Below are 40,488 nucleotides of genomic sequence, written 5' to 3' on the forward strand. Positions count from 1 at the left end.
CTTTCAGCGCCGATGGTACTGCAGGGGGGACCCTGTGGGAGAGTAGGACGCCGCCGAACTATTGTTGAGAGAAAGCCCCCGTGCCATTGGCACGGGGGCTTTCTCGCGTTGTACCGCTGCTTTCCTGCGGGGCGATATCCGTGTTCTAGGGTCGGGCCATGCGATACGACCTGGTCATCTTCGACAACGACGGCGTCCTGGTGGACAGCGAGCCCCTCTCCAACACCATCCTCGCCGGGTACCTGACCGAGCTCGGCCACCCCACCACGTACGAGGACTCCCTGCGGGACTACATGGGGGCCGCGGTCCACCGCGTACACGACCTCGTGCTCGAACGGTCCGGGAAGCGGCTGCCCGAGGACTTCGACGACGTCTTCCACGCCCGGGTCTTCGCCGCGTTCGAGCGGGAGCTCCAGCCCATGCCCGGAGCCTTCGAGGTGCTCGAGAAGCTCACCGCCGACGGAATCGCCTACTGGCTGGCCTCCTCCGGAAGCCACGAACGGATCCGGGTGGGACACCGGAAGACCGGGCTCGACACGTGGTTCGGGGAGGACCGCGTCTTCAGCTCCCAGGACGTCGGCCGCGGCAAGCCGGCACCTGATCTGTTCCTGTACGCCGCCCAGCGCATGGGCGTCGCACCCGAGCGGTGCCTCGTCGTCGAGGACAGCCCGCTCGGCGTGCAGGCCGCGATCGCGGCCGGGATGGATGTGTACGGGTTCACGGCCATGACCCCGGGCGAGCGGCTGAGCGCGGCCACCCGGCTCTTCAGCGACCTGCGGGACCTGCCGGCGCTCCTGACCGCCGCGGACATCGGCGCCGGTGGCGGGCGCGAAGGTCGCTGAGTGATCTCTCTACCCAGCGGTAGCGCCGGGGCTTACGCTTCGCCGTCATGACCAAGACGCTGCGGCGCGGCCGGGCCTCGCTCGCGTTCGGCTTTGCCGTGCAAGGGGTCGCGTTCGCGCTCCTCGTGACGCGGATACCCGCGCTGCAGGACCGGTACGGGATATCCGACGGACTGCTGCCCCTCTTCCTGGCGGGCGTGCCGGTGCTGGCCGGGGCCGGAAGCGTCGTCGCCGAGCGCGTGGTGCGGCGGGCACCGCCGAGCCGGGTGATGCGGTGGTCACAGCCCGCGGCCCTGCTCGCGCTGCTCGGCGCGGGCGCCGGCGACGCGATGTGGCAGATCGCCGTCGCCCTGGGGGCGTTCGGGGTCGCGGTGGGGGCGCTCGACGCCTCGATGAACATGCTCGGGGTGAGCCTGCAGCGCGCGTACGGGCGCAGCATCATGCTCGGCTTCCACGCGGCGTACAGCCTGGGCGGGATCGTGGGGGCCTCGCTGGCGTGGGCGGGGGCGCACGGGGACCTGTCGCTGGTCGCGTCGTATCTGCCGGTCGTCGCGGTGCTGCTGCCGGCGGTGCTCGTGGGGAGCCGGTGGTACGTCGACCACGGGCCGGGCAGCGGGGACCCGGACGCGAAGCAGCGGGAGCCCGGTGATGGACCCGGCGGTGAGGTGGTGGTTTTCCGGACGTTGTTGCCGCTGTGCCTCGTGATGACGTTCGCGTACATCGGGGACTCGACGGTCTCCAACTGGGGCGCCAAGTACCTCCAGGACGTGCTGGGAAGCTCCGAGCAGCTCTCCACGGTGCCGTACAGCGTGTACATGGTGACGACCCTGGTGGGGCGGGGCGTCGGGGACCTGGGGGTGCGGCGGTTCGGGGCGGTGGCCGTGGTGCGGGCGGGCGCGGTCCTCGGCGCGGTGGGGTTCGGGGTGGTGGCCGTGGCTCCCGGGCCGTGGGCGGGGATCGGCGGGTTCGCGGTGCTGGGGCTCGGGCTGTGCGTGCTCGTGCCGCAGACGTTCGCGGCGGCGGGGCGGCTGTTCCCCGGGGCGTCGGACGCGGCGGTCGCCCGGCTGAACGTCTTCAACTACGTGGGGTTCCTGGTCGGTTCGCCGTTGGTGGGGGCGCTGGGGGAGGCGTGGAACCATCGCGGGGCGATGGCCGTTCCCCTGGTGTTGGTGCTCGTGACCTTGCGGTACGCCCGGTCGTTCGCCCCCGGACCGGACCGATACGGTGACGGTCATGAGCGGGCGCGCACGACTGATGTGGGACGAAGCGGTAACGGGCTATGACTTCGGTTCCGAGCACCCCATGGACCCGGTCCGGCTCGTCCTGACGAAGAGTCTGGTCGACGCCTTCGGACTCGGCGGCGACCTGGACGTCGTCGCGGCGCAGCGTGCCGACGACGCCACGCTGGGCCTCGTCCACCGCGAGGACTACGTGGCGGCGGTGAAGGCCGCCTCCGCGGACCCGCGCTCGGCCCGTGGGGAGTACGGGCTCGGCACGGAGGACGTGCCGGCGTTCGCCGCGATGCACGACGTGTCGGCGCTGATCGCCGGGCAGTCGATCGGTGCCGCCGAGGCCGTGTGGCACCAGGACGCGCTGCACGCGGTGAACTTCGCGGGCGGCCTGCACCACGCGATGCCGGGCGCGGCCTCCGGCTTCTGCGTGTACAACGACGCCGCCCTCGCCATCGCGCGCCTGCTGGAGCTCGGCGCCGAGCGCGTCGCCTACGTGGACGTCGACGTGCACCACGGGGACGGGGTGCAGGCGGCGTTCTGGGACGACCCGCGGGTCCTGACGATCTCCCTGCACGAGCACCCGCGGACGCTGTTCCCGGGCTCCGGATGGCCGGAGGAGACCGGCGGCGAGGCCGCGCCGGGCGGCGCGGTGAACGTCGCGCTGCCCGCGGGCACGGGCGACGAGGGCTGGGTGCGGGCCTTCCACGCGGTGGTGCCCGAGCTGCTCGCGGAGTTCCGGCCGCAGGTCCTGGTGACGCAGCACGGGGCGGACACCCACTTCGAGGACCCCTTGGCGCACCTGGCGGTCTCGCTGGACGCGCAGCGGGCGGTGCAGGTCGCCTGCCACGAGCTGGCCCACGCGTACGCCGACGGCCGGTGGGTGGCGCTCGGCGGCGGCGGATACGCGGTCGTGGACGTGGTGCCGCGGTCCTGGGCGCACCTGGTGGCGGTGGCCGCCGGGCGGGAGATCGACCCCGCCGCGGTGGTGCCCGAGGAGTGGGCGCGCGTGGTGTTCGCGCGGGCCCGCATGCTCGGCCCCGGCCGGATGACGGACGGGCGGTGGCCCGTGCGGTGGCGCGAGTGGAGCGAGGGGTACGACCCCGCGGACCGGGTGGACCAGGCGGTCCTGGCGGCCCGGCGGGCGGCGTTCCCGCTGCGCGGGCTGCTGCCCTAGCCGGGCGGCCCGGCGCACGAGGCCCGCCCCGGGACGGGCCTTAGCCCGACTGTGCGGCGTTTTCGGGGTTTTCGGGGCGGGGACAGTGGGGGTGCGGCAGCATCGGTGCGTGTTGAGCACCGGAGCGTTGCGCGCGCATCTGCTGGCGGCCCGGCTCGCCGGACCCGTCGCCACGTCGCGGGAGGAGAGCCTGCGGAGCTACCGGCTCTTCGCCGCCCGGGACCCGCGGGTGCTGCTCGGGCTCTGTCCCGAACAGGCCTGGGGGCCCCGGGACTTGCTGCGGCTCATGGCGGACCGGTGCGGGGTCTCCGACGACCCGCACCACACCACGGGTGCCGATGTGATCGACCCGGAACGGACGTTGGCGGCGCTCGACGCGTTCGCCCGGCGGCTCCGGGAGGCGGCCCGGCGGCGGCTGCCCGTCCTGCTCGGGACGGGCCACCCCCACCGACTCCTGGACTTCTACGCCGCGTTGGCCGCCGCCCTGTCGGCGGCCGGCTGTCAGGTCCTCACCCCCGCGCAGGGTTGCCGTGTCGACATAACGACCCGGTTCGGCCTACGCACGTACAACCTTGACTACGTACAAGGAGTCGCGCTGGTGCGCGAACCCGGCGCGCGTCCCACCGGGAGTGCAACCGGCGCACACACCCATTCACCCCTACCGATTCGACGGGCCCTGGGGGTCCAGGCGGACGTCGGCGGGCCCCTCCCGGAGCTGGTCATCGGGGACCACGGATGGGTCTGCGGAGCAGGTCAGCTCGGGTTTGAGGCGATCGGTCTGGCGGATACGGACGACCCCGCGCTGTTCGTCGGAGAGGCCGAGGGGCAAGTGTCCGTCGTCGTTCCGCTTGATGACGCTGTGCGGTCTGATTACTACCGACCGCTTACTCGCTATGTACTCAATCGAGCGTGTCTGTCACAGTAAACGGCCGATGGCAGCTCCTCTTCCCCACTCGCATCACCCGCCCCTACTCTGGGGAGTGAGCGCACAGCGACGAGGAGTCACCGGAAGGGGAAGCCGGTGCGCGTCATGTGCGGAAGGTTCAGGTGTGTCATGGCTGCTGACCAGAGGCCTCTCAGCGAGGTTGCGTTCCTGACCGTGGCGGAGGTCGCCGCGGTGATGCGAGTCTCGAAGATGACCGTGTACCGGCTGGTGCACAGCGGTCATCTGCCCGCAATCCGGGTCGGAAGGTCCTTCCGGGTGCCCGAGAACGCGGTTCACGAGTACCTTCGCGACTCATACGTGGGGGTGGAGACGGCCTGATCGACATCCCTCGATTACAGGCTCGGCAAACGTGCGGGTAGGCTAGGCCGACGTAGGTCGTGTGGGCCCAGACGCCCCGCACCGATATCCCCGCCGACGCGGGGGTGATCCGAGAAGTGAGCGAGGGTAGTCGTGGGCTCTGTTATCAAGAAGCGGCGTAAGCGGATGGCGAAGAAGAAGCACCGCAAGCTGCTGAAGCGCACGCGCGTTCAGCGTCGCAACAAGAAGTAAGCGACGCTGTAACGAGCGAGCCGATACGTACTGAGGCCCTCCCGCCATCCGGCGGGAGGGCCTCGGTGCGTTTCCCCCGGCCCCCGCTTCCCCTCCTGCCCCGCTTCCCCTCCTGCCCCGTTTCCCCCGGCCCCCGCTTCTCCGCAGCCCTCGTTCTCCGAAGGGCGCGGGTCATAAGGGGTTCAACTGTTCAAAGGCGGGCGTACGGCTTGATCTTTGCGGGAAGGGAGTGGTCGGCGTCACTTTGCGGAGCCCGCGGTCGTCACAGCGCGACATCAACCCGCTAGCGTGGGCCACAGACGTCACGCGGGCTGGGGAAAGGCGGCGCTGATCTTGGGCAAGGTCGTGCTCGTGACCGGGGTGGCCCGGCAGCTAGGCGGCAGGTTCGTCCGGCGCGTCCAGCGCGATCCCGAGGTCGACCGGGTGATCGCCGTCGACGCGGTCCCGCCCGCGCACCATCTGGGCGGCGCCGACTTCGTCCAGGCGGACATCCGGCAGCCCACGATCACGCGCGTGCTCGCCGAGCACGCCGTGGACACGGTCGTCCACATGGACGTCACGGGCACCGCGCTCGCCGGCGGCAGCCGCGGCTCGGTCAAGGAGACCAACGTCATCGGCACCATGCAGCTCCTCGGTGCCTGCCAGAAGTCGCCGAGGGTCAAGCGCCTGGTCGTGAAGTCGAGCACCAACGTGTACGGCTCGGCCCCGCGCGACCCGGCGGTCTTCACCGAGACCACGCCGCCCAAGTCGCTGCCGAGCGGCGGCTTCGCCAAGGACGCCTGCGAGGTCGAGGGCTACGTACGCGGCTTCGCGCGCCGCCGCCCGGACGTCGCGGTGTGCGTCCTGCGGTTCGCGAACATCCTCGGCCCGGCCGCGGACTCGCCGCTCGCGGAGTACTTCTCGCTGCCGGTGCTGCCGACGGTCTTCGGCTACGACCCGCGGCTGCAGTTCGTCCACGAGGACGACGTGATCGACGTGCTGCGGCTCGCCTCGCACGAACCGCGGCGCGGGACGCTCAACAGCGGCACGTTCAACATCGCCGGCGACGGCCTGCTGCTGCTCTCGCAGTGCGCGCGCCGCCTCGGCCGCCCGACGCTGCCGGTGCTGCTGCCCGCCGTCACCTGGGTGGGAACGGCGCTGCGGACGCTCGGGGTGACGGACTTCTCCCGCGAGCAGATCCGGCTGCTCACCCACGGCCGGGTCGTGGCCACGCGGCAGATGCGCGAGACACTGGGGTTCGAGCCCAAGTACAGCACCGCGGAGACGTTCGCGGACTTCGTCCGCGGCCGGGGCCCCGGGCTGCTGCCTCCGGACGCGCTCGCGGCGGCCGTCGACAAGGTCGCGGCGCTGCCGTTCGCGGGCGGCGGCACGGCGAGCGGCACCCGGGCGGGCGCCGGACGCGCGGCCGACGACAGTGCCCACCACAGCGCCAACTGAGGAGATCGTCAACGATGGCGGACGCCAAGGTCATTCCGTTCGACGACGACCGGTCGCGTGGGGCCGGACAGCGGCCGCCGCGCCGCAGGCCCACCGGGCCGCGCCGCAAGGGTGACGCGGCGAAGGTGGCGCCCGTACCGGGGCGGCGGGACCGGCGCGCCCCGGGGACGGAGGGCACGGAACCGGGAGCCGCCCCGGAGGTCTCCGCGAGCACGGAGGCCATGGACGCACCGGGTGCCCCCGGGGCACCGGAGGGCTCGGACGGCACGCCCGGCTCGCGGGGCTCCGCCTCCGCCGGGACCTCGGTGGACCGGGACGGCGAGTCATCGGTGCCGGGCGGCGGCGGGGGCGGCTGGGACCGGCGGATCGCCGGCGGCCTCGCCTTCCTGCGGCGGCGCCTGACGGGTGACTACGAGGTCGACGAGTTCGGGTACGACGAGGAGCTCACCGACCAGGTCCTGATGTCGCTGCTGCGGCCGATCTACGAGAAGTACTTCCGGGTGGAGGTCAAGGGCATCGAGAACGTGCCCGGCGACGGCGGGGCGCTGATCGTCGCCAACCACTCGGGGACGCTGCCCTGGGACGGCCTGATGATGCAGGTCGCCGTGCACGATCACCATCCGCAGGAGCGCCATCTGCGGCTGCTCGCGGCCGACTTGGTGTTCATGCTGCCGGTGGTGAACGAGCTGGCGCGCAAGGCCGGGCACACGTTGGCGTGCGCGGAGGACGCGGAGGCGCTCCTGGAGCGGGGCGAGCTCGTCGGGGTGATGCCCGAGGGGTTCAAGGGGATCGGGAAGCCCTTCAAGGAGCGGTACAAGCTCCAGCGGTTCGGGCGCGGCGGGTTCGTGTCCACGGCGCTGCGCACCGGGTCGCCGATCGTGCCGTGCTCCATCGTGGGGGCGGAGGAGATCTATCCGATGGTGGGCAACGCGAAGACGCTGGCCCGGGTCCTCGGGATCCCGTACTTCCCGCTGACGCCGACGTTCCCCTGGCTGGGGCCCCTGGGGACGGTGCCGCTGCCCACCAAGTGGACGATCCAGTTCGGGGAGCCCATCCCCACGGACGGGTATCCGCCGGAGGCGGCCGAGGACCCGATGCTGATGTTCAACCTGACGGACCAGGTGCGCGAGCAGATCCAGCACACGCTGTACAAGCTGCTGGTGCAGCGGAGGTCGGTGTTCTTCTGAGGCGCGGGGCTCTCGCGGGCGTCCCACGGCCGGCCGCAGGGACGGGGGCTTCGGAGACCTGAACCGCGGAGAGCTGAACCGCGGAGAGCTGAACCGCGGAGAGCGAACCGCCCTCCGCCCCTGCCGGGGCGGAGGGCGGTGGTCTACTTCGGCTCCTCGTCCTCGATGCCGAGCTCCGGGAGGAGGCCGGGGATGAGGGGCGGGAGCGTGACGTCCGGCTTGGGCGGGCCGGAGTCGCTGTGGGGCTTGTCCGGCGCGGTGCGGCTCGGCGGCGGGGTGTGGGGCTTGCTGGGGGGATCGATCAGGTCGTCCGTCACCCCGGGCAGCAGGCCGCCGCCGGTCTCCTTCTGGGTGGGCGCCGAGGGCCGGGGCTTGCCGGGGGCCCGGGGCGGCTGGGAGTCGCCGTCCGAGGTGCGCGGCGAGGGCCGGTCCTGGCGGGGCGCGTCGGGGGCGTCCTGCCGGGGGCGGCGGTCGTCCGGCGCGCGGTGCTTGCCGGAGGGGCCGGGGAGCAGGGAGTTCAGCGGCTCGACCTCCTGCTCCATGGCGTCGAAGACCGAGGTGACCTCCTGGCCCACGTCGCCGAGCTGGACGGGGAGCTTGTCGCGCAGGTCGCGCCAGCTCGCGCCGTGGGTCCTGGCGAAGGAGGAGAGCGCCTGGAGGGGGCCGAGGGAGCCGTCGCGCTCGTAGGCCTCGGTGAGGAGGCGGTGGCCTTCGGCGGCGTCGTGGCGCATGCCGGAGAGGGCGCGGCGCACTTCGCCGAGGGACTCGTGGTCGAGCTGGCCGGAGCGGGTGCGCTCCATCAGGCGGCGGGCCTCGCTGAGCCGGGTCGACGCCTGGTCCAGATAGAGCCGGCCGCGGTCGGCGTCGCTGTCGGCCATGCCGAGCTTGATGTCTTCCATGCCGCGCTTGAGGCCGTAGAGCGAGTCGCCCGGCAGCGCGTCGTTGCTCGCGGCGGCGATGCCGCCGAACGCCCCGGCCGCGACACCGACGGTGAGTCCGCCCGCGGCGATGCCCTTGGACAGGCGGGTGCGCGGCTTGAGCTTGCGCAGGGCGCGGTGGGCGCCCCTGCCGGAGCGCTGGCGCGGCACGGAAGCGCCGTCGCCCGTGGTGCCCTCCGCCAGCATGGCCTCCATGGCCGCCACCAACTGCGCCCGCTGCACCACTTTGACCTCGGGGTCCAGCTCCGGCCTGGGAAGCCGGGCCAGGCCGTCGGCGAGCGCCAGGAGGCGGCCGGGCTCGGCCGGTCCGGGCGCCGCGGCGTCGGTGCGGGCGGCCGCGGGGGCGGCGGGGTCTTCGGGCTGCTCGGCCGCCGGGTCCTGGCCGGAGTGCTCCTCCAGGGCCTGGGCGAAGGCGTTCGCCCGCCGGTGGGCCGATACGTTCGCGATCACTGGCGGCACCTCCTCTCGTCATGACGTCGACTCCCCAGGGGTCCTGAGGGTTGCAGGTCCTGAGTACTTCCACTCGATCGAGTGAGCGAATGGAGTATCTCCCGCTTTTCTCGGGGCCGGGAGAGGGTCAGGATGCGACCACAGGGAGCCTGCATCCCGCACAACGAGCGTCGCGGCACTTGGGTTACGGACGGAGGATGATCGGACCGCGAAAGAAACGGGTGGCCTCGTGTCCGCCAACTGTCCGCCACTGTACGTGAGTTGATCGTCGCTCGGCGTACCGCGCCGAGGCGCCGGGACGGGGCGCCGGGCGACGGCCGCCGGGACCGTGCCGCGGCCCGGCCCGGCCGGGTGCGGCCGGAAGCGGCACGGCTCAGCGGGCGTCGTCCGGGAGGAGGCGGGCGAGCGTGCGCACCGCCCGGTACTGCAGGGTCTTGATCGCGCCTTCGTTCTTGCCCATGACGCGCGCGGTCTCGGCGACGGACAGGCCCTGGAGGAAGCGCAGCGTCACGCACTCCTGCTGCTGCGGGTTGAGCCGGCGGACCGCGTCCAGGAGCGCGGCGTTCGACAGGGACTCGAGGACGGAGTCCTCGGGGCTGCGCTCGACCTCGTTGGCGTCGAGCATCTCGCCGGTGGTCACTTCGAGGCGGAAGCGGCTGGACTTGAAGTGGTCGGCGACGAGGTTGCGGGCGATCGTCACCAGCCAGGCGCCGAAGTCGCGGCCCTGCCAGGTGAAGGTGCCGATCCGGCGCAGCGCCCGCAGAAAGGTCTCGCTGGTGAGGTCCTCGGCGGTCGCCTTGCCGCCCACGCGGTAGTAGATGTAGCGGTAGACGGTGTCGCTGTACTGGTCGTAGAGGCGGCCGAAGGCGTCGGACTCGCCGGCCTGGGCGCGCTCCACGAGGTCCATCATGCGGGCGCTGTCGCTGTCCGCGGCGGGGCGGCGGGTGGTGGTGGCGGCGGAGCCGGAGCGCGCGCGTCTGCCGACGGCGGCACCGCCGTCCGCCAAGGCGTAGCACGGCCCGGCGGGTGCCGGGACGGCGAAGGCGGGGACGGCGTACGCGGTGGGGACGAAACCGCGCAGACGGTCGAGGACCGTTGCACGGAGCGTAGCCAGGCCCGAGGCGTCAACCCCGACGTGTGGGTACACGGGACTCCCAGAGGCAGAGCTTCCATCACATGCGGTGCGGACCATTCACCCGTCGTAGCGACGCGCAAGGTCCGGTATGCGTCTGAGGAGAATAACGCTTCGTACAGGCAGCACTACACCCAGTTGCTCAAATCATCGATTACGTCGCTTCTCTTACCGATCAGCGGTCGCTCAAGAACCGGTTATTGAACGGTTGTTGATCGAATCGGTACACATTCCGGCTGGGCGCGGGGCGTGTTGTGGCCGAGTTCAACGAACGGGACTGGCGGGAGGCCTGACGGGTAAGAGAGAACGATTGCCGTTCTTTTTCGTACGCGCGGACGTTTGTGACGGTGCGTGGCGGCGGCGGGCCGTCAGCCGCGCGAGAGTGAGTGCGCGGCGTGACGGCCGGGGCTGTCCGGCGCATGCCAGGGGCCGCCCCCGGCGGGTCCGGCGGCGGCGTTCCGGCTCGGTCAGTGGCGGCGGCGGTGCAGGGCGACGGCCGCGGCGGCGCCGCCCGCGAGGGCGCCCACGCCCGCGGCGGCGGGGATGCCGACCTTCGCCGCCTTGCGCCCGGTGCGGTAGTCCCGCAGCCGCCAGTCACTGGCGCGCGCGTGCTTGCGCAGCTTGGTGTCGGGGTTGATCGCGTACGGGTGGCCGACCAGCGACAGCATCGGGATGTCGTTGTGCGAGTCGCTGTACGCGGCGCAGCGGGCGAGGTCCAGGCCCTCGGCGGCGGCCAGGGCGCGGACCGCCTCGGCCTTGGCGGGGCCGTGCAGGGGCTCGCCGACGAGCTTGCCGGTGTAGACGCCGTTCACGGACTCGGCGACCGTGCCGAGCGCGCCGGTCAGGCCGAGGCGGCGGGCGATGATCGTGGCCATCTCCACCGGCGCGGCGGTGACCAGCCAGACCTTCTGGCCCGCGTCGAGGTGGGCCTGGGCCAGGGCGCGGGTGCCGGACCAGATGCGCTCGGCCAGGTAGTCGTCGTACACGGCCTCGCCGATGGAGATCAGCTCGGCGACGCGGTGGCCCTTGACGATGGACAGGGCGCTCTCGCGGGCGTCCTGGAGGTGCTCGGGGTCCTCCCCGGCGAGCCGGAACCAGGCCTGCTGCCAGACGAACCGGGCCAGTTCGCGGCGCTGGAAGAACTTGCGCTTGTACAGCCCGCGGCCGAAGTAGAAGAGGGCGGCGCCCTGCAGCACGGTGTTGTCGAGGTCGAAGAAGGCGGCGGCCTTCTCGTCGCCGGCGACCGGGAACTCGGGGGCCTCGGCCTTCTCGGTCTTCCCGGGCGCCGGGGTCCGCGCGAGCTCTTCCAGCTCCTGCGACGTCTTGCGCGCGGCCTCCGCCGAGGCCTCGCCTGCCAGGACGCTGCGCGCGGTGGCGGAGCGCCTACGGGGATGGAGCCAACCCAGAGCGGCCATGCCGTCGAGCATAGCCACTCTGTTCGGGTCCTCCGTGAATGCGGGGATGCGAACCCGTCAACTCTCCGTGTCACCGCCGTCACACTGCGGCTCCGGGCCCGGGCGGGGCGCGGGCGGCGCGGCGGCCGTAGGAAGCTGGGGCCATGAGCCCGATTTTTCGTAGGAGAGGGAAGCCGGCCGCGGACCGTGTGGTGACGCTGATCGGCAAGCCCGAGTGCCACCTGTGCGAGGACGCCGAGGCCGTCGTGGAGCGGGTGTGCGGGGAGCTCGGCGTCGCGTGGGAGAAGAAGGACATCACGCGGGACGCGGCGCTGCACCGGGAGTACTGGGAGCAGATCCCGGTGGTGCTGGTGGACGGGGAGCAGCACACCTTCTGGAAGGTCGACGCCGACCGGCTGCGCCGGGCCCTCACGTCCTGACCCCGCCCGGCGTCGGGGCCGCCCGCGAGGGGCACCTCCGTTCCGTCCCGGCGCCCGGGCCGCGCCCGGGCCGCCCCGCGACGGGGACGGCCGCCGTCCTGTCGCGCCGGGACACGCCCTCGCGGGTACGCCGCCGCGGCCGGGCAGGGTGCCGCGTCGCGCGCGGCGTCGGTATCCGGCCATCCGGGCGGTGGCGGCTGCCGGCCCGCGCGGGGCGGGAAGCGGCGTCGATGGCTGGTTACGACGTCCGGACCTGTCCGGAAAGTCGTCTAGCATCGAGGGTCGGTTCGAGATCTCGGGGGCGAGGATCGTGAGGAGTGTGTGCGGTTTTGCCCCCGTCGGATGAAGGTCGTTCCTGGCCGCGCGCCGGTTCCCGGAAAGTGCCCCGGGAGCGCGTGACCCCGGTCACGTTGGCCGGGCAAATCGGACACCATCTTTGTGCACGCGTTCACAAAGACATAGCCTGCACTCGACGGGGCGGTCTTGGGACACGAGGAGTGGTGCCAGCCCGCCTACAGCCCCGCTCTACCCGCAGGAGCACCGTGGCAACTGGCCGAACTCACCGACCGGCGACCCGTAGCCGAGGAATCCCCGAGGCCACCGTCGCCCGGCTTCCGCTGTACCTGAGGGCGCTGACCGCACTGTCGGAGCGCTCCGTACCCACGGTCTCCTCCGAGGAGCTCGCGGCCGCCGCGGGGGTCAACTCCGCGAAGCTGCGCAAGGACTTCTCCTACCTCGGCTCGTACGGCACGCGGGGCGTCGGCTACGACGTCGAGTACCTCGTCTACCAGATCTCCCGCGAGCTCGGCCTGACCCAGGACTGGCCGGTTGTCATCGTCGGCATCGGCAACCTCGGCGCCGCCCTGGCCAATTACGGCGGGTTCGCCTCGCGCGGTTTCCGTGTGGCCGCGCTCATCGACGCGGACCCGGCGATGGCGGGCAAGCCCGTCGCGGGCATGCCGGTGCAGCACACCGACGACCTCGAGAAGATCATCACGGACAACGGTGTCTCGATCGGCGTGATCGCGACCCCCGCCGGCGCCGCCCAGCAGGTGTGCGACCGGCTCGTCGCCGCGGGCGTCACGTCCATCCTGAACTTCGCCCCGACCGTGCTCTCGGTGCCGGACGGCGTCGACGTACGCAAGGTCGACCTCTCCATCGAGCTGCAGATCCTCGCCTTCCACGAGCAGCGCAAGGCCGGCGAGGAGGGCTCCGGCGACGGCACCGCCGCGCCCGCCGCCGCCCAGGAGCACCGCAAGGGACCCGACGGGGACGTCCCCGCCGTGATGCCGGCATGAGCCTCCTCGTCGTAGGCCTCAGCCACCGCAGTGCCCCCGTCAGCGTCCTGGAGCGGGCCGCGCTGACCGCCGAGGCCCAGGCCGAGCTGCTGCACGACACGGTCGCCGCGGAGCCCGCGGCCGAGGCCGCCGTGCTCGCCACCTGCAACCGCATCGAGCTGTACGCGGACGTGGACAAGTTCCACGCGGGCGTGGCCGAGCTGTCCACGCTGCTCGCCCGGCACAGCGGCGTCGGCCTGGAGGAGCTCACCCCTCATCTCTACGTGCACTACGAGGACCGGGCGGTGCACCACCTGTTCTCGGTGGCGTGCGGGCTCGACTCGATGGTCGTGGGCGAGGGGCAGATCCTCGGCCAGATCAAGGACTCCCTGGCGCGCGCGCAGGTGCTGCACACCGCCGGGCGGCTGCTGAACGACCTGTTCCAGCAGGCCCTGCGGGTCGGCAAGCGGGCGCACTCGGAGACCGGCATCGACCGGGCCGGGCAGTCCCTGGTGACCTTCGGCCTGGAGCAGCTCGCCGGGCGCGAGCCGGTGGACGTCTGGGCCAAGGGCAAGCGCGCCCTGGTGATCGGCGCGGGCTCCATGTCGTCCCTGGCCGCGGCGACCCTCGCGCGCTCCGGCGTCGGCGAGGTCGTCATCGCCAACCGCACCCTGGAGCGGGCCGAACGGCTCGCGCAGATCCTCACCGAGGGCGGCACCGGCGTGCGCGCCCGCGCCGTGGAGATGGACGCGGTCGCGACCGAGCTGACACGTGCCGACCTGGCCGTGTCCTGCACCGGCGCGACGGGCCTGGTGCTCACCGGCGCCGACGTCGCGGCGGCCGTGGCCGGCCGGACCGGCGCCCCCGCGCCGACGGTCCCCGGCCAGGGCGGCACGCACGGGGCCGGCGGCGGGGCGGAGCGGCCCTGCGCCGACGACGCCTGCCTCCTCACGCCCGGCGACGACACCGAGGCCCCCGGCGCCGGACCGGGGATAGGCGACGCCACCGCGTACGAGCGGCACGGCGCGCTCGTCGACAACAGCCCCGCGGTGGGCGGCGGCGCCGCGCCCCGCACCGCCACGGCCGTGGCGCCCGCTCACGCCGTCCCCCGCACCGTCGCGCTGGCCCTGCTCGACCTGGCCATGCCGCGGGACATCGACGCCGCCGCGCACCACGTCGAGCACGTGCGCCTGGTCGACATCGAGTCCCTGGCGGAGGCCTCCGCCGACGCGCCGATGGCCGCAGACGTGGACGCCGTCCGCACGATCGTGTCCGACGAGGTCGCGGCGTTCGGCGCCGCCCAGCGGGCCGCGCACATCACGCCGACCGTGGTCGCGCTGCGCACCATGGCCGCCGACGTCGTGACCAGCGAGATGGCCCGGCTCGACGGGCGGCTGCCGGAACTGGGCGACAAGGAGCGCGCCGAGATCACGCAGACGGTGCGCCGCGTCGTCGACAAGCTGCTGCACGCGCCGACGGTGCGGGTGAAGCAGCTCGCCAGCGAGCCCGGCGGGGCCGGGTACGCGGACGCGCTGCGCACGCTCTTCGGCCTGGACCCGGAGACGGTCGCGGCCGTGTCCCGGGCCGACCATCTGCGCGACGTCCCGGTCGCCCCGGGCAACCAGAACGACCAGCTCCACCAGAACGACGATCCGAAGCGAGGCCGGGCATGACCGACAAGGCACTCAGGCTGGGGACCAGGCGCAGCAAGCTCGCCATGGCCCAGTCCGGCCAGGTGGCCGAGAGGGTCCGGCAGGTGACGGGACGCCCCGTCGAGCTCGTCGAGATCACCACGTACGGCGACACCTCGCGCGAGCACCTCGCGCAGATCGGCGGCACCGGTGTGTTCGCGACCGCGCTGCGGGACGCGCTGCGCGACGGCGAGGTCGACTTCGCCGTGCACTCGCTGAAGGACCTGCCGACCGCGCAGCCCGAGGAGTTCGTGCTCGCCGCGCTGCCGGTGCGCGAGGACCCGCGGGACGTGCTGGTGGCGCGCGACGGCCTGACCTTCGCGGAGCTGCCGGACGGCGCCCGGGTGGGCACCGGTTCGCCGCGCCGCATGGCGCAGCTCAACGCGTACGCCCGCGCTCACGGCCGCACCGTCGAGACGGCGCCGATCCGCGGGAACATCGAGACCCGCGTCGGATACGTGCGCGACGGGCGGCTCGACGCCGTCGTCCTGGCCGCCGCCGGCCTCAGCCGCGTCGGCATGCTCGACGAGGTGACCGACTTCCTGTCGGTCGACATGGTTCTGCCCGCCCCCGGCCAGGGGGCACTGGCGATCGAGTGCGCCGCGTCCGACGCGGACCTCGTCGCCGCGCTCGCCGAGCTCGACGACCCGTTCACGCGGGTCGCCGTGACCGCCGAGCGATCCCTGCTCGCCGCCCTGGAGGCCGGCTGCAGCGCACCTGTGGGCGCGTTGGCCGACGTCCTGGCCGACGGGCAGATTGTCAAGGAAATGCGCCTGCGCGGCGTCGTCGGTGCCACCGACGGCTCGTCGCTGGTGCAGCTGTCCACCACCGGTCCCGTGCCTCGGACGGAAGACCAGGCGACGGCGTTTGGGCGGGAACTCGCCGCCGAGATGCTCGCCAAGGGCGCGGCCGGTCTGATGGGGGAGCGAGCACTTTGAGCCCCACCTCGAACCTTCCCGGCCTTCCCGCACACGGGCACGTCACCTTCCTCGGTGCCGGACCCGGAGATCCGGGACTGCTGACCCTGCGCGCCGTCGAGGCGCTGGCCCGAGCGGATGTGCTGATCGCCGAGCCGGATGTTCTCGATGTCGTACGCGTCCACGCGCGAGGGGGTGTGGACACACCTCTGCGGCGGCAGGCTGACGGCACGTCAGAGGGCACTCAAGTGCCGTCCGCCGCCCCGGCCGAGGCTGCCGCCAATCTTGTCATGGAGGCCGCGCGGGGCGGCAAGCGGGTCGTGCGTGCGGTGACCGGTGACCCCGGTCTGGACACGGACGCCGCCGACGAGATGCTCGCCTGCGCCGCCGAGGGCATCCCCTTCGAGGTGGTGCCGGGCATCGCGACCGCGGTCGGCGTGCCCGCCTACGCCGGGGTGCCGCTGCGGGACGCGCAGGGCACCGACGTGCGGTTCGTCGACGCGCGCACCGCGTCCGACCGGTGCTGGAGCGAGGTCGGCGCCTCCGACGGCACGGTCGTCGTCTCCACGTCCCTGGACTCGGTGGCCGCGGCGGCCGGTGAGCTGGTGTCCGCCGGGCGCAAGCCCGACACCCCGCTGACCGTCACCGTCGCCGGTACGACGACGCGCCAGCGCACCTGGACGGCGACGCTCGGCACCATCGCCCAGGTCCTCAAGCAGGCGAAGGTCCTGCCGTCGCCGGACGGGGGCCGCCCCGTCATAGCCGTGGTCGGTGAGCGTTCCGCCGCGGCCCGGCGCGACCAGCTCTCGTGGTTCGAGTCGAAGCCGCTGTTCGGCTGGCGGGTGCTCGTACCGCGCACGAAGGAGCAGGCGGCCTCGCTCTCCGACCAGCTGCGCTCGTACGGCGCGGTGCCGCACGAGGTGCCGACGATCGCCGTCGAGCCGCCGCGCACGCCCCAGCAGATGGAGCGGGCCGTGAAGGGCCTGGTGACCGGGCGCTACGAGTGGATCGCCTTCACCTCGGTCAACGCGGTCAAGGCGGTGCGCGAGAAGTTCGAGGAGTACGGGCTCGACGCGCGGGCCTTCGCGGGCATCAAGGTCGCCGCCGTGGGCGAGCAGACCGCGGCGGCGCTGATCGCCTTCGGCGTGAAGCCGGACCTGGTGCCGAGCGGGGAGCAGTCCGCGGCCGGCCTCCTGGAGGACTGGCCGCCGTACGACCCCGTCTTCGACCCGATCGACCGGGTGTTCCTGCCGCGTGCCGACATCGCCACGGAGACCCTGGTCGCGGGCCTGATCGACCTCGGGTGGGAGGTCGACGACGTCACCGCCTACCGGACCGTACGCGCCTCGCCGCCGCCCGCGGAGACCCGCGAGGCCATCAAGGGCGGCGGCTTCGACGCCGTGCTCTTCACCTCCAGCAGCACGGTGCGCAACCTCGTCGGCATCGCCGGCAAGCCGCACAACGTGACCGTCATCGCCTGTATCGGGCCCGCCACCGCGAAGACCGCGGAGGAGCACGGGCTGCGGGTGGACGTGATGGCTCCGGAGCCGTCCGTGCACCAGCTGGCGGCGGCGCTCGCGGAGTTCGGTGCGCGGCGGCGGGTGGCCGCCCTGGAGGCGGGCGATCCGGTGACGCGGCCGAGTGAGCGGCGGCCCGGGGCCCGGAGACGGCGGGCGGCGGCGCCGTAGGGTGCCTCGCGGGGCGCGCCCCGGGGCGCGCCCCGTCCCCGGACCAGGGGGCCGCACCCCCTGGGCCCCCGGAATCGGCGCCGCAGGCCGACAAGGGGCCGGGCGCAGGGCCCGGCAATCGTTCTACGGTGAGGTGGACAAGTGAGCACCTACGGTTCTTTCCCCGGCTCGCGGCCCCGGCGGCTGCGGACCACCCCCGCGATGCGGCGCATGGTCGCCGAGACGCGGCTGCATCCGGCCGACCTGATCCTGCCCGCCTTCGTGCGGGAGGGGATCGGCGAGCCCGTGGCGATCGACGCGATGCCGGGCGTCGTCCAGCACACCCGGGACACGCTGAAGAAGGCCGCCGTGGAGGCGCTGGAGGCCGGGGTCTCCGGGATCATGCTGTTCGGCGTGCCGGAGGAGTCCAAGAAGGACGCCCTCGGCACGGCGGGCACCGACCCCGACGGGATCCTCCAGGTCGCCATCCGCGACGTGCGGGCCGAGGTCGGTGACGACCTCGTCGTGATGTCCGACCTGTGCCTGGACGAGACGACCGACCACGGGCACTGCGGGGTCCTCGACGCCCAGGGGCGCGTCGACAACGACGCCACCCTGGAGCGGTACGCCGAGATGGCGCAGGTCCAGGCCGACGCGGGCGCGCACGTGGTCGGGCCGAGCGGGATGATGGACGGCCAGATCGGCGTCATCCGCGACGCGCTGGACCAGACCGGGCACGAGGACGTCGCCGTGCTCGCGTACACCGCGAAGTACTCGTCCGCGTTCTACGGCCCGTTCCGGGAAGCCGTCGGGTCCTCGCTGAAGGGCGACCGCAAGACCTACCAGCAGGACCCGGCCAACAGCCGCGAGTCCCTGCGGGAGCTGGCGCTCGACCTGGCGGAGGGCGCCGACATGGTGATGGTCAAGCCCGCCGGGCCCTACCTGGACATCGTCGCCAAGGTGGCGGAGCACGTGGACGTGCCCGTGGCCGCGTACCAGATCTCCGGCGAGTACGCGATGATCGAGGCCGCCGCCCAGCGCGGCTGGATCGACCGGGACAAGGCGATCATGGAGTCGCTGACCGGGATCAGGCGGGCCGGGGCGAACCTGATCCTCACCTACTGGGCCACGGAGGTGGCCCGGCAGCTCTGAGCCGCCGGGTGCCGGGCGCTGGGACGCTGTCGCCAGGTGCCGCCCGTCCGCGGCCGGGGCCGCGTGCTTGACTTCAACTTCGGTTGACGTTCCAGAGTGGGGTGTGTCGAAGCGATCGCCGCCCCCTCGGGAGGACCCCCATGCACGCCGTCGTACTGCGCGAGTTCGGCCCCGCCCAGAACCTCTGCCAGGAGGTCCTGCCCGACCCCGAACCGGGACCGGGCCAGGTCCGGATCGCCGTACGGGCGGCGGGGGTCCACTTCATCGAGACCGTGATGCGGGCGGGCGCCGCCAGTGAGCTGGCGCCGCCGCTGCCCGAGCTGCCGCACGTCTTCGGCGGGGAGGTCGCCGGGGTCGTCGACGCGGCGGGCCCCGGCGTCGACACCTCCTGGCTCGGCCGGTCCGTGGTGACCGCCCACGGGACGCCCGGCGGCTACGCCGAGCTGGCCGTCGCCGGGCTCGACGCAGTGCACCCGCTCCCCGACGGCCTCGGGTTCCAGGACGCCGTCGCCATGGTCGTCACCGGCACCACCGCCGTCGGCCTGCTCGACATCGCGCGCCTCACCGCCGCCGACGTGGTCCTGGTGACCTCCGCCGCCGGGGGCGTCGGGCGCCTCGTCGTCCAGCACGCGCTCGCCGCGGGCGCCACCGTGGTGGGCGCGGCGGGCGGCGGCGCCAAGACCGGTGCCGTGCGCGCGCTCGGCGCCCACGCCGTCGACTACCGGCGGGACGGCTGGGACGACGCCGTCCGCGAACTCCTGGGCTCTGAGCGGCCGTTGTCCGCCGTCGTGGACGGCGTGGGCGGAGCCGTGGCCGCCGCCGCGTACGAACTCGTCGCCGACGGCGGGCGGTTCGTGTCCATCGGCGCCGCCTCGCAGGTCGGCTTCACCCCCGCCACCGACCGGGTCCGCCACGTCAACGCCCTGCTCGAACTGCTCGCCCGGCCCGAGGACCGGCCCGGCCACGAGCGCCGCGCCCTGGCCGCCGCCGCGCGCGGCGACCTCGTCCCCGCGGTGCAGGCCTTCCCGCTGTCCCACGCCGCCGAGGTGCACGCGGCCCTCGAACGCCGGGAGACCACCGGCAAGGTGGTGCTGCTCCCGTGACGCTGTGACGCCGTGGCGGTTCGGCGCCCGGATGCCCTACTCCGTCTTCAGCAGCTCGGACAGGCGCGACAGGCCGTCGGCGGCGTACCCCTCGGTGACGGCGCGGTCCAGGAGGGGCTGCAGCCCGGCGAACAGCTCGGCGCTGACGCCCTGTTCGGCGAAGGCGGCCAGCAGATTGGGGAAGGCCGCCTGATTGACCGCCAGGCTGGACACGTCCGTCAGGTGCTGCCCGGACTCCAGGGCCTCGGCCGTGCCGGGCACGATGCCGTGCACCATCGCGGTGATCCACTCGGCGAGCAGCGGCGCGAACTCCTTGGGCGCCACGCCCGCCCGGCCCGTCATCGCGAACGCCTGCGCCACGCCCATCACCATGCCGTACATGCCGGTCAGCAGCGACAGGTCCCACAGCGCCGCGAGCCCCGCGTCCGCGCCGACCCACCTGGTGCCGGCCAGCGCCGCCAGCGTCTCGCGGTGCTCGGCGTAGGCCTGCTCGTCACCGCTGTAGAGGATGTACGCGCCCGGCGTCGCGATCATCTGCGGGATCGCCATGATGCCGCCGTCCACGTACGCGACGCCGTGGTCCCGGGCCCATCCGGCCAGCTCCCGGGCCTGGCCGGGCGTGCCGTTGGTGACGTTCACCAGGGTGCGCCCGCGCAGTTCTTCGGCCAGGGGCGCGAGCAGCTTGTGCACGTCGTCGTTGGTCGTGAGGCAGACGATCACCAGCGGGGCCGCGGTGACCGCCGCGGCGGCCGTGTCCGCCGGGAGCGCGCCCTGGGCGACCAGGGGGCCCGTCTTGGCGGCCGTACGGTTCCAGACCGTGGTCGGGTGGCCCGCCTTGAGCAGCGCGGCGGCCAGGGCGGAACCCATCATGCCGAGGCCCAGGACGGAGACGGGGCGCTCGGCGGGGGTGTGGGCGGTGGCGGACATGGGGGCTCCTTCGGTGCTCCGGTCGGGCCGTGCGGGAGCCCCCGTACCGGAGTACGGGGGCTCGCTCGCCGGGGATGCCTCGATCCTCGGTCCGCACCGGACGTCCGACAAGTACCGACTATTAAGTGGGGTACTTACCGAAGGGTTCGTACGGTGGCGCGCGGACGCCGGACGGCTACCAGACCAGGGCGTCCGCCGGGTTCGACTGCCAGTAGGTGACGTAGGCCGAGCTGTCCACGTACACGCCGCCGGCCGGGAGCTTCGGGTACGTCGTGGCGCCCGCGCCGCCGTCCATCGCGCGGTTGGAGAAGAGCACGCCGAGCTTCTCGGCCTGGTGGCCCTCCGACCCCTCCGGCGACGACGTGCCGATGCCCGCGTACGCGCTCTCGCCGGGCTTCAGGGTGATGACCGACTGCGGCTTGCTGTCCTCGACGACGTGGGTGGCCGCCTGCGCGCCGTCGAAGCGCAGGAACGGGGCGTTGTACGCGTAGCACGGCTTCGTGCCGGTGTTCTTGGCGGTCAGGAGCAGGTGGTTCAGGGGGCGCTGCACCTCCTGGACGGTGACCTTGGTGGTGGCGGCGGTGCAGGCGACCGGGGCCGCCGCCTTGGCGGGCGCGGCGGTCGCCGACGTACCGGCGAGGGTGGTGAGGGAGAGCGCGGCGGTGAGGGTGGCGAGGACGGCCGCGGTGCGGTGGGTCTTGCGCATGGTGGGTTCCTGTTCCTTGTGGTCGGTCGGTCGGTCGTTCCGCCGGTTGTTCTCCGGCAGGTGTGGTGCTGGTGGTGCTGGTCGTGCTCGGGGGTGGGGTGGGTGGTTCGTGGCGGGGGTCAGTTGAGGGCGTCGGTCGAGCTGCTCAGCCAGTACGTGACGCGCAGCTTGTCGTCCACGTGCACGCCCTTGGCCTGGAGCACGGCGTCGGCCATCCGGTCGCTGCCCTCGAAGCCGACCTTGAGGCTCTGGGCGGTGCGGCCCTCGCCGCCGCTGCCGTCGCCGGCCGAGAGGATCACGCCCGCGTAGCCCTTCGCGCCCGGCTTGAGCGAGGTGACCGCCTGCGGCTTGGTCTCCTCCATGACCGGCGGGACGGACTGCGCGTCCTCGAACTGGAGGCGCGGGTAGCCCTTCAGGTCGCACATCGCGGAGCCGGTGTTGGTGACGGTCAGGAGCATGTAGTTGAGGGGGCGCTGGACCGGGGTCGCGGTGACGGAGGTGTTGGCGGCGGTGCAGGGCACACGGTTCCCCGGGGCGTAGGGGTCGGAGTCCTTGGCGCCGGACGCTCCCGAGGAGCCCTTGCCGGAGCTGCCGGAGCCACCCGTGCCACCGGAGCTGCCAGAGGTGCCGGAGGCGCCGGTGTCGCTCCCGGAGGAACCGGAGGAACCGGCGGAACCGGCGGAAGCGGAGGAGCCTGACGTGCCGCCGGAGCCGTTGCTTCCGGCGCTCGCGCCGGACTCGCCGCTTGCGCCGCCGGTGCCGCCCGACTGCTGTCCCGCGGACTGCGCGGGCTTCGCGGCGCCCTCGTCCCGGGTGCCTTCGTCGTTCTCACACGCCGTGAGCGAGAGCGCGGCGACCGCGAGCGCCGCGGCGGCGAACAGGCGGGTGCGGGGACGTCGGAGGGGCGCACGCATGGCAGGTCTCTTCTCGTGTGACGGGGTAGACGCGAGCCGCTCGGACGGACTTCCGCAAGCGGCGTGCTTGGATGACCCACAGCTTGCGCGGCGTTGTGTCCCAGCCGTTAGCGTTGCCTCGGCATCGGGGACACTGGAACGCCCGCAAGGCCCTGACCTGGGGGAATAGGCGTCACCTGGAACGGTGGCGCGGGATGGAGGACGACGTGGGGGCGGGCGATCTCGCCGAGTTGCTGCGGGAACTCAAGGAGCGTTCCGGGCTCAGCTACGGCGTGCTGGCCAAGCGGCTGCACGTGAGCACGTCGACGCTGCACCGCTACGTGAACGGCACCGCCGTACCGACGGAGTTCGCTCCGCTGGAGCGGCTGGCCCGCCTGTGCAAGGCCAGACCCGAGGAGCTGATGGAGGTCCACCGGAGGTGGATCGTCGCCGACGCCACCCGGGGCAGCAGGAAGGCGGAGCCGCAGGCCGAGGCCCGGCCCGCGGCGCCCGCGGCATCCGCCGGTTCCGAGGTGACCGCCGGGTCTGGGGCGACCGCCGGGTCTGGGGTGCCTGCCGGGGCACCCACCGAGGCCCCGGCCCCCGCGAGCGGCACCGCGGGGTCGCAGCCGCCCTCGGAGCCGGAGCCGGAGCAGCGAGACACACCGGCGCCGCAGCCCGAGCCGGAGTCCGGACCGGACCCGCGGCCGGGCCCCGAACCGGAATCGCCACCGGCACCGGAAGCGGAACCGGAACGAGCACCGGAACCGGAACCGGCATCAGCACCGGAACCGACTCCGACCCCGCAAGCGGCACCGGAACCCCACGCGACCCCCCGGCCCCGGCCCCGGACCGGCCCCGGCTCCGGCCTCCGCCTCCCGCGCCGCAAGCGGCAGCGCCTCGTCGTGCTCGCCGCCGTCGGCGTCGTCCTCGCCCTCGGCGGCACCGCGCTCGCCGTGCACGGGGCGTCGGGCGGTTCCGGCGGCGACGGGAAGAACGCCGCCGCGGACCACGGGCCCCGTATGGGCACCGAGCACCGGCCGTCCGCGACGGGCGAGGGCGACCCGTCCGGCAAGCCCTCCACCACGGCCTCCACCGGCCCGTCGAAGGACAAGGGGAAAGCCGCCGACAAGGAGGCCGGGAAGGACGGCGGCGCGGCGAAGGGCCCCGGGAACGGAAAGGGCGGCGAGGGCAGCGAAGGGCGGGTTCCGGGCTCCCACGGCCAGGGCGAGGCCCCGGGCAGCGCCTCCGGCCGTGCCCCCGTCACCGTCTCCGCCCAGTCGCAGTACTGGGACAGCCCCTGCGGGTACCCGTACCTCATCAACCGCCCCCCGGACCGGCTGCCCACGCCGCCCGGCGAGCAGGACGCCGAGAGCTGGGTGTCCGCGTTCGGCGCGGTCGCGGCTGGTGAGCAGGGCGTGAAGTTCACCGTCCAGGGGACGGGCGAGGACACCGTCGTGCTCAACTCCCTGAGCGTCCGGGTCGTCGGCAGGGCAGCCCCGCCCGACTGGAACAGCTACGACATGGGGTTCATCGGCGCGGGCTGCGGCGGCGGCGTGGCCAAGCACGTCTTCGACGTACGCCTGGACAACGGGCAGCCCGCCCTCGTCCCGCAGGGCGGCGACTCCTTCCCCTTCACGGTCAGCGAGAGCGACGTCGAGGCCTTCCACGTCTTCGCCCGGGCGAAGACCAAGGACGTGCGCTGGTACCTGGAGCTGGAGTGGTCGAGCGGCGACCGGCACGGAACCGTCGTCATCGACGACAAGGGCGAGCCGTTCCGCACCTCGGCGGCCCCGGACAACCCGACCTACGGGTGGTCCATCGACAAGAGGAAGTGGGTGAAGATGCGCCGCGACGCGAACGGGAGCGAGCACGAGGTGGACGAGTAGCGACGACCGGCGGCGAGGCGGCGAGGGACGGCCGCCGAGGACGGGCAAAGGCCGCGAAACGGTCGAAGCCGTCCCGGGACGAGCGGAGCCCCCGGCTCCGGGACGAGGCCCGTCCTGGCGACGGTACGGGCCGGGTGCGCACCCACGGACGAGCCGGGCGCGCACCGGGCGCAGGCCGGGTACGGACCGGGTACGGACCAGGCACGGACCGGGTCTCCCGCCGCGCGTCCGTATCGCGGAACCGCTCTTGTAGGCGCCCTCGGGGCGCTTAGGCTGCCTGGAAACCGAAGGAGCCGCCGATGACCGCCACCGCACCCGGGCCCACCGCCCCCGCGCCCCGCACGACTCCCGTCCCGGCCCTCGCGGCCCGCGCCGCCTCCGTCGGCGGCTCGCCGGTACGCGACATCCTCGCGGTCACCTCGCGCCCTGAGGTCATCAACTTCGCCGGCGGCCTGCCCGCGCCCGAGCTCTTCGACAGGGACGGCGTCGCCGCCGCGTACCAGGCCGTCCTCGCCGAGTCGCCGGGACAGGCCCTGCAGTACTCGACGACCGAGGGCGAACCCGCCCTGCGGGCCCTGACGGCCGGGCGCTACGCCGAGCGCGGCCTCCCCACCCACCCCGACGACATCCTCGTCACCTCCGGCTCGCAGCAGGCCCTGTCGCTGCTGGCGACCGCGCTCGTCGAGCCCGGCGACACCGTGCTCGTCGAGAACCCCTGCTACCTGGCGGCACTCCAGGTGTTCGCCTTCGTGGGCGCGCGCGTGGTGGCCGTACCGGGCGACGAGCACGGCATCGACCCCGGGGCGCTGGAGGCGCTGGTCGCCGAGCACCGGCCGAAGCTCCTGTACACCGTGCCGACGTTCCAGAACCCGAGCGGGCGGACCATGCCCCTGGAGCGGCGCGCCGCCGTCGCCGAGGTGGCCGGGCGGTGCGGGCTGTGGATCGTCGAGGACGACCCGTACGGGGAGCTGCGCTTCGAGGGCGACCGGGTGCCGTGGATCGCCTCCCGGCCCGGCGCCGAGGACCGCACCGCGCTGCTCGGCAGCTTCTCCAAGGTGATGGCGCCCGGGCTGCGGCTCGGCTGGCTGCGCGCCCCCGCCGCGCTGCGGCGCGCCTGCGCCGTCGTCAAACAGGCCGCCGACCTGCACACGCCGACCATCAACCAGCTCGCCGCCGCCTGGTACCTCACCCACCGCGACCTGGACGCGCACGTCGCGCGGGTCGCCGCCGTGTACGGGCGGCGGCGGGACGCGATGCTCGCGGGCCTCGCGGACGCGCTGCCCGCGGGCTCCACGTGGAACCGCCCCGAGGGCGGGATGTTCCTGTGGGTGCGGCTGCCCGACGGGTACGACGCCGCCGAGCGGCTGCGGGCCGTGGTCGCGCAGAACGTGGCCTACGTGCCCGGGGCGCCGTTCTTCGCGGGCGCCCCCGACCCCGCGACGCTGCGGCTGTGCTTCGTCACGCAGACGCCCGAGGAGATCGCGGAGGGGCTGCGCAGGTTGCGGCTCGGCCTGGCCTGACCGCGGCCCGGCGACCGGAGGCCGTGCCCGCCCGCGGCGGGGCGGGCACGGCGGCGGCCGCTACAGGCGCTCGGGCGTCCTGATGCCGAGCAGCGCCATGCCCCGGTGCAGGGTGCGGGCCGTCAGGTCGCAGAGGAACAGCCGGTTTTCCTTCTGCTCCTCGGTGTCCGCCTTCAGCACCGGGCACTTGTCGTAGAACGTCGTGTACAGCGACGCGAGCTGGTACAGGTACGCCGCCAGCTTGTGCGGGGCGTACTCCGCCGCCGCCTCGAAGACCGTGTCCCCGAACGCGTCCAGGTGCAGGCCGAGCCCCCGCTCCGCCGGGGCGAGCGCCAGCTCGGGGTGCGCCGCAGGCTTCGCGTCGCCCGCCTTGCGCAGGATCGACTGGATCCGGGCGTACGCGTACTGCAGGTAGACCGACGTGTCGCCGTTGAGCGACACCATCTGGTCCAGGTCGAACTTGTAGTCGCGGCTCGGCGACGTGGACAGGTCTGCGTACTTCACCGCGCCGATGCCGACCTGCGCGGCCCGCTCCTGGATCTCGTCCTCGGTGAGGTCCTGCGCCTTCTCGCGCACGACCTCGGCGGCGCGCTGTACCGCCTCGTCGAGCAGGTCCTCCAGGCGCACGGTCTCGCCCTCGCGCGTCTTGAACGGCTTGCCGTCCGCGCCGAGCACCGTGCCGTAGCCCATGTTGTGCGCGGTGACGCCGTCGTTCAGCCAGCCCGCGCGCCGCGCCGTCTCGAAGACCATCCGGAAGTGCAGGGACTGCCGCACGTCCACCACGTACAGGAGCGTCGTCGCGCCGACGTCGAAGACGCGGTCGCGGATCGCGGACAGGTCCGACGCCGCGTAGCCGAAGCCGCCGTCCGCCTTCTGCACGATCAGCGGGACCGGCTTGTCGTCCTTGCCCTTGATGTCGTCGAAGAACACGACGAGCGCGCCCTCCGAGCGCACCGCCACGCCCGACTCCTCCAGGAGCCGCGCCGTCTCCGCCATCATGTCGTTGTACGCGGACTCGCCGACGATCTCCTCGTCGCGGATCTCCATGTCCAGCTTCTCGAAGACCGAGTAGAAGTAGACCTTCGACTCGTCCACGAACCGCTGCCACAGGGCGAGGGTCTCCTTGTCGCCGGACTGCAGGGCGACGACCCGCCTGCGGGCCCGCTCCTTGAACTCCTCGTCCGCGTCGAAGACCGCGCGCGAGGCCTTGTAGACCCGGTTCAGGTTCGAGATGGCCTGCTCGCCGTCCGTGTCGGTCTCCGGGGCGAGCTCGCCCGGGTTCTCGATCAGGTACTGGATGAGCATGCCGAACTGGGTGCCCCAGTCGCCGATGTGGTGCCGGCCGACCGTCTTCTCGCCCGTGAAGTCGAGCATGCCGCGCAGCGCGTCGCCGATGACCGCCGAGCGCAGGTGGCCGACGTGCATCTCCTTCGCCACGTTCGGCTGGGCGTAGTCGATGACCGTGGTGCCCGGCGCGTCCTTCAGGGGCACGCCGAGGCGGTCGCCGTCGGCCGCGCGGGCCGCCAGCGTCCGGGTGATCGCCTGGTCGGTGACCGTGATGTTCAAAAAGCCGGGCCCGGAGACCTCGACGTCCTTCAGGAGCTCCGGCGCGTCGATGCCCTCGACGACCTTCGTCGCCAGTTCGCGCGGGTTGGCCTTCTGCTTCTTCGCGAGCGCGAGGATGCCGTTGGCCTGGAAGTCGGCCCTGTCGCTACGTCGCAGCAGCGGGTCGGCGGGGGCCGCGTCCGGCAGGGCTGCCGAGAGGGCGTCCGCGAGGCGCTGGTGGACGGAGGTGGTGAGGGACTGGACCGAGGCCATGGAGTGGGTGCCGTTCTCCTCGAGGGTGTGGATGGGCACGGTCAGTATTTCACGGGGGGTCCAGCGGATTTCCGCGCCGAGGGAGGGGCCCTCGCGGGTGGCGCCCCGACCCCGCCCCTTCCCGAAACCGGTGGCTGCCGCCCCCGGGCCCCCGCTACTTTCGTCTGGGGCTGTGCCCCTTTCCCCCCTTCTTCGGCGCTCCGCGCCTCGTCCTCAAACGCCGGACGGGCTGGAACCTCCTCGCCCGGCCGATGGAAGGGCGGGCGGGTGGGAGAATGGCCCGGTCCAGCGGTACGCCCCTGCGTACCGGCATCGAGGCAGGAAAAGAAGGGCGCCGATCGTGGCTCAGAGCACCGATACCACCGACTGGGTCTCCCGCTACGCGGACGAGGTCATCGCCGAGTCGGAGCGTCGTGCCCCGGGCAAACCGGTCGTGGTCGCCTCCGGCCTGTCCCCGTCCGGCCCCATCCACCTGGGCAACCTGCGCGAGGTCATGACCCCGCACCTGGTCGCCGACGAGATCCGCCGCCGCGGCCACCAGGTCCGCCACCTGATCTCCTGGGACGACTACGACCGGTACCGCAAGGTCCCGGCCGGCGTCCCGGGCGTCGACGAGTCCTGGGCCGAGCACATCGGCAAGCCCCTCACCTCGGTGCCCGCGCCCGCCGGGTCCGCGTACCCGAACTGGGCCGAGCACTTCAAGGCCGCGATGGTCGCCTCGCTGCGCGAGCTGGGCGTCGAGTTCGACGGCATCAGCCAGACCGAGCAGTACACCTCGGGGGCGTACCGCGAGCAGATCCTGCACGCGATGAGGCACCGCGCCGACATCGACGCGATCCTCGACCAGTACCGCACCAAGGACAAGGCCACCGGCAAGCCCAAGGGCAAGCAGCAGCAGAAGCCCGTCGACGAGGCCGAGCTGGAGGCCGCGGAGGGCTCCGGCGCGGCCGCCGAGGACGACGGCAGCGGCGGCTCCGCCGGGTACTTCCCGTACAAGCCGTACTGCGGCCGGTGCGAGAAGGACCTGACCACCGTCACCTCCTACGACGACGAGTCGACGGAGCTGGCGTACGTCTGCACGGCGTGCGGCTTCGACGAGACGGTGCGGCTGAGCGAGTTCAACCGCGGCAAGCTCGTCTGGAAGGTCGACTGGCCCATGCGCTGGGCCTACGAGGGCGTGATCTTCGAGCCGAGCGGCGTCGACCACTCGTCCCCGGGGTCCTCCTTCGTCGTCGGCGGACAGATCGTCCGGCAGGTCTTCGGCGGGGTGCAGCCCATCGGGCCCATGTACGCCTTCGTCGGCATCAGCGGCATGGCCAAGATGTCCTCCTCCAAGGGCGGCGTGCCCACCCCGGCCGACGCCCTGAAGATCATGGAGGCGCCGCTGCTGCGCTGGCTGTACGCGCGGCGCAAGCCCAACCAGGCCTTCAAGGTCGCCTTCGACCAGGAGATCCAGCGCCTCTACGACGAGTGGGACAAGCTGGAGGCCAAGGTCGCGGGCGGCGAGGCGCTGCCCGCCGACGCCGCCGCGCACGCCCGCGCCGTGCGCACCGCCGCCGGTGAGCTGCCCCGCACCCCGCGCGTCCTGCCGTACCGGACCCTCGCGTCCGTCGCGGACATCACCGCCGGGGCCGAGGACCAGACCCTGCGCATCCTCAGCGAGCTCGACCCGGCCAACCCGCTGGACTCCCTGGACGAGGTCCGGCCGCGCCTGGACCGCGCGGAGAACTGGATCAGCACGTACGTGCCCGCCGACGCCCGCACCATCGTGCGCGCCGAGCCGGACACCGAGCTGCTCGGCTCCCTCGACGACGAGGGCCGCGAGTCGCTGCGGCTGCTCCTGGAGGGCCTGGACACCCACTGGTCCCTGGACGGCCTCACCACGCTCGTGTACGGCGTGCCGAAGGTCATGGCCGGGCTCACGCCCGACGCCAAGCCGACGCCGGAGCTGAAGGTCGCCCAGCGGTCGTTCTTCGCCCTGCTGTACCGCCTGCTCGTGACGCGCGAGACGGGGCCGCGGCTGCCCACGCTGCTGCTCGCCGTGGGCGCGGAGCGGGTCCGCAAGCTGCTCGGCGCCTGAGGCCCCGGGCCTCGCCCCGGCCGCGCCCTCCACCCGCTTGGCGCGGGGGAGGGCGCCACGGGCAGCGAGCGGCCCCGACGGCCCGCGCGTACGCCGTGGTCAGTTGACGCTGCGCCAGATGTGCGGGTCGGCCTCTTCCGCGTCGTCGTGCTCCGGCCGGTGTGCTGCCGGAGCGGGCGTCTCGTACGGGTCTCTCCCGGTGTCGGTCATCGGGGCCCCGGGTTCTTGGACGGTGTGCACGGTGACGTCAGTCCTCCTCACGGTCCGGTCAGCTCAGCCCGAGACGGGCCAGGCGCCGGGTGATCGCTTCGTAGGGAACGGAGTTGGCGTCGTACGGCAGCGGGTCCGCGTCGTCCGCACGCTGCCGCTCGGCGCCGCCGGCGGTGCCCGTGACGCCGGCGGCGCCGGGGGCGAAGATGCCGAGGACGGCGACCAGGGGGTGCTCACCGTCCTCGACGGGCGGCAGCGGCACGGGCACCACGGCGGTCATCGGTGCTCCGTTCCCGTCGGCCGGCGGCGCAGGCACTCCTCCGCGAAGCCGAGCGCCCGCAGGTGGTAGGCGCGGGCCGCCCAGCCGAGGCTGATGTTGTGGCCCGCGTCGGGCTGGTGGTCGATCAGGACCCGGGGCGCCGCGGCCAGCCTGCCGCGCAGCCGCGCGAGCGCCTGGTGGTCGCGGCGCCACCACGCCTCGTGCTCGGCGAAGGTGAACCGGACCGGGACCCGGATCCGCTCCGCGAGCGCGGCGAACACGGCGGGCCACCGGGCGGCGTCCGCCAGCTCGCGGGCCGGGGCCGGGGCCACGACGTCGATGCTGGACTGAAAGGTCCCCGGCGGATACAGCCGCAGCGGACCCCAGTTGAGCTTCCAGCTGCCGGCGCGGGTGGCCGGCGCGGCCGGGGAGGCCAGGTACTCGTCCCCGCAGCCGGACAGGTCGAGGCCGAGGAGCCCGGGGACCGTGCCGTCCGCCGCGATGCGCAACGCCGGCTTGCACCCGAAGGAGTGCCCCATCAGGAGGATTCCCGCGCCCGTGTCGTACCGGGCGCACAGGTTTCGCAGCGCCGCGGCCAGGGTCGCCGCCTGCGCCACCACCCCTTGGCCGTGCGGGAGCCGCTGCGCCGAGCCGCCGTACCCGGGGCGGTCGACGGCCACGACCAGGAAACCCAGCTCCGCGGCGACTGTCAGGAGCGAGGTCTCCGGGTGCGCGGGCCCGTCGAAGTACGCGGCACTCATCCCCGCCCCGTGCAGCGCGACCACCGTGGCCCTCGGCGGCACGTGTGCCGGGCGGGCGAGCCGGGCGGACAGCGTGATGCCGTCCGCGTCCAGCGTGACGCGCTGCTGGTCGACCGGCCGGGCAGGGGCCGGGGCGTACGGTGCCGTGGTCATGGCCGGCCGTCCCCGGCGAGCCCTTCTGCGTACGTCTTCGCGATGCCGAGCGTCGCCATGCTGTTGGTGCTGAGTGCGGTGCGGACGTGGGCGATGGCGTCCCGCGCCGTCGCGTCGGCACCGAGCACCTTGGTGATGTTGTCGGTGTCGACCGTGAAGGTGTGCTGCGAGGACGCCGCGACACCGTCCTCGTTCGGGGTGAAGGTCCAGTAGCCGGTGTGCAGCGTGATGAGCGCCGGCAGCGTGGTCTGCTTGTACGCGATGCGGTGCCCGGGCAGGCCCACGCGGTGTGACCGCGTGGTGTGGGTGCTGCCGTCCTTGGACAGGGTGTCCATCTCCAGCGTCTGTATCCCCGGGGCGGGTTCGTCCAGGCGCACCGTGACCACGTGCGGCAGCCGCTCGCTCCACAGGCCGGCTTCCCAGATGAAGTCGTACACGTCCTCGGCGGCGCCCTTGATCTGCACCGTGTCCTCGAAGGAGCAGGTCAGTTCGTCGGCGGCGGCCTTGCCGCCCGGTTCGGCGAGCGCCTTCAAGGAGTCCAGCTCGGAGCGGGAGTTGCGGTCCACGACCTCCTCCAGCCAGGCCAGGCGCTCGTCGTCGGTCGCCCGGAAGTCATGGCCGAGGCGCACCAGGGTCTCGCCCGAGTCGAGGGCCTCGATCTGCCACGTTCCCCCCATCCCGGCCACGGGGGGCGTGCTGACCTCCTGCCGGAAGGTGATGCGCAGCGCCCGCGGGTCCAGGGTGCGGTGCGAGGTCCAGTTCTTGACGGTGTCGCCGGCCGTCGCCCAGACGCGGATGCGCTCCTCGCGCTCGCCGCGCTCCACGTGGTCGACGTAGATGTTCGGGGGGAACAGCTGGGGCCAGTTCTCCGCGTGCGCGAGCAGCCGGTAGACGCTCTCGGCCGGTGCCGCGATCTTGATCTCGTGCTCGGTTGTCCGCAGTTCGGACGGCATGGGGCTCCTCGGGTGAAAACGGTGGTGAACGGTCGCGAACGGGCGCTGCGCGATCAGAAGTTGCCGAGGCCGCCGCAGACGTTCAGCGCCTGGGAGGTGATGGACGCCGCCGTGTCGGAGGCCAGGTAGCCCACGAGGCCGGCCACTTCCTCGGGCGTCGAGTAACGGCCCAGCGGGATCTTGGCCTGGAACTTCTCCAGGATGGCGCTCTCCGGCGCACCGGAGAGGCGGGAGTAGTTCTGCCGTACGCGCTCGGCCATCGGCGTCTCGACATAGCCGGGGCAGACGGCGTTGACGGTGATCCCGGTGGGCGCCAGCTCGTTGCCCAGCGCCTTGGTGAAGCCGACGACGCCGTGCTTGGAGGCGGAGTAGGGCGCGCCGAGGACCACGCCCTGCTTGCCGGCGGTGGAGGCGATGTTGATGACCCGGCCCCAGCTCCTGTCCCGCAGGCCGCCCGTGGTGAGGACCTCCCGGGTCAGCCGGAACACGCTGTTGAGGTTGGTCTCGACGATGTCGTTCCACAGGTCGTCGGCGATGTCGGCCGTCACGCCGCCGCCGCTGATGCCCGCGTTGTTGACGAGGATGTCGACCCTGCCGAACCGGTCGACGGCAGCCTGGACGTAGGCGCGTATCGACGCCCCCGAGCGGACGTCCAGGACCGTGCCGTCGACGTCGAGCCCCTCCTCCCGCAGCTGCTTGACGGTGGTGAGCACCTTGTCCTCGGTACGCGAACCGATGAACACCCGGTGGCCCTGCCCGGCCAGCAACCGGGCCACGGCCAGACCGATTCCGCTGGTCGCGCCGGTCACCAGGGCGACGCGCTGCTCCTGCTGAGTCATCTCTGCCCCCATTCTCCCCTTCTCGGGACTGTTTCTCGGGACTGCTTCTGGGTTCTGCTGCTTGGATCCGCTGCTTGGATCCGCTGCTTGGATCCGCTGCTTGGATCCGCTGCTTGGATCCGCTGCTTGGATCCGCTGCTGGGACCCGCCGTTCGAATCCGCTGCGTGGGACTGCGGCTCGGGTCCGCGGCGGCCGGGCCCCGGTCGGGCGCGCTCAGGCGGCCGCGGTCGCGAGGTGGCCGGTGACGGCGTCGAGGAAGGCGCGCGGCGTGGTGGCCTCGCCGATGACGGACTCGTCGAGCTCGATGCCGTACTCGCGCTCGATCCGGCTCGCGGTCTCGAGCAGCGCGAGCGAGTCGTAGCCGATGTCGGTGAAGTCGGTGTCGAGGATGTCGCCGTCGAGACCACCGCCCTCGGGGGCGCCGGAGCCTTCGAGGAGGATGCGCTTGAGGTCGTCGAGGGTGAACGCGGACTGGGACATGAGGGTCCTGCCTTTCGTGCTGTCGTGCTCGGGGTGAGTGGGGGGCGAGGGGGTGAGAGAGGGGGCGAGGGGGTGAGAGTGGGGGGCGAGGGGGAGGAGGCGGCCCGGCCCGCTCAGGAGCGGACGACCATCGCCGAGTTGAAGCCGCCGTGGCCGCGGGCAAGGACGAGCGCCGTGCGCACCTCGGCGGCGCGCGGCTGCGAGACGACCAGGTCGAGGCCGTAGCGGTCGGCGGGGTCCGTGTGGACGGTCGGGGGGATCACGCCCTCCCGCATCGCCAGGAAGGCGGTGGCGAGGTCGAGGGCGGCTCCGCCCGCGTACAGGCGGCCGGTCATCGTCTTGGGCGCGGTGACCGGGACCCCCCGCTCGCCGAACACCTCCACGAGGGCCCGTGCCTCGATCGCGTCGAGCTCGGGCTCGGCCGCGCCGTCCGCGAACACCACGTCCACGTCCGACGCCGCGAGCCCGGCGTCGGCGAGGGCGAGTTCCACGGCCTTGCGCAGGCCCGGCTCGCGGCCGTCGAACGTGGCGGCGTAGCCCGCGATCTCGCCGTACACCTCGGCGCCGCGGGCCCGGGCGGAGTCGGCGGCCTCCAGGATGAGCAGCGCGCCGCCCTCGCCGGGCACATGGCCGGCCGCCCGGTCGTCGAAGGGCAGGTAGGCACGGCCGGGCTCCTGCTCGGTGCTGAGCCGACCGCTGGTGTGCAGCCCCACCCAGCCCCAGGAGCACAGCAGCGCGTCCACGGCGCCCGCCACCACCAGGGACGTGCCCTTGCGGATCTGCCGCCGGGCCTGCGCCACCGCGTCGAGGCCGCCGGCCTGGTCGGTGACGACGACTCCGCTGGGGCCCTTCATGCCGTTGCGGATGGATATCTGGCCGGTGTTGACCGCGTAGAACCACGCGAACGACTGGTACGCGCTGACGTACTCGCCGCCCTTGCTCCACAGGTTCTTGAGCTCGTTCTGGCTGAACTCGAAGCCGCCCGCCGAACTGGCCGTGATCACGCCCATGTCGAAGGCGGGCAGGTCGGCGGGGTCGACCCCGGCGTCGGCGAGCGCCCAGTCGGCCGCGACCAGCGAGAGCCGGGTGACCTGGTCGGTCTGCGGCATCAGCCGGCTCGGCAGGTGCTCCGCCGCCGCGAAGCCGCGGATCTCCCCGGCCAGCTTCGCCGGGTACGGCGTCGCGTCGAACCGGGTGAGCGGGCCGATGCCGCTCTTGCCGACCCGGGTCGCGCTCCAGTAGTCCCGCGCGCCGAGCCCGTTGGGGGCCGCGACGCCCAGCCCGGTCACCACCACAGCGGCCGTCATGCCGCGCTCCTTTCGGTCGAGGCCAGCACCATCGCGCTCTGGAACCCTCCGAAGCCGCTGCCCACCGTGAGCACGGCGTCGACGATCTGCTCGCGCGCGGTCAGCGGGACGTAGTCGAGGTCGCACTGCGGGTCGGGGGTGTGCAGATTCGCCGTCGGCGGGACCACGTCGTGCTGGATCGCCAGGATCGACGCCGCGATCTCGATGGAGCCGATGGCGCCCAGTGAGTGCCCCACCATGGACTTGATGGAGCTGACGGGGGTGCGGTACGCGTGGTCGCCGAGGCTGCGCTTGAAGGCGGCCGTCTCGTGCCGGTCGTTCTGCTTGGTGCCCGAGCCGTGCGCGTTGACGTAGTCGATCGCGGTGGGGTCCATCCGGGCCTCGCCGAGCGCGACGTCGATCGCCTCGGACATCTCGGCGCCGTCGGGGCGCAGGCCGGTCATGTGGTACGCGTTGCTGCGCGTCGCGTAGCCCGCGATCTCCGCGTAGATCCGCGCGCCGCGGCGGCGGGCGCTCTCCAGCTCCTCCAGCACGAACACCGCCGCGCCCTCACCGAGGACGAAGCCGTTGCGGGTGCCGTCGAACGGCCGGGAGGCGTGCTCCGGGTCGTCGTGGCGCGGCGTGGTCGCCTTGATCGCGTCGAAGCAGGCCATCGTGATGGGCGAGATCGGCGCGTCGGTGGCGCCGGCGACCATGACGTCGGCCGTGCCCTCCCTGATCAGCTCGACGGCGTACCCGACCGAGTCGAGACCGGAGGTGCACCCGGCCGACACCACGCTGCTCGGCCCCTGCGCGCCCACGTCGCGGGCGACCTCCGCGGCGAAGGAGCTCGGCACGAAGTGGTTGTAGAAGAAGGGATCGGCGTAGGCGTGGTCGACCAGGTCCAGCCGGCCTCCGTCGCTGACGACGCGGTAGTCCTCGTCGAGGCTCATGGTGGCGCCCACCGCGCTGCCGATGGTGACGCCGATGCGGTAGGGGTCCAGGGCGCCCGTCTCCAGGCCGCTGTCGGCGACGGCGCCGCGCGCCGCGACCACCGCGAACTGCGCGGCACGGTCCATGCGCCGCACCTCGTGCGGGGTCAGACCGTGCTCGTACGGATCGAAGTCGATCTCCGCGGCCACGCGGGAACGGAACGGGGAGGCGTCGAAGAAGGAGATGGAACGGGTGGCCGTACGGCCCTCGCTCAGCAGGGACCAGAAGGCGTCCGTGCCCACGCCGCCGGGGGCCAGTACCTGCATCCCGGTGACGACCACGCGCCGCCCGCTCATGCCGGGACCTGCCAGGTGTAGAAGCGCGAGGCCATGGCGTCGGAGGGCGAGCGCCAGGTCGCGGGGTCGAAGACGCGGATGTACGGCAGCAGGTCCTGCTGGATCCCGATGAAGCGGGGGTCGGACTTCGCCTCCTCGATGAGCCGGCCGCCGTCGTCGGACTCGAAGTCCTGGATGTGGAAGTAGAGGCCGTTGTAGGCGAACAGCTGGCGGCGCCGGGTGCCCATGGTGTGCGGCAGCTCGGTGCCGGTGTCGAACTCGCCGAACAGCTTCGCGACGGTGTCGATGTCGGCGGCGTCGAGCCGGGCCACGATCATGGTGCTGTACATCCGGTGCGGGGCGCCGACCGGCTCCCCGTGCCACGCGTAGAAGCGGGTCGCGACCCGGTCCGACGGCGCGGCGGCGGCCGGGGTGTAGGCGTCGACGAAGGGGGCGAGGGCCGAGTCGGCGCCGTGCTCCACGACCTCGGTCAGGTTCTCCCCGGTGTGGTCCTGGAGGTGGATGTACACGCCTTTGTACGCGAAGAGCTGGCGACGCAGGAGATTCCGGGGGCCGGACTGTTCGTCGTCCAGCTTCGCGAAGGCGCCGGCGATATCTTCGGTGGAGCCAGGTTTGAGCCTGCCCACGATGACACTGCTGTGCATGCTTTCCACTCCGTATCTCGAGTCGTCTGAATTCAGGACCGGCCGGGGAAACCGGCCGCCGACGACGAGAACGAGTCTTCCGGTGCCCCGTACAGGTTTCAATACGGATTACTTCAGGACTCCGCAGGCTTTCCCGGGGACTTTGCGTACTGCGGGTTCAGTGGAGCGCACAGAGATAAATCTTTGTCAGATCTGTGTCAGAGGACCTCGAAACCCCGGGCGGCGCTGCCCGGCGCGGCGCACAATCACCGGCATGACCCACTTGGACACGGCCACCACGATCGAGCGCATGGCGGACCTCTTCGCACTGCAGGAGCTGGTGGCGCGTTTCGCGCAGGCGGTCGACCGCCGCGACCACGAGGCGCTGACCACGGTATTCACTGCGGATGTGACGATGGAGGTGGTGCCGGACATCCGGATCGAGGGCCGGGAAGCGCTGGCCGGCATGCTGCGTGACGACCTGATCTGGGCGAGCACCGTGCACACCGTCAGCAATGTGCTCGCCGAACCGCGGGGTGACACCGCGACCATTCACGCGAATGTCACGGCGGTGCATGTCAGCCGTGCGGGGGCGGGACAGCATTTCGACATGGGTGCTCGGTACACCTTCACCGCCGTGCGGAACGCCGGACAGGCATGGCTGCTGTCCCGTATCGAAATAGAGCCCGTCTGGACTTCCGGCGACGATCAGGGCATGCACGACGACTGACCGCGCCCACGGGCCGGGGGCGAAAGCCCGTCGGCGAGGGGCGACAGGAGAAACCGCGCCGGTTCCTTTCCCCGGCAGGGAAAGGAACCGGCGCGGTTTCGTGGTGCGGTCACTCCTCCACGAGGGACAGTGCTTTCGCCGGGCAGATGAAAACCGCTGTGCGGGCGGCGGTCTCGTCGGCGCCCCGCGGCCGCTCGGTCAGGACGCGCACCAGGCCGTCGTCGTCCTGGTCGAAGATCCTCGGCTCGGTCAGCACGCACTGCCCCGCGCCGATACAGCGGTCATGGTCCTTCTCGATCTTCATGATCAGCTCTCCCCCCAGGTCACGGGCAGCTCGTAGAGGCCGTACACCAGCGCGTCGCTCTTGAACGACAGCTCCTCGGCCGGCACGGCGAGGCGCAGATCCGGCACCCGCCGGAACAGCGTGTCGAACACGACCTGGAGCTCCAGGCGGCCGAGGTTCTGCCCCAAGCACTGATGCGGCCCGTAGCCGAAGGCCACGTGGTGCCGCGCGTCCCTGGAGAAGTCGAGCTTCTCCGGGTCATCGAACCGCCCGGGGTCGCGGTTCGCGGCGAAGGTGGAGGCGATGACGGCCTCGCCCTTGCGGATGCGGACGCCGCCGATCTCGACGTCGTCCATGGCGAGGCGGTGCGCGCCGAAGTCCGGGATCGTGTAGAAGCGCAGCAGTTCGTCGACGGCCTTCGGCGTCTTCGAGGGGTCGTCCTTGATCTCCGCGAGCAGCTCCGGCCGCGTGAGCATCGAGAACACGCCGAGGTTGATCATGTTGGCCGTGGTCTCGTGCCCGGCGAGGAGCACCAGCAGACACAGGCTGGCGAGCTGTGCCCGGTCGATGCCGCCCTGCTGCCGCTGGAGCTCGATCTGCCGGCTGAGCAGGTCGTCGCCCGGGTTGCTGATCTTCTCCTCGACCAGCTTGTCCATGTACGCGCGCAGCTCGACCGAGATGGCGATGCGGCCCTGTTCGTCGGTGGTGCGGCGCAGCAGGACCTCCGCCAGCTCCATGAAGTACTCGTGCCCCTCGAAAGGCATACCGAGGATCTCGGAGACGATCAGTGACGGAACGGGCAGCGAGAAGACCTGGTTCAGGTCGACGGGCCTCGGCATCTTCAGCATGTCGTCGATGAATCCGTCGACGATCTCCTGAATGCGCGGTTTCATCGCGGCGACCCGCCGCACCGAGAATTCGCTGATGACCGGACGCCGCGCCGCGGCGTGCTCCGCGCCGTCCAGGATGATCATGAATGGGGCGTGTTTGGCCAGCGCCGCGTTCTGCCCGGGGACCACGACCGGGAATTCCTTCTTGCGGCGGTCCGAGCTGAGCTTGGGATGAGCCATCACGGCCCGTACGTCGTCGTACTTGGTGACCAGCCACGCCTTTCCGCCGTCCGGGAGGACCACCTGGCTGACGGGTGCCTCCTCCCGGAACTTGGTGTAGACCGGCGGAATAGCGAACGGGCACGTGCGCTGGATGGGGAAATCGACGAGTTCGGTCGTCTCGTCGGTGTCGGTGTCGGTGTTCGCCATGGGACCCCTCGATCGGAGTTATCGCTTCCTGCGGACTCACGATAACGAGGGGTTTCACAGGGCCAGGTGCGGTGAATGTCAATTCATCGCACGGGAACTGTCATCGCAGCTTTAACTGGCAGGCAGGACGTGCTCTCAGGTCAGGTTGCGGAGCTTGAACCCCACTCCTCGCACGGTGACGATCCATTCCGGGCCGCCCAGCTTGTTCCTGAGGCTGCTGACGTGGGTGTCGACGGTACGGCGGGACCAGGATTCCCCCCAGACCTTGTGCATGATGGATTCCCGCGAGACGACCCGCCTCGGGGCGCTGGCGAGGAGGGCGAGCAGATCGAACTCCTTGCGCGTGACCGGGACCGGCCGGCCGCACATCCGCACCTCGCGCGACCCGCTGTCGATCCGGAGCGGGCCGTGTTCGAGGACGGCCGCGCCGTCGGTGCCCGTGTCGGTGCCCGTGTCGGCGCACGCGGTCCGGCGCGCCCGCCGCATCACCGCCTGCAGCCGTGCCATGAGCTCCCGCAGGCCGTACGGCTTGATCACGTAGTCGTCCGCCCCGGCCTGGAGCGCGAGCACGCAGTCGAGCTCGGACCCGCGCGAGGTGACGGCGATGACCGGGGTGTCGTGGACGGCCCGGATCTCACGGCACACCTCGAGGCCGTCCAGATCCGGCAGATCGAGGTCGAGCAGGACGAGGTCGGCGGCCTCGTGCGCCGCCAGCGCGTCCGCGCCCGAGCTGACGGCACCGACGTCGTGGCCCTGTCGCGCGAGTGCTTCGGTGAGCGCCGCGCGGTCGGCCTGATCGCCCTCGACGACGAGGACGCGCCAGCTGTCCGAGATGTTCCGGGGCGGCGGTGACGACGGTGAGGCCGGCGCCCCGCGCCGGCCGAAGATCGAGCGGACCGTCGCGCCACGCTCGGTGTCGTGGGCTTCGAGTATCTGCGGTTGAGGAATCGCTTTCATGTGTGTGGAGCTCCCCCGTTCTGCGCTTTTTCCTCATGGGCGTCGATGCCCACGCGTTCAATCCGGCGGGGTACCCGTCTTCCAGATCAGCTGGAACGAAAGACGAGAAAGGCGCCAGCCGCGCTCGGTACGCACCGCGTCACCCGTGACACAGGTGCCGGAAGAATAGTGCTCGCGCGTCGCGCCCGCCCGCTCGTGGTGCACACGCACCGCCATCATATTGGCGCGCAGCGTCGCCCTGTCCGCGTTGGCACTCACGATCGCCGGCGTGTTCACATGGTGGGTCGCGGCCCACATGGAAAGCGCCTTCCGGTGATAGTCGACGAGGCCTTCGATTCCCGCGTGCCGACTGATGGGGAATTCGATGAGTACGTCGTCCGTGAAAAGACTGCGGGCCCACTCGTCGTCGAGTTCGTCGTAGTCGAGCCCGAGGACGTAGCGGTCGAACAGGGAGCTTATCTCCCTGGTCGCGTGCTCACTGATGTTTGCCTGGTTGATACTCATTTTCGTAGCGTGCAACCCTCCCCGTAGGCGGCGCAACCGTAGCACCCGTGATGATCATCACCGTAGTCGACGTAGTTTTGCGCTGCACCAACGCATAGGTGTTACCGGCGGATTTTTAAGAGATTTTTTCGATCCGCATACGTTCGGCAGGCAAACGCCGAGTGGCGTCGGCGGCGGCGGTGTGACGTTCTGTGAAAATGCGGATGGCGGGGCCTGCCGCATTGTCGGCAAGGTGATCCCCGGCGGCCCGGCGATCCCTTCGGGCCGCCTGGTGTGCCGGCCTTCGCGGGTCGGTCGTCGTGACTCTGGGTGACTGGGGCGTCGCTCGGTCGTCTTTGGCTGGCTCGCGGCCAGCCTACCCGACTCGGAATCGCCACGGAATCCTAGTCACTAGTAAATTCTTCTTGCTTCAATTTTTGGGTGGACTTTACCGGTGGCGGAGGGGCGCCTCGGCGCGGGGGGCGCCCCCCAGCGGGGGCGGGGCCCCACCCGGCGGGGGGGGCGGGCCCCGCGCGGGGGCGGGCGGGGGGGGGGGGCGGG

Annotated in this window: 38 protein-coding genes and 1 pseudogene; 19 read left to right on the forward strand and 20 right to left on the reverse strand. The window is 72.4% G+C overall.

All coding sequences use genetic code 11. From position 1 onward, the window contains the following. Positions 1-158: 158 nt before the first annotated feature. From QK440_RS28520 to QK440_RS28555, 8 genes are all read left to right on the forward strand, one after another. Positions 159-842: an HAD family hydrolase gene (locus QK440_RS28520; RefSeq protein ID WP_282796099.1), complete on the forward strand. Its 684-nt coding sequence runs from the start codon at positions 159-161 to the stop codon at positions 840-842. A gap of 47 nt (positions 843-889) precedes the next feature. Then, positions 890-2,125 carry an MFS transporter gene (locus QK440_RS28525; protein WP_282796100.1) on the forward strand — a complete coding sequence of 412 codons (1,236 nt, stop codon included), beginning with the start codon at positions 890-892 and terminating at the stop codon, positions 2,123-2,125. Next, entirely contained in the window at positions 2,076-3,248 is a 1,173-nt protein-coding gene (locus tag QK440_RS28530; RefSeq protein WP_282796101.1) for an acetoin utilization protein AcuC, read from the forward strand. Before QK440_RS28525 ends, QK440_RS28530 begins: the two co-directional genes overlap by 50 nt. 109 nt (positions 3,249-3,357) lie before the next feature. Then, positions 3,358-4,173 (forward strand): phosphatase, encoded by an 816-nt coding sequence (locus QK440_RS28535; RefSeq protein ID WP_282796102.1) that lies wholly within the window; start codon positions 3,358-3,360, stop codon positions 4,171-4,173. 129 nt (positions 4,174-4,302) lie between these two features. Continuing rightward, positions 4,303-4,512, forward strand: coding sequence for a helix-turn-helix domain-containing protein (locus QK440_RS28540; protein WP_157164103.1), 210 nt, complete (start codon positions 4,303-4,305; stop codon positions 4,510-4,512). A 132-nt stretch (positions 4,513-4,644) separates the two neighbouring features. Further along, a complete protein-coding gene (locus tag QK440_RS28545; RefSeq protein ID WP_003948845.1) occupies positions 4,645-4,743 on the forward strand; it encodes an AURKAIP1/COX24 domain-containing protein in 99 nt (32 codons plus the stop codon). 333 nt (positions 4,744-5,076) lie between these two features. Further along, on the forward strand, positions 5,077-6,180 hold the full coding sequence (locus QK440_RS28550) for an NAD-dependent epimerase/dehydratase family protein (protein ID WP_282796129.1): 1,104 nt from the start codon (positions 5,077-5,079) through the stop codon (positions 6,178-6,180). 14 nt (positions 6,181-6,194) lie between these two features. Then, the gene (locus tag QK440_RS28555) at positions 6,195-7,367 is read left to right on the forward strand and encodes a 1-acyl-sn-glycerol-3-phosphate acyltransferase (RefSeq protein ID WP_282796103.1); all 1,173 of its coding nucleotides are present in this window, start codon (positions 6,195-6,197) and stop codon (positions 7,365-7,367) included. A gap of 143 nt (positions 7,368-7,510) precedes the next feature. On the opposite strand, the gene QK440_RS28560 is transcribed toward QK440_RS28555, so the two are convergent. The 3 genes from QK440_RS28560 to QK440_RS28570 form a co-directional block, all read right to left on the reverse strand. Beyond that, positions 7,511-8,755: a DUF5667 domain-containing protein gene (locus tag QK440_RS28560; protein WP_282796104.1), complete on the reverse strand. Its 1,245-nt coding sequence runs from the start codon at positions 8,753-8,755 to the stop codon at positions 7,511-7,513. A gap of 373 nt (positions 8,756-9,128) precedes the next feature. Beyond that, positions 9,129-9,902, reverse strand: coding sequence for an ECF subfamily RNA polymerase sigma factor, BldN family (locus QK440_RS28565; RefSeq protein WP_190137294.1), 774 nt, complete (start codon positions 9,900-9,902; stop codon positions 9,129-9,131). A gap of 452 nt (positions 9,903-10,354) precedes the next feature. Continuing rightward, complete coding sequence (locus QK440_RS28570) at positions 10,355-11,302, reverse strand: HAD-IB family hydrolase (RefSeq protein WP_282796105.1); 948 nt, start codon at positions 11,300-11,302, stop codon at positions 10,355-10,357. A gap of 143 nt (positions 11,303-11,445) precedes the next feature. Here QK440_RS28570 and QK440_RS28575 point away from each other — a divergent pair, with 143 nt between their 5' ends. The 7 genes from QK440_RS28575 (at position 11,446) to QK440_RS28605 (ending at position 19,528) form a co-directional block, all read left to right on the forward strand. Next, positions 11,446-11,721: a glutaredoxin family protein gene (locus tag QK440_RS28575; RefSeq protein ID WP_282796106.1), complete on the forward strand. Its 276-nt coding sequence runs from the start codon at positions 11,446-11,448 to the stop codon at positions 11,719-11,721. A gap of 542 nt (positions 11,722-12,263) precedes the next feature. Beyond that, positions 12,264-13,019 carry a redox-sensing transcriptional repressor Rex gene (locus tag QK440_RS28580; RefSeq protein ID WP_190137297.1) on the forward strand — a complete coding sequence of 252 codons (756 nt, stop codon included), beginning with the start codon at positions 12,264-12,266 and terminating at the stop codon, positions 13,017-13,019. Beyond that, a complete protein-coding gene (locus QK440_RS28585) occupies positions 13,016-14,671 on the forward strand; it encodes a glutamyl-tRNA reductase (RefSeq protein ID WP_282796107.1) in 1,656 nt (551 codons plus the stop codon). Before QK440_RS28580 ends, QK440_RS28585 begins: the two co-directional genes overlap by 4 nt. After that, positions 14,668-15,627, forward strand: coding sequence for a hydroxymethylbilane synthase (gene hemC / locus QK440_RS28590; RefSeq protein ID WP_282796108.1), 960 nt, complete (start codon positions 14,668-14,670; stop codon positions 15,625-15,627). Before QK440_RS28585 ends, hemC begins: the two co-directional genes overlap by 4 nt. Then, positions 15,624-17,294, forward strand: coding sequence for a bifunctional uroporphyrinogen-III C-methyltransferase/uroporphyrinogen-III synthase (locus QK440_RS28595; protein ID WP_282796109.1), 1,671 nt, complete (start codon positions 15,624-15,626; stop codon positions 17,292-17,294). Before hemC ends, QK440_RS28595 begins: the two co-directional genes overlap by 4 nt. 141 nt (positions 17,295-17,435) lie before the next feature. Continuing rightward, positions 17,436-18,425: a porphobilinogen synthase gene (hemB, locus tag QK440_RS28600; RefSeq protein ID WP_282796110.1), complete on the forward strand. Its 990-nt coding sequence runs from the start codon at positions 17,436-17,438 to the stop codon at positions 18,423-18,425. A 140-nt stretch (positions 18,426-18,565) separates the two neighbouring features. Then, positions 18,566-19,528, forward strand: a complete 963-nt coding sequence (locus tag QK440_RS28605) for a zinc-binding dehydrogenase (RefSeq protein ID WP_282796111.1) — start codon at positions 18,566-18,568, stop codon at positions 19,526-19,528. A gap of 36 nt (positions 19,529-19,564) precedes the next feature. Here QK440_RS28605 and QK440_RS28610 read toward each other — a convergent pair whose 3' ends face one another. From QK440_RS28610 to QK440_RS28620, 3 genes are all read right to left on the reverse strand, one after another. Further along, entirely contained in the window at positions 19,565-20,455 is an 891-nt protein-coding gene (locus QK440_RS28610; RefSeq protein ID WP_282796112.1) for an NAD(P)-binding domain-containing protein, read from the reverse strand. 175 nt (positions 20,456-20,630) lie between these two features. Next, positions 20,631-21,161, reverse strand: a complete 531-nt coding sequence (locus QK440_RS28615) for a DUF4232 domain-containing protein (RefSeq protein ID WP_282796113.1) — start codon at positions 21,159-21,161, stop codon at positions 20,631-20,633. A 119-nt stretch (positions 21,162-21,280) separates the two neighbouring features. Then, positions 21,281-22,075: a DUF4232 domain-containing protein gene (locus tag QK440_RS28620; RefSeq protein WP_282796114.1), complete on the reverse strand. Its 795-nt coding sequence runs from the start codon at positions 22,073-22,075 to the stop codon at positions 21,281-21,283. A 194-nt stretch (positions 22,076-22,269) separates the two neighbouring features. Between QK440_RS28620 and QK440_RS28625 the strand changes: the two genes are divergently transcribed. Together QK440_RS28625 and QK440_RS28630 are read left to right on the forward strand one after the other, a co-directional pair. Beyond that, positions 22,270-23,943 carry a transcriptional regulator gene (locus QK440_RS28625; protein ID WP_282796115.1) on the forward strand — a complete coding sequence of 558 codons (1,674 nt, stop codon included), beginning with the start codon at positions 22,270-22,272 and terminating at the stop codon, positions 23,941-23,943. 299 nt (positions 23,944-24,242) lie between these two features. Then, positions 24,243-25,463, forward strand: a complete 1,221-nt coding sequence (locus QK440_RS28630) for a PLP-dependent aminotransferase family protein (protein ID WP_282796116.1) — start codon at positions 24,243-24,245, stop codon at positions 25,461-25,463. Between the two features lie 60 nt (positions 25,464-25,523). On the opposite strand, the gene argS is transcribed toward QK440_RS28630, so the two are convergent. After that, positions 25,524-27,281, reverse strand: a complete 1,758-nt coding sequence (gene argS, locus QK440_RS28635) for an arginine--tRNA ligase (RefSeq protein WP_282796130.1) — start codon at positions 27,279-27,281, stop codon at positions 25,524-25,526. Positions 27,282-27,621: 340 nt separating this feature from the next. Between argS and lysS the strand changes: the two genes are divergently transcribed. Next, positions 27,622-29,361, forward strand: a complete 1,740-nt coding sequence (gene lysS / locus QK440_RS28640) for a lysine--tRNA ligase (RefSeq protein ID WP_282796117.1) — start codon at positions 27,622-27,624, stop codon at positions 29,359-29,361. A 268-nt stretch (positions 29,362-29,629) separates the two neighbouring features. Here lysS and QK440_RS28645 read toward each other — a convergent pair whose 3' ends face one another. The 9 genes and pseudogenes from QK440_RS28645 to QK440_RS28685 form a co-directional block, all read right to left on the reverse strand. Continuing rightward, entirely contained in the window at positions 29,630-29,851 is a 222-nt protein-coding gene (locus QK440_RS28645) for a hypothetical protein (RefSeq protein ID WP_282796118.1), read from the reverse strand. Beyond that, positions 29,848-30,744, reverse strand: coding sequence for an alpha/beta hydrolase (locus QK440_RS28650; RefSeq protein WP_282796119.1), 897 nt, complete (start codon positions 30,742-30,744; stop codon positions 29,848-29,850). Before QK440_RS28650 ends, QK440_RS28645 begins: the two co-directional genes overlap by 4 nt. Then, the gene (locus QK440_RS28655; protein ID WP_282796120.1) at positions 30,741-31,697 is read right to left on the reverse strand and encodes an aromatase/cyclase; all 957 of its coding nucleotides are present in this window, start codon (positions 31,695-31,697) and stop codon (positions 30,741-30,743) included. The genes QK440_RS28650 and QK440_RS28655 overlap by 4 nt, the downstream gene beginning before the upstream one ends. Positions 31,698-31,750: 53 nt before the next feature. After that, the gene (gene fabG, locus QK440_RS28660; protein ID WP_282796121.1) at positions 31,751-32,536 is read right to left on the reverse strand and encodes a 3-oxoacyl-ACP reductase FabG; all 786 of its coding nucleotides are present in this window, start codon (positions 32,534-32,536) and stop codon (positions 31,751-31,753) included. A gap of 214 nt (positions 32,537-32,750) precedes the next feature. Next, complete coding sequence (locus QK440_RS28665; RefSeq protein WP_282796122.1) at positions 32,751-33,017, reverse strand: acyl carrier protein; 267 nt, start codon at positions 33,015-33,017, stop codon at positions 32,751-32,753. 113 nt (positions 33,018-33,130) lie between these two features. Beyond that, positions 33,131-34,324, reverse strand: a complete 1,194-nt coding sequence (locus QK440_RS28670) for a ketosynthase chain-length factor (RefSeq protein WP_282796123.1) — start codon at positions 34,322-34,324, stop codon at positions 33,131-33,133. Beyond that, positions 34,321-35,592: a beta-ketoacyl-[acyl-carrier-protein] synthase family protein gene (locus tag QK440_RS28675; RefSeq protein WP_282796124.1), complete on the reverse strand. Its 1,272-nt coding sequence runs from the start codon at positions 35,590-35,592 to the stop codon at positions 34,321-34,323. The genes QK440_RS28670 and QK440_RS28675 overlap by 4 nt, the downstream gene beginning before the upstream one ends. Further along, positions 35,589-35,921 carry a TcmI family type II polyketide cyclase gene (locus QK440_RS28680; RefSeq protein ID WP_282796131.1) on the reverse strand — a complete coding sequence of 111 codons (333 nt, stop codon included), beginning with the start codon at positions 35,919-35,921 and terminating at the stop codon, positions 35,589-35,591. Before QK440_RS28680 ends, QK440_RS28675 begins: the two co-directional genes overlap by 4 nt. Positions 35,922-35,963: 42 nt before the next feature. Continuing rightward, positions 35,964-36,236: pseudogene (locus QK440_RS28685) on the reverse strand (TcmI family type II polyketide cyclase); the annotation flags it as partial. Between the two features lie 253 nt (positions 36,237-36,489). Here QK440_RS28685 and QK440_RS28690 point away from each other — a divergent pair. Next, the gene (locus tag QK440_RS28690; protein ID WP_282796125.1) at positions 36,490-36,945 is read left to right on the forward strand and encodes a nuclear transport factor 2 family protein; all 456 of its coding nucleotides are present in this window, start codon (positions 36,490-36,492) and stop codon (positions 36,943-36,945) included. A gap of 109 nt (positions 36,946-37,054) precedes the next feature. Here QK440_RS28690 and QK440_RS28695 read toward each other — a convergent pair whose 3' ends face one another. The 4 genes from QK440_RS28695 to QK440_RS28710 all read right to left on the reverse strand — a co-directional run bounded on the left by QK440_RS28695 (position 37,055) and on the right by QK440_RS28710 (position 39,948). Continuing rightward, positions 37,055-37,249 carry a ferredoxin gene (locus QK440_RS28695; protein ID WP_282796126.1) on the reverse strand — a complete coding sequence of 65 codons (195 nt, stop codon included), beginning with the start codon at positions 37,247-37,249 and terminating at the stop codon, positions 37,055-37,057. 2 nt (positions 37,250-37,251) lie between these two features. Continuing rightward, the gene (locus tag QK440_RS28700; protein ID WP_282796127.1) at positions 37,252-38,487 is read right to left on the reverse strand and encodes a cytochrome P450; all 1,236 of its coding nucleotides are present in this window, start codon (positions 38,485-38,487) and stop codon (positions 37,252-37,254) included. Positions 38,488-38,622: 135 nt separating this feature from the next. Next, on the reverse strand, positions 38,623-39,321 hold the full coding sequence (locus QK440_RS28705; protein ID WP_282796132.1) for a response regulator transcription factor: 699 nt from the start codon (positions 39,319-39,321) through the stop codon (positions 38,623-38,625). Between the two features lie 180 nt (positions 39,322-39,501). Next, complete coding sequence (locus QK440_RS28710; protein ID WP_282796128.1) at positions 39,502-39,948, reverse strand: nuclear transport factor 2 family protein; 447 nt, start codon at positions 39,946-39,948, stop codon at positions 39,502-39,504. Positions 39,949-40,488: the final 540 nt, after the last annotated feature.

Source organism: Streptomyces sp. CC224B (assembly GCF_030010595.1).
GTDB lineage: Bacteria > Actinomycetota > Actinomycetes > Streptomycetales > Streptomycetaceae > Streptomyces > Streptomyces longispororuber.

What these genes read in the sequence shown, in the direction of transcription:
- QK440_RS28670 (WP_282796123.1), bottom strand. Translation starts at nt 34,324, where the DNA reads ATGACGGCCGCTGTGGTGGTGACCGGGCTGGGCGTCGCGGCCCCCAAC.
- QK440_RS28655 (WP_282796120.1), bottom strand. Translation starts at nt 31,697, where the DNA reads ATGCCGTCCGAACTGCGGACAACCGAGCACGAGATCAAGATCGCGGCA.
- hemC (WP_282796108.1), top strand. Translation starts at nt 14,668, where the DNA reads ATGACCGACAAGGCACTCAGGCTGGGGACCAGGCGCAGCAAGCTCGCC.
- QK440_RS28520 (WP_282796099.1), top strand. Translation starts at nt 159, where the DNA reads ATGCGATACGACCTGGTCATCTTCGACAACGACGGCGTCCTGGTGGAC.
- QK440_RS28675 (WP_282796124.1), bottom strand. Translation starts at nt 35,592, where the DNA reads ATGAGCGGGCGGCGCGTGGTCGTCACCGGGATGCAGGTACTGGCCCCC.
- QK440_RS28665 (WP_282796122.1), bottom strand. Translation starts at nt 33,017, where the DNA reads ATGTCCCAGTCCGCGTTCACCCTCGACGACCTCAAGCGCATCCTCCTC.
- QK440_RS28610 (WP_282796112.1), bottom strand. Translation starts at nt 20,455, where the DNA reads ATGTCCGCCACCGCCCACACCCCCGCCGAGCGCCCCGTCTCCGTCCTG.
- QK440_RS28575 (WP_282796106.1), top strand. Translation starts at nt 11,446, where the DNA reads ATGAGCCCGATTTTTCGTAGGAGAGGGAAGCCGGCCGCGGACCGTGTG.
- QK440_RS28555 (WP_282796103.1), top strand. Translation starts at nt 6,195, where the DNA reads ATGGCGGACGCCAAGGTCATTCCGTTCGACGACGACCGGTCGCGTGGG.
- QK440_RS28650 (WP_282796119.1), bottom strand. Translation starts at nt 30,744, where the DNA reads ATGACCACGGCACCGTACGCCCCGGCCCCTGCCCGGCCGGTCGACCAG.
- QK440_RS28615 (WP_282796113.1), bottom strand. Translation starts at nt 21,161, where the DNA reads ATGCGCAAGACCCACCGCACCGCGGCCGTCCTCGCCACCCTCACCGCC.
- QK440_RS28625 (WP_282796115.1), top strand. Translation starts at nt 22,270, where the DNA reads ATGGAGGACGACGTGGGGGCGGGCGATCTCGCCGAGTTGCTGCGGGAA.
- QK440_RS28690 (WP_282796125.1), top strand. Translation starts at nt 36,490, where the DNA reads ATGACCCACTTGGACACGGCCACCACGATCGAGCGCATGGCGGACCTC.
- QK440_RS28630 (WP_282796116.1), top strand. Translation starts at nt 24,243, where the DNA reads ATGACCGCCACCGCACCCGGGCCCACCGCCCCCGCGCCCCGCACGACT.
- QK440_RS28525 (WP_282796100.1), top strand. Translation starts at nt 890, where the DNA reads ATGACCAAGACGCTGCGGCGCGGCCGGGCCTCGCTCGCGTTCGGCTTT.
- argS (WP_282796130.1), bottom strand. Translation starts at nt 27,281, where the DNA reads ATGGCCTCGGTCCAGTCCCTCACCACCTCCGTCCACCAGCGCCTCGCG.
- QK440_RS28680 (WP_282796131.1), bottom strand. Translation starts at nt 35,921, where the DNA reads ATGTACAGCACCATGATCGTGGCCCGGCTCGACGCCGCCGACATCGAC.
- QK440_RS28540 (WP_157164103.1), top strand. Translation starts at nt 4,303, where the DNA reads ATGGCTGCTGACCAGAGGCCTCTCAGCGAGGTTGCGTTCCTGACCGTG.
- QK440_RS28695 (WP_282796126.1), bottom strand. Translation starts at nt 37,249, where the DNA reads ATGAAGATCGAGAAGGACCATGACCGCTGTATCGGCGCGGGGCAGTGC.
- fabG (WP_282796121.1), bottom strand. Translation starts at nt 32,536, where the DNA reads ATGACTCAGCAGGAGCAGCGCGTCGCCCTGGTGACCGGCGCGACCAGC.
- QK440_RS28530 (WP_282796101.1), top strand. Translation starts at nt 2,076, where the DNA reads ATGAGCGGGCGCGCACGACTGATGTGGGACGAAGCGGTAACGGGCTAT.
- QK440_RS28620 (WP_282796114.1), bottom strand. Translation starts at nt 22,075, where the DNA reads ATGCGTGCGCCCCTCCGACGTCCCCGCACCCGCCTGTTCGCCGCCGCG.
- QK440_RS28700 (WP_282796127.1), bottom strand. Translation starts at nt 38,487, where the DNA reads ATGGCGAACACCGACACCGACACCGACGAGACGACCGAACTCGTCGAT.
- QK440_RS28605 (WP_282796111.1), top strand. Translation starts at nt 18,566, where the DNA reads ATGCACGCCGTCGTACTGCGCGAGTTCGGCCCCGCCCAGAACCTCTGC.
- QK440_RS28570 (WP_282796105.1), bottom strand. Translation starts at nt 11,302, where the DNA reads ATGGCCGCTCTGGGTTGGCTCCATCCCCGTAGGCGCTCCGCCACCGCG.
- QK440_RS28585 (WP_282796107.1), top strand. Translation starts at nt 13,016, where the DNA reads ATGAGCCTCCTCGTCGTAGGCCTCAGCCACCGCAGTGCCCCCGTCAGC.
- QK440_RS28645 (WP_282796118.1), bottom strand. Translation starts at nt 29,851, where the DNA reads ATGACCGCCGTGGTGCCCGTGCCGCTGCCGCCCGTCGAGGACGGTGAG.
- QK440_RS28710 (WP_282796128.1), bottom strand. Translation starts at nt 39,948, where the DNA reads ATGAGTATCAACCAGGCAAACATCAGTGAGCACGCGACCAGGGAGATA.